At 66.1% G+C, this 56065-nt stretch carries 58 protein-coding genes and 3 pseudogenes; 31 read left to right on the top strand and 30 right to left on the bottom strand.

The window, feature by feature from the left end; all coding sequences use genetic code 11:
* Nucleotides 1-583: 583 nt before the first annotated feature.
* Genes ABIB26_RS18445 through ABIB26_RS18435 form a run of 3 tightly spaced genes read left to right on the top strand, consistent with a single transcriptional unit; the run spans nt 584 to nt 2622 of the window.
* Nucleotides 584-1276: an MSMEG_4193 family putative phosphomutase gene (locus ABIB26_RS18445; protein WP_354246392.1), complete on the top strand. Its 693-nt coding sequence runs from the start codon at nt 584-586 to the stop codon at nt 1274-1276.
* A 24-nt stretch (nt 1277-1300) separates the two neighbouring features.
* Nucleotides 1301-1855 carry a DUF3090 domain-containing protein gene (locus ABIB26_RS18440; protein ID WP_277522571.1) on the top strand — a complete coding sequence of 185 codons (555 nt, stop codon included), beginning with the start codon at nt 1301-1303 and terminating at the stop codon, nt 1853-1855.
* Entirely contained in the window at nt 1855-2622 is a 768-nt protein-coding gene (locus ABIB26_RS18435) for an SCO1664 family protein (RefSeq protein WP_354246388.1), read from the top strand. The genes ABIB26_RS18440 and ABIB26_RS18435 overlap by 1 nt, the downstream gene beginning before the upstream one ends.
* 261 nt (nt 2623-2883) lie before the next feature.
* Here the strand turns inward: ABIB26_RS18435 and ABIB26_RS18430 are convergent, their stop codons facing one another.
* Entirely contained in the window at nt 2884-3654 is a 771-nt protein-coding gene (locus tag ABIB26_RS18430) for a potassium channel family protein (RefSeq protein ID WP_354246385.1), read from the bottom strand.
* A 222-nt stretch (nt 3655-3876) separates the two neighbouring features.
* Here ABIB26_RS18430 and ABIB26_RS18425 point away from each other — a divergent pair.
* Nucleotides 3877-3990 (top strand): annotated as a pseudogene (locus ABIB26_RS18425) (Lsr2 dimerization domain-containing protein); the annotation flags it as partial.
* 137 nt (nt 3991-4127) lie between these two features.
* Nucleotides 4128-4193: an Lsr2 family DNA-binding protein gene (locus ABIB26_RS18420; protein ID WP_354246492.1), complete on the top strand. Its 66-nt coding sequence runs from the start codon at nt 4128-4130 to the stop codon at nt 4191-4193.
* A 391-nt stretch (nt 4194-4584) separates the two neighbouring features.
* On the opposite strand, the gene ABIB26_RS23790 is transcribed toward ABIB26_RS18420, so the two are convergent.
* From ABIB26_RS23790 to ABIB26_RS18400, 4 genes are all read right to left on the bottom strand, one after another.
* Nucleotides 4585-5163 carry a recombinase family protein gene (locus ABIB26_RS23790; protein ID WP_502913706.1) on the bottom strand — a complete coding sequence of 193 codons (579 nt, stop codon included), beginning with the start codon at nt 5161-5163 and terminating at the stop codon, nt 4585-4587.
* Entirely contained in the window at nt 5069-5704 is a 636-nt protein-coding gene (locus tag ABIB26_RS18410; RefSeq protein WP_354246382.1) for a ParB family protein, read from the bottom strand. Before ABIB26_RS18410 ends, ABIB26_RS23790 begins: the two co-directional genes overlap by 95 nt.
* Entirely contained in the window at nt 5701-5967 is a 267-nt protein-coding gene (locus ABIB26_RS18405; protein WP_354246379.1) for a hypothetical protein, read from the bottom strand. The genes ABIB26_RS18410 and ABIB26_RS18405 overlap by 4 nt, the downstream gene beginning before the upstream one ends.
* A gap of 234 nt (nt 5968-6201) precedes the next feature.
* Complete coding sequence (locus ABIB26_RS18400) at nt 6202-7215, bottom strand: isopenicillin N synthase family dioxygenase (protein WP_354246376.1); 1014 nt, start codon at nt 7213-7215, stop codon at nt 6202-6204.
* A gap of 182 nt (nt 7216-7397) precedes the next feature.
* Between ABIB26_RS18400 and ABIB26_RS18395 the strand changes: the two genes are divergently transcribed.
* Both ABIB26_RS18395 and ABIB26_RS18390 read left to right on the top strand, forming a co-directional pair.
* Nucleotides 7398-8024, top strand: a complete 627-nt coding sequence (locus tag ABIB26_RS18395; RefSeq protein WP_354246373.1) for a TetR/AcrR family transcriptional regulator — start codon at nt 7398-7400, stop codon at nt 8022-8024.
* Nucleotides 8021-9646, top strand: coding sequence for an MDR family MFS transporter (locus ABIB26_RS18390; protein ID WP_354246370.1), 1626 nt, complete (start codon nt 8021-8023; stop codon nt 9644-9646). The genes ABIB26_RS18395 and ABIB26_RS18390 overlap by 4 nt, the downstream gene beginning before the upstream one ends.
* Nucleotides 9647-9797: 151 nt before the next feature.
* On the opposite strand, the gene hrpB is transcribed toward ABIB26_RS18390, so the two are convergent.
* The 5 genes from hrpB to ABIB26_RS18365 all read right to left on the bottom strand — a co-directional run bounded on the left by hrpB (nt 9798) and on the right by ABIB26_RS18365 (nt 16347).
* The gene (gene hrpB / locus ABIB26_RS18385; RefSeq protein WP_354246367.1) at nt 9798-12461 is read right to left on the bottom strand and encodes an ATP-dependent helicase HrpB; all 2664 of its coding nucleotides are present in this window, start codon (nt 12459-12461) and stop codon (nt 9798-9800) included.
* A 313-nt stretch (nt 12462-12774) separates the two neighbouring features.
* On the bottom strand, nt 12775-13179 hold the full coding sequence (locus ABIB26_RS18380; protein ID WP_354246365.1) for a universal stress protein: 405 nt from the start codon (nt 13177-13179) through the stop codon (nt 12775-12777).
* Complete coding sequence (locus ABIB26_RS18375; RefSeq protein WP_354246362.1) at nt 13176-14708, bottom strand: tripartite tricarboxylate transporter permease; 1533 nt, start codon at nt 14706-14708, stop codon at nt 13176-13178. The genes ABIB26_RS18380 and ABIB26_RS18375 overlap by 4 nt, the downstream gene beginning before the upstream one ends.
* Before the next feature lie 9 nt (nt 14709-14717).
* Nucleotides 14718-15341 (bottom strand): tripartite tricarboxylate transporter TctB family protein, encoded by a 624-nt coding sequence (locus ABIB26_RS18370; RefSeq protein ID WP_354246359.1) that lies wholly within the window; start codon nt 15339-15341, stop codon nt 14718-14720.
* Between the two features lie 4 nt (nt 15342-15345).
* A complete protein-coding gene (locus ABIB26_RS18365; RefSeq protein WP_354246356.1) occupies nt 15346-16347 on the bottom strand; it encodes a Bug family tripartite tricarboxylate transporter substrate binding protein in 1002 nt (333 codons plus the stop codon).
* Between the two features lie 140 nt (nt 16348-16487).
* Between ABIB26_RS18365 and ABIB26_RS18360 the strand changes: the two genes are divergently transcribed.
* From ABIB26_RS18360 to ABIB26_RS18330, 7 genes are all read left to right on the top strand, one after another.
* Nucleotides 16488-17372 carry a LysR family transcriptional regulator gene (locus tag ABIB26_RS18360; protein WP_354246353.1) on the top strand — a complete coding sequence of 295 codons (885 nt, stop codon included), beginning with the start codon at nt 16488-16490 and terminating at the stop codon, nt 17370-17372.
* 161 nt (nt 17373-17533) lie between these two features.
* A complete protein-coding gene (kdgD, locus tag ABIB26_RS18355) occupies nt 17534-18448 on the top strand; it encodes a 5-dehydro-4-deoxyglucarate dehydratase (protein ID WP_354246351.1) in 915 nt (304 codons plus the stop codon).
* 10 nt (nt 18449-18458) lie between these two features.
* Nucleotides 18459-20072: an aldehyde dehydrogenase (NADP(+)) gene (locus ABIB26_RS18350; RefSeq protein WP_354246348.1), complete on the top strand. Its 1614-nt coding sequence runs from the start codon at nt 18459-18461 to the stop codon at nt 20070-20072.
* Nucleotides 20069-21397 carry an enolase C-terminal domain-like protein gene (locus tag ABIB26_RS18345; protein ID WP_354246346.1) on the top strand — a complete coding sequence of 443 codons (1329 nt, stop codon included), beginning with the start codon at nt 20069-20071 and terminating at the stop codon, nt 21395-21397. Before ABIB26_RS18350 ends, ABIB26_RS18345 begins: the two co-directional genes overlap by 4 nt.
* Before the next feature lie 158 nt (nt 21398-21555).
* Nucleotides 21556-22476, top strand: a complete 921-nt coding sequence (locus ABIB26_RS18340) for an AEC family transporter (RefSeq protein WP_354246343.1) — start codon at nt 21556-21558, stop codon at nt 22474-22476.
* A 79-nt stretch (nt 22477-22555) separates the two neighbouring features.
* On the top strand, nt 22556-23683 hold the full coding sequence (locus ABIB26_RS18335) for an L-talarate/galactarate dehydratase (RefSeq protein ID WP_354246340.1): 1128 nt from the start codon (nt 22556-22558) through the stop codon (nt 23681-23683).
* Nucleotides 23684-23692: 9 nt separating this feature from the next.
* Nucleotides 23693-24394: a FadR/GntR family transcriptional regulator gene (locus ABIB26_RS18330; protein WP_354246338.1), complete on the top strand. Its 702-nt coding sequence runs from the start codon at nt 23693-23695 to the stop codon at nt 24392-24394.
* 157 nt (nt 24395-24551) lie between these two features.
* Here the strand turns inward: ABIB26_RS18330 and ABIB26_RS18325 are convergent, their stop codons facing one another.
* Nucleotides 24552-24911, bottom strand: a complete 360-nt coding sequence (locus ABIB26_RS18325; protein WP_354246335.1) for a hypothetical protein — start codon at nt 24909-24911, stop codon at nt 24552-24554.
* On the opposite strand from ABIB26_RS18325, the gene ABIB26_RS18320 reads away from it, so the two are divergent.
* The gene (locus tag ABIB26_RS18320; RefSeq protein WP_354246489.1) at nt 24829-25356 is read left to right on the top strand and encodes an MFS transporter; all 528 of its coding nucleotides are present in this window, start codon (nt 24829-24831) and stop codon (nt 25354-25356) included. The genes ABIB26_RS18325 and ABIB26_RS18320 overlap by 83 nt on opposite strands.
* Before the next feature lie 8 nt (nt 25357-25364).
* Here the strand turns inward: ABIB26_RS18320 and ABIB26_RS18315 are convergent, their stop codons facing one another.
* Nucleotides 25365-25757, bottom strand: a complete 393-nt coding sequence (locus ABIB26_RS18315; RefSeq protein WP_354246333.1) for a nuclear transport factor 2 family protein — start codon at nt 25755-25757, stop codon at nt 25365-25367.
* A 364-nt stretch (nt 25758-26121) separates the two neighbouring features.
* Here ABIB26_RS18315 and ABIB26_RS18310 point away from each other — a divergent pair, with 364 nt between their 5' ends.
* From ABIB26_RS18310 to ABIB26_RS18290, 5 genes are all read left to right on the top strand, one after another.
* A complete protein-coding gene (locus ABIB26_RS18310; RefSeq protein WP_354246330.1) occupies nt 26122-26418 on the top strand; it encodes a hypothetical protein in 297 nt (98 codons plus the stop codon).
* A gap of 27 nt (nt 26419-26445) precedes the next feature.
* Entirely contained in the window at nt 26446-26667 is a 222-nt protein-coding gene (locus ABIB26_RS18305) for a hypothetical protein (protein WP_354246328.1), read from the top strand.
* Nucleotides 26668-26883: 216 nt separating this feature from the next.
* Nucleotides 26884-27927 (top strand): NAD(P)-dependent alcohol dehydrogenase, encoded by a 1044-nt coding sequence (locus ABIB26_RS18300; RefSeq protein WP_354246326.1) that lies wholly within the window; start codon nt 26884-26886, stop codon nt 27925-27927.
* 39 nt (nt 27928-27966) lie between these two features.
* Nucleotides 27967-28368 carry a (R)-mandelonitrile lyase gene (locus ABIB26_RS18295; protein ID WP_354246323.1) on the top strand — a complete coding sequence of 134 codons (402 nt, stop codon included), beginning with the start codon at nt 27967-27969 and terminating at the stop codon, nt 28366-28368.
* A 142-nt stretch (nt 28369-28510) separates the two neighbouring features.
* Nucleotides 28511-29062, top strand: coding sequence for a heme-degrading domain-containing protein (locus ABIB26_RS18290; protein WP_354246320.1), 552 nt, complete (start codon nt 28511-28513; stop codon nt 29060-29062).
* 78 nt (nt 29063-29140) lie between these two features.
* On the opposite strand, the gene ABIB26_RS18285 is transcribed toward ABIB26_RS18290, so the two are convergent.
* Entirely contained in the window at nt 29141-30022 is an 882-nt protein-coding gene (locus ABIB26_RS18285; RefSeq protein WP_354246317.1) for an SDR family oxidoreductase, read from the bottom strand.
* Between the two features lie 100 nt (nt 30023-30122).
* On the opposite strand from ABIB26_RS18285, the gene ABIB26_RS18280 reads away from it, so the two are divergent.
* Complete coding sequence (locus ABIB26_RS18280) at nt 30123-30524, top strand: winged helix-turn-helix transcriptional regulator (RefSeq protein WP_354246314.1); 402 nt, start codon at nt 30123-30125, stop codon at nt 30522-30524.
* Nucleotides 30525-30558: 34 nt separating this feature from the next.
* A complete protein-coding gene (locus ABIB26_RS18275; protein ID WP_354246311.1) occupies nt 30559-31455 on the top strand; it encodes an MBL fold metallo-hydrolase in 897 nt (298 codons plus the stop codon).
* A gap of 187 nt (nt 31456-31642) precedes the next feature.
* On the opposite strand, the gene catC is transcribed toward ABIB26_RS18275, so the two are convergent.
* From catC to ABIB26_RS18220, 11 genes are all read right to left on the bottom strand, one after another.
* Nucleotides 31643-31915 (bottom strand): muconolactone Delta-isomerase, encoded by a 273-nt coding sequence (catC, locus tag ABIB26_RS18270; protein WP_502913708.1) that lies wholly within the window; start codon nt 31913-31915, stop codon nt 31643-31645.
* An 87-nt stretch (nt 31916-32002) separates the two neighbouring features.
* Entirely contained in the window at nt 32003-32857 is an 855-nt protein-coding gene (gene catA / locus ABIB26_RS18265) for a catechol 1,2-dioxygenase (RefSeq protein WP_354246306.1), read from the bottom strand.
* Between the two features lie 72 nt (nt 32858-32929).
* Complete coding sequence (locus tag ABIB26_RS18260) at nt 32930-34033, bottom strand: mandelate racemase/muconate lactonizing enzyme family protein (protein WP_354246303.1); 1104 nt, start codon at nt 34031-34033, stop codon at nt 32930-32932.
* The gene (locus ABIB26_RS18255; protein ID WP_354246300.1) at nt 34030-34944 is read right to left on the bottom strand and encodes a LysR substrate-binding domain-containing protein; all 915 of its coding nucleotides are present in this window, start codon (nt 34942-34944) and stop codon (nt 34030-34032) included. Before ABIB26_RS18255 ends, ABIB26_RS18260 begins: the two co-directional genes overlap by 4 nt.
* 182 nt (nt 34945-35126) lie before the next feature.
* The gene (locus ABIB26_RS18250; protein ID WP_354246297.1) at nt 35127-35579 is read right to left on the bottom strand and encodes an ASCH domain-containing protein; all 453 of its coding nucleotides are present in this window, start codon (nt 35577-35579) and stop codon (nt 35127-35129) included.
* 77 nt (nt 35580-35656) lie between these two features.
* Nucleotides 35657-37552 (bottom strand): bifunctional copper resistance protein CopD/cytochrome c oxidase assembly protein, encoded by a 1896-nt coding sequence (locus ABIB26_RS18245; protein WP_354246294.1) that lies wholly within the window; start codon nt 37550-37552, stop codon nt 35657-35659.
* A gap of 38 nt (nt 37553-37590) precedes the next feature.
* Nucleotides 37591-38316 carry a YcnI family copper-binding membrane protein gene (locus ABIB26_RS18240; RefSeq protein ID WP_354246291.1) on the bottom strand — a complete coding sequence of 242 codons (726 nt, stop codon included), beginning with the start codon at nt 38314-38316 and terminating at the stop codon, nt 37591-37593.
* A 105-nt stretch (nt 38317-38421) separates the two neighbouring features.
* Nucleotides 38422-39051 (bottom strand): hypothetical protein, encoded by a 630-nt coding sequence (locus ABIB26_RS18235; RefSeq protein ID WP_354246288.1) that lies wholly within the window; start codon nt 39049-39051, stop codon nt 38422-38424.
* Nucleotides 39052-39174: 123 nt separating this feature from the next.
* A complete protein-coding gene (locus ABIB26_RS18230; protein ID WP_354246284.1) occupies nt 39175-39846 on the bottom strand; it encodes a TetR/AcrR family transcriptional regulator in 672 nt (223 codons plus the stop codon).
* Between the two features lie 10 nt (nt 39847-39856).
* Entirely contained in the window at nt 39857-42388 is a 2532-nt protein-coding gene (locus ABIB26_RS18225) for a PEP/pyruvate-binding domain-containing protein (RefSeq protein ID WP_354246281.1), read from the bottom strand.
* Nucleotides 42381-43949 carry an MDR family MFS transporter gene (locus ABIB26_RS18220; protein ID WP_354246278.1) on the bottom strand — a complete coding sequence of 523 codons (1569 nt, stop codon included), beginning with the start codon at nt 43947-43949 and terminating at the stop codon, nt 42381-42383. The genes ABIB26_RS18225 and ABIB26_RS18220 overlap by 8 nt, the downstream gene beginning before the upstream one ends.
* A 154-nt stretch (nt 43950-44103) precedes the next feature.
* Between ABIB26_RS18220 and ABIB26_RS18215 the strand changes: the two genes are divergently transcribed.
* Nucleotides 44104-44661, top strand: a complete 558-nt coding sequence (locus ABIB26_RS18215; RefSeq protein WP_354246275.1) for a GNAT family N-acetyltransferase — start codon at nt 44104-44106, stop codon at nt 44659-44661.
* A 10-nt stretch (nt 44662-44671) separates the two neighbouring features.
* Here the strand turns inward: ABIB26_RS18215 and ABIB26_RS18210 are convergent, their stop codons facing one another.
* Together ABIB26_RS18210 and ABIB26_RS18205 are read right to left on the bottom strand one after the other, a co-directional pair.
* Complete coding sequence (locus ABIB26_RS18210; RefSeq protein ID WP_354246272.1) at nt 44672-45460, bottom strand: SDR family oxidoreductase; 789 nt, start codon at nt 45458-45460, stop codon at nt 44672-44674.
* Nucleotides 45457-46338, bottom strand: coding sequence for a helix-turn-helix transcriptional regulator (locus ABIB26_RS18205; RefSeq protein WP_354246269.1), 882 nt, complete (start codon nt 46336-46338; stop codon nt 45457-45459). The genes ABIB26_RS18210 and ABIB26_RS18205 overlap by 4 nt, the downstream gene beginning before the upstream one ends.
* Before the next feature lie 102 nt (nt 46339-46440).
* Between ABIB26_RS18205 and ABIB26_RS18200 the strand changes: the two genes are divergently transcribed.
* The 8 genes and pseudogenes from ABIB26_RS18200 (at nt 46441) to ABIB26_RS23785 (ending at nt 52997) form a co-directional block, all read left to right on the top strand.
* Complete coding sequence (locus ABIB26_RS18200) at nt 46441-47955, top strand: MFS transporter (RefSeq protein WP_354246266.1); 1515 nt, start codon at nt 46441-46443, stop codon at nt 47953-47955.
* A gap of 37 nt (nt 47956-47992) precedes the next feature.
* Nucleotides 47993-49015, top strand: a complete 1023-nt coding sequence (locus ABIB26_RS18195; protein WP_354246263.1) for a zinc-binding dehydrogenase — start codon at nt 47993-47995, stop codon at nt 49013-49015.
* Between the two features lie 36 nt (nt 49016-49051).
* Nucleotides 49052-50067, top strand: a pseudogene (locus ABIB26_RS18190) (aldo/keto reductase).
* 5 nt (nt 50068-50072) lie between these two features.
* Entirely contained in the window at nt 50073-50435 is a 363-nt protein-coding gene (locus tag ABIB26_RS18185) for a nuclear transport factor 2 family protein (protein ID WP_354246260.1), read from the top strand.
* A gap of 60 nt (nt 50436-50495) precedes the next feature.
* Nucleotides 50496-51962 (top strand): cation:proton antiporter domain-containing protein, encoded by a 1467-nt coding sequence (locus ABIB26_RS18180; protein WP_354246257.1) that lies wholly within the window; start codon nt 50496-50498, stop codon nt 51960-51962.
* Nucleotides 51963-52014: 52 nt separating this feature from the next.
* A complete protein-coding gene (locus tag ABIB26_RS18175; protein ID WP_354246254.1) occupies nt 52015-52347 on the top strand; it encodes a carboxymuconolactone decarboxylase family protein in 333 nt (110 codons plus the stop codon).
* An 8-nt stretch (nt 52348-52355) separates the two neighbouring features.
* A pseudogene (locus tag ABIB26_RS18170) lies at nt 52356-52758 on the top strand ((R)-mandelonitrile lyase).
* 98 nt (nt 52759-52856) lie between these two features.
* Entirely contained in the window at nt 52857-52997 is a 141-nt protein-coding gene (locus tag ABIB26_RS23785) for a recombinase family protein (protein ID WP_502913707.1), read from the top strand.
* Nucleotides 52998-53399: 402 nt separating this feature from the next.
* Here ABIB26_RS23785 and ABIB26_RS18160 read toward each other — a convergent pair whose 3' ends face one another.
* The 4 genes from ABIB26_RS18160 to ABIB26_RS18145 form a co-directional block, all read right to left on the bottom strand.
* Nucleotides 53400-53969 (bottom strand): hypothetical protein, encoded by a 570-nt coding sequence (locus tag ABIB26_RS18160; RefSeq protein ID WP_354246251.1) that lies wholly within the window; start codon nt 53967-53969, stop codon nt 53400-53402.
* Nucleotides 53970-54167: 198 nt separating this feature from the next.
* Nucleotides 54168-54311 (bottom strand): BBE domain-containing protein, encoded by a 144-nt coding sequence (locus ABIB26_RS18155; protein ID WP_354246249.1) that lies wholly within the window; start codon nt 54309-54311, stop codon nt 54168-54170.
* A complete protein-coding gene (locus tag ABIB26_RS18150; protein ID WP_354246246.1) occupies nt 54295-54747 on the bottom strand; it encodes a hypothetical protein in 453 nt (150 codons plus the stop codon). Before ABIB26_RS18150 ends, ABIB26_RS18155 begins: the two co-directional genes overlap by 17 nt.
* A gap of 212 nt (nt 54748-54959) precedes the next feature.
* Nucleotides 54960-55568, bottom strand: a complete 609-nt coding sequence (locus ABIB26_RS18145; protein ID WP_354246244.1) for a DNA-binding protein — start codon at nt 55566-55568, stop codon at nt 54960-54962.
* Nucleotides 55569-56065 lie beyond the last annotated feature (497 nt).

Here is a 56065-nt window from a genome sequence, read left to right as displayed (position 1 = left end):
GATCCGAAACAGGTAGCTGCCACTCTAAGAGGCCAACCGGACGGTCAAAACGCTCCCCCACGCTTTATGACCCACTCCTGCGTCGCGGACATGAAGTCCATTGGGACTTCTCTTCGCCAGGCATGCGAGCAGTTCGAGCAGTTCCGAACCAAGATGGGCGCTGCGCTGGCGCAAGCCGCCATCTAGTAGGCGTTTGAGGCGGGCCGTTCGGGCCGCGTCGTCGCCCGCCGTCTTCTCCAAAGAGTGCCGCGCCCTGGTTCTGGGCGCACAGCGCGGGGTCGGCGTGGCCCATCACAACCAATGGCACACGACCCGCTCTGAGAGGGCGGGAACTACTGGATCCGACGCGGAGCGGGTACAGGACGTCCTCCATGGGGGGTCGACTTCGGCCGGGGGTTCTGGCTGTGCCGGTTCTTCCGGTTTTGCTGCGTCGGCCATGAGCTGGTCAATGCGTGCCGAGTCCGTCTGGGCGGCTTTGAGCGCGTCGGCGTGCTTGAAGGGTTCCGCCAGTGCTTTATCTGCCTGTACGACGCGCGACCGGTACGGTTCACACCGCCATCGAGCGGGTGGTTAGGCTGGGTGGATGGCGACAGCTATTCTCGTGCGGCACGGCCGCACCACAGCCAATGCCGCTGGACTGCTGGCCGGTCGGGCCGTCGGCGTCAGCCTGGACCAGATCGGGCGCGACCAGGCGGCTCTGACCGGAGACCGGCTCGCGGCCGTGCCCGTAGTCGGGGTGGTGTCGAGCCCTCTTGAGCGTTGTCAGCAGACCGCCCAGCTCATCCTCGATCGCCAGGCCGGCACGCCGTACGCGCCGGTCGATCTCGATCTCACCGAGTGCGATTACGGCCAGTGGCAGGGCCGCACGCTCAGTGATCTCGCGACCGAGGATTTGTGGCCGGTTGTGCAGTCGCAACCGTCCGCCGTCGTCTTTCCCGGCGGTGAATCCATGGCCGCGATGCAGGCTCGGTCGGTGGCAGCGATTCGACGCCACGATGCAGCCTTCGAAGCCAAGTACGGGCCAGGGGCCGTGTGGGTGGCGGTGAGTCACGGTGACATCATCAAGTCAATCCTCGCCGACGCACTCGGCATGCACCTTGACCTGTTCCAGCGTATTAACGTGGGCCCCGCCTCCGTATCGATCGTGTGCTACGGCGCTAGTCGGCCGAGCGTCTACGCGACCAGCACCGACGCGGGTGATCTGTCGTGGCTGTCGAACGGCATCCACTCTGGCGATGCGCCGGTGGGCGGCGGTTCAGGGCAAAAGGCGCCATGAACCTCATGTGCCTAAAATACTGACATGCCTACACGTGTTCACGAGTTTGCCTGGCCTGATCGGGTCGTCGTTGGCACCATTGGCCTTCCGGGGGCGCGCACGTTCTACCTGCAGGTGCGCGCAGGGACGCAGATCGTGAGTATTGCCCTGGAGAAGCAGCAGTCGGCTCTGCTCGCGGAGAAGATCGACGAAATTCTCGACCAGCTCATCACCGTCGAGGGCAACCCCTTCAGCGTTCCCACGAGTACTCCCATTGAACTTGTCGACAATGACCAGCTCGAGGCCGTTCAGGAGCAGTTTCGCACCGGCGCCATGAGCTTAGGTTGGGACCCAACCACGGCCCAGGTCGTAATAGAGGCCTACCCCATCACCGATGTCGATGCTGATGACAACGACGAATCGCTTGATGAGGACGGCGCTAACGAACCCGAAATGCTGCTGGTGCGAATGCCGGTCGGCACCGCCCGCGCATTCGCCAAGCGCACCCGTGAGATCGTGGGCGCCGGGCGTCCGACGTGCCCGCTCTGCGGTTACCCCATAGACGCCGACGGGCACATCTGCACCCTTCCCGAGGTCTGATGCCAGCGCCGGACCTAGTGACCGCCGAGCTGACGCTCACCGGCCGCATCACGACGGCTTCAAACGCTACATTTCTGGGCAGCATCGGCGACGTGGTGGTCGTCTATAAGCCGATAGCAGGCGAAAGTCCGCTGTGGGATTTTCCCCACGGCACCCTGGCTCACCGGGAGGTGGCCGCCTACCTGGTCTCGCAGGTCTTCGGCTGGGACGTCGTGCCGCACACCTGGCTGCGCGATGGTCCGATGGGCGAAGGAATGGTGCAGCTCTGGCAGGAGCAAGACCCCGCCCAAAGCGCCGTGAACCTGGTCGCGACGGACCACGTGCCGGAGACGGGCTGGAAACACGTTCTCGAGGGACGAGATGAGAACGGACGGATGGTCGCCCTCGTTCACGAAGACTCGCCAGCGCTCAGACGCATGGCGGTGTTCGACATGGTCGTCAACAACGCCGACCGCAAAGGCGACCACATTCTTGCCATGACGGACGGACACCGGCACGGCGTGGACCATGGGCTCACCTTTCACCGTGACCACAAGCTGCGCACGGTGCTGTGGGGATGGCTGGGAGACGCTCTGACCGCCGAGGAACGCGACGGCATCGATCGTGTCAGCGAAGGACTGCACGGTGGGCTGGGCCGAAACCTGGCGGACTTGCTCCGCGCCGAAGAAATCGCATCGCTCGCCGCCCGCTGCGCCCGGTTGCGCTTGGCAGGGCGGTTTCCGGCTCCGAGCGGTGAGATGTCGGCCTTGCCCTGGCCGCTGTTCTAAGGGAATTACGGCTACGGGCTTCGCAGGCTGTGTCACGTTGATGGCATGGATCTTAAGGTAGCGACGGAGCTCATCATTCCTGAGCGCGAGCTCGGCTGGCGATTTTCCTAGGAGCCAGGCCCCGGCGGGCAACCCTCTGTTCCGAAGGTTTGGGCGATGGGAGAGACATCAACTGTCACCGGGAATTCGCTGCCAAACGCCGATAACAGCGCCATACGTAACGGCTTCCGGCCGAGGAGGAGATTCCGCGGAACGCAGCATTTACTTCAAGGTCGCCGCTGGTTCAACCCCGGGCACTTTTGGGGTACCAGCCGGAAGATCGGCTGCGCCGGCCTGCAGGAGCGTCGTCAGGTGTTCAACCTGTGCTGAGAGCCGGCGGAGTTCCTCTCGGATCGGCTCCTCTGCGGAGTCGATCTCCGCTGCGGTTTCTTCCGCGACCGACTGCACCATCCAGGACGCAACGGAAGCCGTGACGACACCCAGGACAGCGACGCCGCCGACCATGAGGCCGGCGGCAACACAACGGCCGAGCACCGTCACCGGGTAATGGTCCCCGTACCCCACCGTCGTTATGGTGGTCATGGCCCACCAAACGGCATCCCCAAAGGTGGTCAGATTCGAACCGGGAGCATTTTTTTCGGCGTCGAGGACCGCTAGTGCACCGGCGTAGATCAACAGCGCCGCTGAGCTCAGTACGAAGATCAGCACCCTGCCGCGCAGGGCATTTCCTCCGACGCGGTGAACGACCCGCAGGAGACTGACCAGGCGCAGCAACCGCAACGGCCGCAGGGCCGGTAGTGCGACAATTGCTAATTCGTGGAGATTTCGGACGAACCAGCGCCCACGACTAGGAGCCAGGACAAGATTGATCACGTAATCCCCAGCGAACGCTAGCCACGTCGTCCAGATCAGGAATTCAACAACAGCGGCGTCGGTGTTGGAAATGACCTGGACGGAATAGGCGGCGAGGAACAGCACAGCCGCGATTACCAACGGCCACTCGGAGAGCCTTCGCCATGTTTCTTGCGTCATGGCTGGAGTCTAAGGCAGGGCACCGGCACCACGGGCGTTGCGATCTCGTGCTGCGATGTTGCGCGGATCGAGGCGCCTATTGCCTTCTTACACCGAGTGACTCCACACAGGCCTGGGATGGGCGGAGACAAAGTGGCAAATCCTGAACTCCTTGGCATTCCATTGGCCTTCGACAGCAGCGAACAGTCATCCGACGTGATTACAAAGCCTTAAACTTTTCCTATGGCACAAAGAGTAGTAACCCTTCTAGAAGATGACTTCGACGGCTCCAAGGCAAGTGAGACACATTCGTTTGCCCTTGACGGCGTCGAATACGCAATCGATCTAAATGATGCTCACGCACGCGAACTACGTGAAACATTCAGCCGCTACACCAAAGCAGCCCGAAAGACTGGCGGACGGGCCCGGACAACTCGTCCAGCTTCCTCCAATGCCCGCGAGGCAGCTCACGGCTTTGGGCGGCCGAACAAGGCTTGCCAGTCAATACCCGCGGCCGTATCCAGGCTGACATCATGGAAAAGTACGAAGCCGCGCACTGAGGACAGCCCCCCAGACTCCGAGTTCAGCCCCGCTGATAGCGCCCGGGCCAAGTACAGAATCCCATCTGCGCATCAGCTTAGAGACGCATCCGAGGCCAGAAGTTGTTCGACTTCTGGCCTCGGATTGTTTAATACCGGTGTGCGGCTAATGCGGCTGGGCAGGGCTGTCTGTCCTGAGGCACTAGTAGAGCGTTTCGCGGCCGAAGCCGAATCCCGGGCCAGGCCGGTCTTCTACTCCCCCACGGCCGCCCGCCGGCGCAGCTCTCCAGCCTTCTCGGGACGGGTGCTTCCAGCGTCCGCGGGAGACCCCACGCCCTTTGGCCAGGGTGATGCTGGCGTTTGCCGATCAGGGACCGTTCGAATTCGGCGGACGCCCCCACGACCGAGAGCATCAGGTTTGCCAGCGGGGAATCGTCCCCATAAAGACCAACTGTTCCTTGATGACCTCGATCCTGACACCGTTTGTCGTCAGCCTCTTCACTAGGAAACGCAGGTCATCGAGGGTCAGGGCGAGCCGGTCCATGCTGTGCACGACCAGGGTGTCCCCGTCCCCGAGAAAGCGCAGCAGCTCCTCGAGCTGAGGGCGTCCAGTGTCCTTGCCCGAGGCTTTGTCTGTGAAGACCGGTCCAGTTGGATGCCCTCGAGCTGCCGCTGAGCGAGGTCGTCTTCCACAGTGCGGCTTGACTCCGTTGAGGCGCCGGACCTGGCAACCGCTCCCCCCCGACAAGGGCCCAGAGTACCGTGCTGGCCACGGCAGCCGAGGAGGCCCACTCGATGCTGCCGGATTCTGAACCAGGGGTATGAGGAGCAGGACCGCAAGGCTGCATGACGGGCTGATGGCTCTCCCTAGCCACAGCCGGTAGTGCTCCGGTCCCCTAGGTCTCCAGGGGCCGACCCCGGGGTACGCTGCCGGGGTCAGCGGTGAAAAGGTTCCCTTCGTTGTACTGGCGCTCCAGGGCTTCGACCTCACGTTCCACGGCGGCGAGGATGAAGTCCGAGAGTGTCCTGGATTGAGTCAGGTGGCGGGTCGCCATGTACGCGGAGCGCATCCGGGCGCCGGACTCCTTGGACTGGAAGAAGCTGGTCTTCCGGTACAGCTTCTTCTCAGGCTCCGGAGGAACCGAAACCGGCTGCCGGAGAAGGGCCAGGGTCTGCTGCGGGACTTGCTGCACCGGCTGCACGTACGCGGCAGGCTGCGGCTGCTGAACCGGCGCCTGCTGCGGAGCGGCCGGCAGGACCGCCGCCGCCTGGACTGCAGGAGTCTGCTGAACCGGGACTGCCTCTGCCGGGGCCTGTACGGGTGCCGTCGGGGTCTGCTCGGGCTCTGCCGCGGCGGCCGGGACGGAGTGCAGTGCCGGGGGCTGGGGATCCGCGGCCGGCTCGTCGTCCGTGCGCGTCATATCCGCGATGACGCTGGTGTTGCGGGCCTTCGTCAGTCCGCCGCGTTTGCGGACAGCATCAAGGGCGCTGGGGGTGCCTCCGCGTTCCGGGGCGGGTACTGGGCGATTCATGATTCGGCGCCTTTCCAGACAAGAGTGGCCAGCTGGACCAGGTCGGCCCGATGCGGGGCGGCTTCGGAGCCCCATGCACGCAGCGGCTGCGCGGCGGCTTGCGCCTTGGCGAATACTTCGCGGTCCTGAAGCATCGGTTCTAAGACGAGGTCACCGAAGTTGGCGTTGATCTTCTCAATCCAGTGCATCTGGTCAGCGCGCTTCTTCTGCTTGTTGACGGCGACGCCCAGGAGTTCAATGTTCTCGTTCAGGTTCTCTTGCACTTCGCCAATGGTCGTGACGATTTCCGATAGCCCCTCTACCGAGGCGACCCGGGGCACGTCGACTATTACTGCTTCATGTCGCTGGCAGAATTCACGGCATGGGTACAGGAGGACGGCGGCGACGACGAGCCGCACACGTCCTGGCCGGGCCGGCAGTAGGCGGATCCGCCGCGGCACCATCCGTGCCGCGGCGCCATCCGTGCCGCGGCGACGACTCCAAGGGAACCCGCGCCGTCAGCCTTTCAGCAGGTCCGCGTGGTGTTCCGCGACGACGTTCGGGTGGGCCCGCAGCCGGTAGCGCAGGGCGTTGTCCCCGTAGGTTTCCAGGATGGGGCTGTTGGTCGGATCGACCGACAGGCCGCGTGCCTTGGCCTGGAATTCGGGGGCCACCGCCAGTTGAGGCATCGTGGCGTCCAGGGCCGGGTTGTAGAAAAACGGAAGCGAGATCCGGTCGGTGCCACGCAGCGGCGAGATCACGCGGTGCAGGGTCGCCTTCAGGTATCCGTTGGTGGCCAGTTCGAGCATCTCGCCGATGTTGACCACAAAGGTTCCCGGCACCTGCGGCGCATCGATCCAGTGGCCCTGGTGCTCAACTTGGAGTCCGCCCTTGCCGGGCTCCACCAGCAGCAGTGTCAGCACGCCGCCGTCGCGGTGCGACCCCACCCCCTGCTTGGGCTCGGGGTCGGACTCCCCCGGGTACCGCACAATCTTGAGCACGGGGAAGGCGCGTGCGGCGAATGCCTCGTCGAAGGTGTCCTCGGGCGCGCCGAGGGACACGGCAACGGCCCGCAGGAGCGTCAGGGAAATGGTGCTCAGCCGCTCGGTCCACTCCGAAACAACGGCCCGCATTTCCGGCAATGCGTCCGGCCACAGGTTGGGTCCTTCGAGACGCCAGTAGTCCGCAACGCCGGGACCGGGCTCCACCGCGCCACGTTCGACGCCGACGTCGATCTGCTCGCGCCAGTCGACGGCACCGTCCGTGATTTCGCCACCCATCCGGGTGTAGCCCCGGAACTGTGGGCTCAAGACGTTCTCGACGGCGAGCTTCTGCTCCTCGGGGAGGTCGAAGAACTTCCGGGAGACGTCCAGGATCTGATCGGTCAGCTGCTGGGGAACCCCATGCCCGGCCAGATAGAAGAAACCGACTTCGTGCATCGCCTCACGGAGCTCGTCCCGGAACAGCGCGGCTTCTTCAGGACCGGCATTCAAACGGGAAAAGTCGAGGACGGGCAATGATTCGAGTGGCAAGGTTCTTAGTCCCTTTCCGTGAACTTGGCAAGCTGATGCCTGTACTTGCCTCAATGTTACGGATGGCGCCTTCGCGTTTAACATTACCGTGTCGAAATGTGTCATCCGGCCGCCGGCCCGTGTCCTTGCACTACTGCAATTATGCGTTTGTGAATTTATTGCAGTCATGCAAAAATCTACGCATGACTGAACCCGTTCCGACGCCCCTGCGGGAGCGCAGAAAGGCCGAGACCTGGACCGCCCTGCACGAAGCGGCGGCGTCGCTCGCCCTGGAACGCGGTGTCGAGCAGACCACAGTCGAGGCCATCGCGGAGTGCGCCGGGGTCTCCCCCCGTACGTTCTTCAACTACTTCCGGGCCAAGGAGGACGCGATCCTCGGCCTGCACGAACCCCGAATCGATCCGGACCAGCTAACCCGCGTCTCCACCGCCGGCGACCTCCTGGCCCAGGTTTCCCGGTTGCTCGGGGCAGCGGCCTGGTCGGCAATCGGCGGAACGGATCCGGTCCGGCGCCGGCAACTGCTGGCCCGGTACCCAAACCTGGGCCGCCGGAAGATGGAACTGATGGTCAAGGCCGAGACGCTGGTCTGCGACGCCGTCGCAGACCTCCTGGCCGCTGATCCGCAATGGCGGTCCGGGGCCGAAGGCTTCGGACCGGAGGAGACCGCCCGCATGCTGGTGATGATCGCCGGCGTCCCGCTCCGCTTCAGCCTCACTTCGGCCGATTTCGACCCCGCCAGAGGCGTGCAGCCCGAAGACCTTGAGCCCGCCCTCGCTCTTCTCCACCACTTACAAAGGAAACTCTCATGACCACCCCTCCAGCCCCAGACGCGGGACCGGCCGAAGGAAAACAGCACATCGTGCTGCTGTTCGTGGGCCTGATGCTCTCGATGCTCCTCGCGGCACTGAACCAGACGGTGCTCAGCACCGCGCTGCCGACGATCGTGGGCGAACTCCACGGTGTCAACGACATGCTGTGGGTCATCACGGCTTTCATTCTCGCCTCCACCATCACCATGCCCATCTACGGCAAGCTGGGCGATCTGATGGGCCGCAAGTCCCTGCTGATCGCCGCCATCCTGCTGTTCATGGCAGGTTCCGTCATTGGCGCTCTGGCCAACGACATGGGCGTTCTCATCACTGCCCGCGTCATCCAGGGACTCGGCGGTGGTGGCCTCATGATCCTCTCCCAGGCCGTCATTGCTGACGTCATCCCGCCGCGCGAACGCGGCAAATACATGGGCATGATGGGCGGCGTCTTCGCCATCGCGTCCGTCGCCGGACCGCTGCTGGGCGGCTGGTTCACTGAAGGACCCGGCTGGCGCTGGGTCTTCTGGATCAACATCCCCCTCGGCCTGCTGGCGCTGGCCGGCGCCGCGTTCTTCCTCAAACTCCCCAAGCACAGCGGAAAACCGCGCCTGGACCTCGGTGGCATGCTCCTGGTCGCCATCGCAACCACCTGCCTCGTTCTGTTCGCCACCTGGGGCGGCAGCAAGTACGAATGGACCGACCCCATCATCCTGGGCCTGATCGCCGGCGCCGTGGTCAGCGCCGCCGCCTTCGTCCTCGTGGAGAGCCGCACCGCCGAACCGATCATTCCGCTGCACCTCTTCAAAGACCTGAATTTCAACCTCTCCACGATCGCCGGCCTGCTTATCGGGGTGGCCATGTTCGGTGCCATCGGGTACTTACCGACCTACCTGCAGATGGCGTTCAGCGTCAACGCCACCGAATCCGGCCTGCTGATGATCCCGATGATGGGCGCTCTCCTGGTTGCTTCAGTGGTCTCCGGCCAGCTGGTCAGCCGAACCGGCCGCTACAAGTGGATGCCGATTGCCGGCGGCGTGCTGGTCGCCATCGCGTTGTTCCTGCTCTCCAGCCTCAAGCCCGGTGCACCGCTCTGGGAAATCTGCGTCTACCTGGGCGTGATGGGGCTGGGACTGGGCCTGAGCATGCAGATCATGGTCCTGATCGTCCAGAACTCCTTCCCGCTGCGCGAGGTCGGCACCGCAACGGCGTCGAACAACTTCTTCCGCCAGATCGGTGCCACGCTGGGCTCGGCGGTGGTCGGAAGCCTTTTTGCGAGCAGGCTGGCCGGGCTGCTCGCAGACCGGCTGCCCGCCGCGGCAACCGGCGGCGGCGCGCCCGGCGGATCGAACTCCTTGACCCCCGCCGTCGTCGGCAAGCTGCCGGCACCGATCAAGGAGGCCATCATCTCGTCCTACAACGACGCGCTGACGCCGATCTTCATCTGGATGGTTCCGCTGGCGCTGATCGCCGCGGTGCTGATGTGCTTCATCAAGGAAAAGCCGCTGGCCACCGCCATTGAACACGACGTGCTATCCGAGTCGATTTCAGAGGGCAACATCCTCATTACTGCCGACGACGCCGACGCCGGGGCGCCCGTTCCGGCCGGCGGCTCCCGGACCTAGCACCAGGGGACGTCAAGAATACACCGCGTGCAGCCCGCCATCCCGGCGAAGCTGCACGCGGTTCCTGTTGAGGCGCCCAAGGACTTCGGGGCGCTCCCGGCTGGAGATCCGAAGCATTCCGGCCTCCCGACAACGTCGCGGCACACCGGAGTCACATCCTGCCCTTCGTCCGCGCCGTCGCCGGTGCCGTCCACGGGTCCTCCGGCCACGGGTGCCTGGGATAGCGGCCCCGCATCTCCGCACGGACCTGCGCATAGGGTCCCGACCAGAAGGACGCCAGATCGTCCGTCACGGCCAGCGGCCGCCGCGCCGGCGAGAGCAGATGGAAAAGCACCGGCACCCTCCCGCGCACCAGCCGCGGCGTCTGGTCCCAGCCGAAGCACTCCTGCAGTTTGACCGCCACCACCGGCCGGCCGCCGTCGTCATCCACGTCCGGGTAAGCGATTTTCACCCAGGAACCGCTGGGTACTTCCAGCCGCTCCGGCACCAGCTCACCCAGCCGCGACGCCTCAGGCCATGGCAGCAGCCGCCGCAAGGGATCCGCCAGGTCGATGCCGCTCGTCGCGGCGCCGCTGGCCAGGCGGTCCAGCTCGGGTTCCAGCCACTCATGCAGGCGGGCCAGCAGCGCCGGATCGGAAACATCCGGCCAGGGGCTGCCCAATTCCCGGTGCAGCAGGGCAAGGCGACGGCGCAACGCGTCCGCCGCCGGCGACCACCCGATCCTCCCGAGTCCTTCCTGCTCCAGCGCGCGGGCCACTGCCGCACGTCCTTCCGCGGCAGACGCCCGAACGGGTGTGGAGGACAGCACGATCGCGCCCAGCCGCCGTTCCCGCCGGGCCGTGACGCGGCCCTGGCGGAACCGTGCCTCCACCGTGTCGGTCAGCAGCTGCCGGGCGGCGGCCTCCGCGGTGTCCGCCGTCAGTGGCGCCGCGGAACGGATCACGGCACCGGTCCCCGCCGCATCCCGCCCCTGGGCGCGGGACACTTCGGCGACGGCCAGCCACTCGTGCCCGGACAGGGAGCTGCCGGCCGGCAGCCCTGCCCGGGTACCGGACGAGAGGAGGTAGCGCTCCGGCCCCGCACCGGTGACCCGGCGAGCCACACGGTCCGGGAACGCGAGGGCGACGACGAAACCAACCGCCTCCGCGGGCGCCGGCGGGGCGGCCGGTGAGGCGGCCACGAAGGACTTCTCCTGGCGCGCGATCGCCTCCATCCGCCGGACGTCCTCGTCCCAGCGCCGGGACGCCGGTTCCCTGCCCGTCCGCAGTCCGGCCAGGAGTCGTGTGAGATCGGCGCCGGGGGCACGCTGGTCTCCGGACACGAGGGCGACGGCTTCCGCCGCGGTGCGGTGGCCGACGGCCGCGGCGCCGTCCAGCAGGGCGCGGGCCAGGCGCGGGTCGGCGGGGACCCGGGCAAGGGTCCGGCCCAGATCCGTGGCGAGGCCGTCCGGTTGGACCGCGCCGAGTTCCCGCAGTACCTCCACGGCCTCCGCCATCGCCGCCCGGGGCGGAGCGTCCGGAAGAGCCAGCCCCCGGCCGCCGGGCGAGCCCCAGCACGCCAGGGTCAGGGCGGCAGCCGTCAGGTCCGCCACCACGATCTCCGGGGTCTGGTGGGCCGGGGCGGCGCCGAAGGTTTTCTGGTCGTAACAGCGCACCACCTTCCCGGGCCCCTGGCGGGCCGCCCGTCCGGCGCGCTGTTCGGCCGACGCCCGGGAGCAGGACACCGTGACCAGGCCGGACATGCCGCGGCTGGCGTCCCGGCGCGGTTCACGGGACAGCCCGGAGTCAATGACGAGCCGGACTCCCGGAACCGTCAGCGAGGATTCGGCCAGGCCCGTGGACACAATGATCCGGGCGGGCCCGCCCGGTTCCCGCCCCGACACCACGCGATCCTGCTCCGTCGGGCCGATCTGGCCGTGAAGTTCCAATACTTCCGCACCGGCCCGGCCGCGTATTCGGGCCGCGACGTAGGAGACTTCCCACGCTCCCGGGACGAACACCAGGGCGTCGAGGTCCTGTCCGGATGCACGCGCTGTGGCGTGCGACGCCGCGGCCGTGTCCGCCACGTGGTCCAGGAACGCCCGCGTCACGCCCCGTTGATCGAGCCGGTGCCCCGCCGCGGGCGCCCATTCGACCTCCAGCGGGAACAGCGCAGACGGACAGTCGACGACGGGTGCCGGCCCGCCGCCGTCGTGCTTCCCGCCGCCCCCGATCAGGGCGGCGAAGCGCGGCGCGTCCAGGGTGGCGGACATGGCGACGAGGGTAAGGTCACCGCGCAGTTGCCGGACTTCACCGAGCAGGCCGACGAGCAGATCGGTCTCCAGCCCGCGTTCGTGCACCTCGTCGAGGATGACGGCGCCGGTGGTCTCCAGCCCCGGATCCGCGAGCAACCGGCGCAGCAGGATCCCGGGAGTAACGAACTCGATCAGGGTCCCGGGGCCCGTTTGGCGTTCCCCGCGGACCGTGTAGCCGACCCGGTCCCCGAGCCGGCTGCCGTCCAGGGCGGCCAGGCGGCGGGCTGCCGAGCGGGCGGCGACGCGCCGCGGCTGGGTCACCACCACGCGCGGTGCGGCGGCGTTGTCCTGTCCCTCCTGTACGGCGGAGCCGATATTGGCGAGCAGCGGGGGTACCAGCGTCGTCTTGCCCGTGCCGGGCGGGGCCTGCACCACCGCTGTGCCCGCCGGGCCTGCCGCCCGCAGCGCGGCGGCGAGCTCCGCCAGTGACTCCGCAAAGGTCAGCCCGGCTCCGATCACCCCCAGATCGAAGGGCCCGCGGGCGACGGCGGGGTCAAGGGGGACGAGCGGGGAAGAAGGCACCACTCCATTGTGCCTACAAAGTCATGCCTGCACCGTCCCGGGCCGCCGCTTCGCCCCGGGCCGGCGGGCTCGAGCAGGCGGTGGCGGCGCTGCAGTTCATCGGTGACGAGCCCCAACAGCCTTCGTGCGGAGTCGGAGAGTTCGCGACCCGTCTCCGGGCCGGGAGTTCAACCCAGGCCCCGGTTAACGCAGAAAGGGCGGATCGGCACCTTTCGGTCCCGGTCCGCCCCGGCGTCGTTCCTGCGACGAAGGTGCTTCGAAGCTGCTGTCTAACGCACGTCAGAACGCACTGTCACACCGGCGCAGCACGCTTCTAGAAGGGTGCTCCGGCTGGTTTCACGGCAAGCACCGGGCGGTCCGCCTGCATGAGGATGCGCTGGGCATGGCTGCCCAGGATGAACTTGCCGACCTGCGAGCGGTGGCGCAGACCAATCACGATCAGCGACGCGTCGACTTCCCGGGCGAGATCGAGGAACTCCTCGGCCAGGTCGTGCTGGTAGGGCGGCTGCAGCACGGAGGTGCGGACGCCGGCCTCCGTGGCCCGACGGGATGCCTGCTCGAGGACGTCGCGGGGTGCCACTGCCTTGTCTACCAGTGCGCCTTCGCGCGCGGAGTTGACGATCACCAGGTCCTCGTTCCGGAGTTTCGCTTCGGCGATGCCCGCTGTGAGAGCGGCCTCCCCCGCGGGTGTGGGGACGAAACCGACGATGATGCTCATACCTTCTCCTTGATGTTTTCCGGTGCTGGCGCTCCGGTGGCGGGAATCTTGCGCTTGGCCAGCATGCTCCGGATGCCCGGGAGCACTGCCACCAGCACGAAGACGGTGAGGAGCGTCGCGGAGATCGGGCGGCTGAAGAAGCCCATGGGGTCCCCGCCGAATACCAGCAGCGAACGCCGCAGCGAGCTCTCCAGCAGCGATCCGAGCACGAAGGCGAGGACCAACGGGCCGGGCTCGAAGCCGAATTTCTTCATGAGGTAGCCGACGATGCCGAAGACGACCACCAGGGTGACGTCGAACATGCTGTTGTTGATGGTGTAGGCGCCGAGCAAGGTGATCAGGGCGGTAACCGGGGCCAGGATCGCGGCCCGGACGCGAAGGATCTTCACGAAGAGTCCCACGAGCGGCAGGCTCATGATCAGCAGCAGGATGTTGCCGATGTACATGGAGTTCACCACGCCCCAGAACAGCTCCGGGTTTTCCTCGACAAGCTGCGGTCCGGGGGTGACGCCCTGGATCAGGAGCGCACCGAACATCAGCGCCATGGTGGCGTTGGCCGGAATGCCGAGCGTGAGCAGCGGAATGAAGGAGGAGGTCGCGGCGGCGTTGTTGGCCGTTTCCGGACCCGCCACGCCTTCGGGGGCTCCCTTGCCGAACCGCTCGGGCTGTTTGGCGCGCTTTTTCTCCATGGCGTAGGACGCCATCGAGGCAATCGTGGCGCCGCCGCCGGGCAGAATGCCCAGGAAGAAGCCGAGGACGGAGCCGCGTCCGATTGCGCCCGAGGCCTGCTTGAGATCGGCCCGGGATGGCCAGACGTTGGTGACCTTCGAGGGGGCCTTGGCGGCTCGGTGCCGTTCCTCGAGGTTGTACAGGATTTCGCCCAGGCCGAAGATGCCCATGGCGATCGGCACGAAGTCGATGCCGTCGGCCAGGTCCAGGCTGCCGAAAGTGAAGCGGCTTTCGCCGGTGAAGATGTCCCGGCCCACGGTGGCGAGCAGCAGTCCGAGGGCGGCTGCGATGAGGGCCTTGGTTTTTGAACCGCTGCTGATCGTGGCGACCAGCAGGATGCCGAGCAGCGCGAGTGCGGAGTATTCGGCCGGCCCGAAGTCGAGGGCGAAGCTTGCCACCACCGGAGCCAGGAAGGTCAGGCCGATGATGGAGGCGGTTCCGCCGATGAAGGAGCCGATGGAGGCCAGGCCGAGGGCTGTGCCGGCTTTACCCTGTTTGGCCATCTGGTAGCCGTCGAACACGGTGACCACCGATGAGGCCTCGCCGGGGAGCTTGAGCAGGACGGAGGTGATGGTGCCGCCGTACTGCGCGCCGTAGAAGATACCGGCGAGCATGATGATGGCGGTCACGGGTTCGACGTTGTAGGTCAGCGGAAGCAAGATGGCGATGGTTGCCGCGGGCCCCAGCCCGGGCAACACGCCGATCAGCATGCCGATCACCACGCCGATCAGGCAGTACAGGAGATTGGTGGGCTCCAGGACAACGGCAAATCCGTTGATCACGGGATTAAGAAAATCCACGGGGGTCTCCTAGAAGAGGTGGGGAACGGAGGTGTTGAGCGCCAGGACGAAGATCCCGTAGAACACCGCGACGACGATCGCGCTGGTCAGGAGGGTGGACCGCCAGGTCTCACCGCCGAGGAACCTCATCCAGATGACGCACAGCGCGAGGGCCGGCAGCTCGAAGCCGATGGACGGCATCAACGCCACCATCGCCGCCAGCGTGACCAGTCCGGTGAGAGGTGCCCCGGACATCCGGGTGAACTTCTCCGCGTCCCGGTTGTGCCGGCCGGCGATCAGCTGGAACAGGCCCAGGGCCACCATCACGCAGCTGATCATGAACGGCCAGAGTCCGGGCTGCGGTGCTGCCGGAGTACCCAGCCCCATCACAAGGGACAGGACAAGTGCGCCGGCGCCGGCGCCGAGGACCACCAGTGAGGAGGCCGCATTGGCCAGAGCGCCGGCGGCGGGAGGTTTTTCTTCCTCCCATTGCGCGGCGAGCTGTTCCGGCGTGAGTTCGTCCAGGACAGCGTCAGGAAGAGAGTCAGGAAGAGAGCCAGGAAAAGCGTCAGGAAAAGTTTGGGGGGTTTCCCCGCCGGAGGGGGCAGCTGCGTGGCTGCCCCCTCGAGTGGGGACCGGGGGTGTTGCCGTCACTGGATCACTTAGTTCCGCTGAGGCTGATGTCGTACTTCGCCACCAGTTCCTTGTACTTCGCGGCGTAGCCCTTCCACTGCGTGACAACTTCCTCACCGGAGATTTCCTTCGGAGTCAGCAGGTTCTTCTCGTTGAATGACTTGTAGGCATCCGACTTGAACGTCTCCTGGAACGCCGCGAGCAGTTTGTCCCTGACGTCCTTCGGAGTGCCCTTGGGAGCAGCAACGGCCCGGTACTGCGCGACCGGAACGTCGTAGCCGGACTCCTTGGCACTCGGTGTGTCCGGGAGGAAGTTATTGCGCTCCTCGGAGAAGACCAGCAGCGGGGCAACCTTGCCGGCCTTGATCTGCGGCATCGCCTCGCCGAGCTGGATCGTGGCGAGTTCCACCTGGTTGCCAAGCACTGCGGTCAGTGCAGGCTTGCCGCTGTCGAAAGGTACGTCCGTTCCGTTCACGTTGGCCTGCTTGAAGAGCACTTTCTGGGCCAGCTGGCTGCCGGTGCCGACGCCGGTGGTGCCGAACGTGATGTTGCGGCCTGCCCCGGTCACGTCCTTGATGGACTTGAAACCGGATTTTTCGCTGGCCACCAGCACGTAGTCGTCCTGGGACAATCCGGCGATGACATCGAAATCGTCGATGTTCACGGCCTCGTCAGCGGTGACGGCCAACGGGGTGATGGTGATCAGGGAAGCGTTGAGCAGGATCAGGTTCTGGCCGTCGGCCGGATTGCCCGCCACCTCCTTGCTGGCCAGGGCGCCGTTGGCGCCGGGCTTGTTCACCACCGGCATCGGCTTGCCCAGCGGCTTGGCCGCGCCCGCCGAAATGGCCCGGGCGATCAGGTCGGTGCTGCCGCCGGGGGCCTGGCCCACGGTCAGGTTGACCGGGCCGCTGGGGAATTTTGAAGTGTCGGTGCTGCTGCCGGCAACGTTGCCGCAGGCCGTCATGGCCAGCAGCGTGATGGCTGACGCCGCGCCGAGGACGGTGCGTCGGGTGGGGAAGTGCATCATTGGAACTCCTCGTTGGTGCTGGGCAACTGCCCGGGCATTTTGTGAACCGGATCACCTCCGGCTAGCTTCATCGAGTCTAGGGAGAAGCTATGATGCATGTCTAACTCCCAATAGGCATCAAGTGATACCAGGAAGGCATCATGTTTACTTTGGACCAGCTCGCCGGATTTGTCGCTGTGGCGGAGGAGCTTCACTTCGGGCGCGCAGCGGAACGGCTCAATATGACCCAGCCTCCCTTGAGCCGGCAGATCCAGAAACTGGAAAAAACCGTCGGCGTGGAGCTTCTGGAGCGTGACAACCGGAAGGTGCAACTGACACCCGCAGGTCGCGCGTTTTTGGACGAAGCCCGCCGGTTGATGGCGCTGGCTGAGCGGGCACCCGTGACGGCCAGGCGGATCGCTTCCGGACGGTCCGGGCTGCTGCGGATCGGCTTCACGGCCGCCAGCGGCTTCAGCATCCTGGGCCCGCTACTGGAGGAGATAGCCGCGGCCCTTCCCGACGTCGACATCGATCTGCAGGAACTCGTGACCGGCGAGCAGATCGAGGGACTGAAGACCGGCGAACTCGATCTCGGTCTCGCCAGGCCACCCTTTGACCAGGAAGTCCTCGATTCGCATCTCCTGTACCGCGAAGCGATGGTCCTGGCCGTTCCTGCCGGACATCCACTGGCCGGACTGGGCAGGCCCGTCACGGAGGCCGACCTCAAGGACGAGCCGCTCATTATGCACTCACCCACCAAGGCCCGGTACTTTTACGACCTTGTAGTCCGCATGATCCCCATCCAGCACGCCAACGTGGTGCATAGCGTCAGCCAGATCCTCACCATGGTGTTCCTCGTTGCCGCCAAACGGGGTGTCGCGTTCGTGCCCCACTCCGCCACGGTGCTTGGCGTGCAGGCCGTCCAGTTCCTGCCGCTCGAAAGCAGCGTAAATGACCCCGTGGAACTCCACGCGATCTGGAACCGCAGCATCACGAACCCGGCTCTCTCCCGGGTTCTGCAGTCGCTGGAATTCGTGGAGCACTGACGGGCAGCCGCGCGTGGGACGCCGCTCGCCGGGAGCACGATGCCCGGACGGTATCAATTCATTCAAAAAAGAACTTAGACAGGCATCAAACGGCTCCCTAGTCTGGAGGGGAAGTACATCATCTGCCGCGCCGATGCGGCGCCGACATGGAGGACCACACCGTGGCTAAATACTCACCCCAGGAACTTGCCAGCATTCTCAAGGAAGGGTTGCTCTCGTTCCCGGTGACGTCGTTTGACGCACAGCTCCAGTTTGACGAGGAAAACTACCGCAAGCACCTTGCCTGGCAGGCCAGTTTCCCGGTGGCCGGGCTCTTCGCGGCAGGCGGGACGGGCGAGGGCTTCTCCCTCACACCCGCCGAATCCGCCCGGGTGGTCCGCGCCGCCGTCGAAGAAGTGGGCAGCATCGTCCCGGTGCTGGCCTCGGCCGGAGGGTCCACCGCCCAGGCGATCGAAAATGCTCAGGCCGCCGAAGCAGCCGGCGCCGACGGTATCCTGCTGCTTCCGCCCTACCTGACCGAAGCGGACCAGGGCGGCCTGATCGAACATGTCAGCGCCGTCTGCCGGTCCACCTCGCTGGGCGTCATCATCTACAACCGCGCCAACGCCGTCTACAAGGACACCACGGTCGCCACCTTGGCGGACCGCCACGAGAACCTCATCGGCTTCAAGGACGGCGTGGGCGATCTGGAACACGACGCCCGCGTCGTCGCCAAGCTCGGCGACCGCCTGTTTTACCTTGGCGGGCTGCCCACAGCGGAGACGTTCGCGCTTCCGCTGCTGCAGCTGGGCATGAGCACGTACTCGAGCGCCATGTACAACTTCGTTCCGCGGTTCGCGCTCGACTTCTACCAGGACGTCCGCAACCAGGACCGCGTGGCCGTCAACAAGAAGCTCAATGAGTTCGTGATCCCGTATCTTGACATCCGGGACCGGGTGAAGGGCTACTCGGTCTCGATCGTGAAGGGCGGTCTCGACGCCATCGGCCGCTCGGCCGGCGGTGTCCGCCCGCCCCTTCAGAACCTGGCACCGCAGGACCTGGCCGACCTCACAGCACTCATCGCCACCGTCTCCTAGGAGAACCATCATGACGCTCACTGGAAATTCCCTGATTGCCGGGCAGCCGGTTGTCGGCGAAGGCAAGACCGCTTTCGGCTTCAACCCCGCCACGAACGAACAGCTTGAACCCGTGTACACGCTGCTGACCGCAGAACAGCTGAAAGCCGCGACCGGCGCCGCCGCCGCGGCCTACGAATCCTTCAGCACCCTGGACCCCGAGACGCACGCCGGCTTCCTGGAGGCCGTTGCGGACAACATCGAGGCGATCGGCGAGGAACTGATCATCCGTGCCGGACAGGAGACGGGCCTGCCGGCTGCCCGGCTGCAGGGAGAACGGGCCCGGACCGCCGGCCAGCTCCGTCTCTTCGCCGCCGTTGTCCGCCAGGGCGACTTCCGCGGCGTCAGGATCGATCCGGCGCTGCCAGACCGCGCTCCCCTGCCCCGCGCCGACATCCGCCAGCGCCAGATCCCCCTGGGCCCGGTGGCCGTTTTCGGTGCCAGCAACTTCCCGTTGGCTTTCTCGACGGCGGGCGGGGACACCGCCTCGGCCCTCGCCGCCGGCTGCCCCGTGGTCTTCAAGGCCCATAACGCGCACCCCGGCACCGGCGAACTCGTCGGCCAGGCGATCGCGAAGGCGGTCAAGGACTTCGGGCTCCACCCCGGCGTCTTCTCCCTCATTTACGGCCCCGGCAGCAGCATCGGCCAGGCCCTCGCCGCGGACCCGGCCATCAAGGCCGTCGGCTTCACCGGCTCGCAGTCGGCCGGCATCGCCCTGATGCGTACCGCTGCCGCCCGGCCGGAGCCCATCCCCGTCTACGCGGAAATGTCCTCCCTCAACCCCACCTTCGTCTTCGCCGGCGCGCTGAACGGCTCCGCCGAACAAATTAATGCGCTGGCCCAGCAGTACGTCGCCGCTGTCACCGGCAGTTCGGGGCAGGTCTGCACGTCTCCGGGCCTGCTTTTTGCCCCGGTTGGCGAGGCCGGCGACAGACTCGCCGCCGCCGTCGACCGCGCTGTCTCGGCCTGTGCCGGCCAGACCATGCTGACCGAAGGCATCGCGACGTCCTGGAACTCCGGGGCCGCAGCCCTGGCAGCTGCCCAGAACGTCAACGTCGTCGGAAGGGGCACCCCCGGCGGCACCGAGAATGCTCCGGCGCCCACCATCTTCGGCACGGACATCCGTGATTTCGTCAGCAACGACGTGCTGCACAAGGAAATCTTCGGCGCAGCAAGCCTCGTGGTCCGTTACTCCACGGCCGACGAACTGATCGAGGCCACCCACAAGATCGAGGGACAGCTCACGGCGTCCCTGCAACTGGCGGAGGAGGACTACCCGACGGCGGCACGCCTCGTTCCGGTCCTCGAGCAGAAGGTGGGCCGGATCATCGTCAACGGCTGGCCCACGGGAGTCGAAGTGGGCCATGCCATGGTCCACGGCGGCCCGTTCCCGGCCACCTCCGACACCAGGACAACCTCCGTGGGGACGCTGGCGATCAACCGTTTCCTGCGTCCCGTTGCGTACCAGAACCTCCCCCAGGAGCTGCTGCCCGCACCACTGCGGGAGACCAACCCCTGGCAGCTGAACCGCAGGATCGACGGTACCGTCGAAGCAGCCGACGTACAGGACGAGGTCAACGCATGAGCACCCAGCCCACCATCGCCCGAGTGGAAGTAGTTCCCGTCGCGGGGCACGACAGCATGCTGATGAACCTCAGCGGCGCGCACGGCCCGTTCTTCACCCGCAATGTGGTCATCGTGACCGACTCGGACGGCCGCACCGGCCTCGGCGAGGTTCCCGGCGGCGAAATGATCCGTACCACCATCGAGGAGGCCGGAACCCTGATTGCCGGCAAGCCGGTGGCACGCTACCGGTCCCTGCTGCGCGACATCGCGGCGGAGTTCGCCGACCGTGACGCCGGCGGCCGCGGGCTGCAGACGTTCGACCTGCGCACCGCGGTCCACGCGGTCACCGCCGTCGAATCGGCACTGCTGGACCTCCACGGCCAGTTCCTCGGCGTGCCCGTCGCGGAACTGCTCGGCGACGGGCAGCAGCGGTCCTCCGTGCCGATGCTCGGCTACCTCTTCTTCATCGGCGACCACAAGCGCACGGATCTTCCGTACCTGGTGGAGGACGCTCCCGCGGACCGGTGGGAACAGCTGCGCCGCCAGGAGGCCATGACGCCCGAAGCCGTGGTGGCCCTTGCCGAAGCCGCGCAGGAGCGCTACGGCTTCAGCGACTTCAAGCTCAAGGGCGGCGTGCTGTCCGGCGACGACGAAGTGGACGCGGTCACCGCCCTGGCCCAGCGGTTCCCTGCGGCGCGGATCACCCTGGACCCCAACGGCGCCTGGCTTCTGGAGGATGCCATCCGGCTGGGCAAGCGGATGCAGGGCGTCGTGGCGTATGCGGAGGATCCCTGCGGCGCCGAAGGGCGGTTCTCCGGCCGCGAGGTCATGGCGGAGTTCCGCCGTGCCACCGGACTGAAGACGGCCACCAACATGATCGCCACGGACTGGCGGGAAATGTCCCATGCCATCCGCAGCAACGCCGTCGACATTCCGCTGGCGGATCCCCACTTCTGGACCATGCATGGCTCCGTCCGGGTGGCGCAGATGTGCCATGAATTCGGCCTCACCTGGGGCTCACACTCGAACAACCACTTCGACATCTCGCTGGCCATGTTCACGCACACCGGAGCCGCCGCCCCCGGCGAGATCACGGCGCTGGACACGCACTGGATCTGGCAGGACGGCCAGGGGCTCACCAGGCAGCCGTTGCAGATCAAAGACGGCGCGATCGAAGTTCCGGTCGCTCCCGGGCTGGGGATCGAACTGGACCGGGACGCCCTGGACAAGGCGCACCAGCTGTACCTGGAGCATGGGCTCGACGCCCGCGACGACAGCATCGGCATGCAGTACTACATCGAGGGCTGGTCCTTTGACCCCAAGGGTCCCTGCCTCGTGCGTTAGGAGCGGAGTGCGCCGAGAAGCGGACTGCTCTGAGAAGCGGACTGCTCCGCGAACGGCGCACTGAGCAATCCCCCGGGCTTCCGCACGGCCGGACCTCCCCGCAACGAGGAGATGGCCGTGCGGAACCCCAACCCACCAGTTAAATAGAAGGGCGCATTTTGGGCGGCGTGGTCTCCGGAATACTGATCGTCTCCGCCGTCATTGCCGTGGGGTACGTGGCTGCGCGGCTGCGGGTCCTGGGTCCGGAAGTCCAGGGCGCCCTGACACGCACCGCCTTCTATGTCACCAACCCGGCCCTCCTCTTCACTGTGGTGGCCGGCAGCGACATCCGGGCTGCGCTCGGAACGGATGCCCCGCTGGCCCTGCTGTCAGCAGCCATAGTGGGGCTGCTGTATTGTCTCGCGAGCTTCCTGTTCTTCCGCCGCCCCGTCGCCGAAACAGCCGTGGGCGCCATGGCCAGCAGCTATGTCAACGCCAACAACATCGGCATCCCCGTCTCCTTGTACGCCGTCGGCACGGCCCAGCACGTTGCACCCGTGCTGCTGGTGCAGATCCTCGTGCTGGCCCCCTTCTACCTCACAGTGCTGGGGCTTTCCTCCGGAGCCAGGATTTCGTGGAAGAAGCTCCTCGTCCAGCCCTTCGCCAACCCGATGATCATCGCGTCCGGACTGGGCGCCGCCGTCGCGCTGACCGGCTGGAGCGCCCCGGAACTGCTGCAGAAACCCATCGACATGCTCGCCGCCGGTGCCGTGCCCATGGTCCTGCTGGCCTTCGGACTTTCCCTCGCGGGCAGGGCACCGCTGCAAAAGGGGAACGGCCGCACGGAAACCCTCGCCGCCACCTTCCTGAAAATCGCCGGAATGCCTCTGATCGTCTGGGCGCTGGGCCGCTTCGTTTTCGGCCTGGAGGGTCAGCACCTGCTGGCCAGTGTCATCATGGCCGCGCTGCCCACGGCCCAGAACGTGTTCCTCTTCGCCGCCCCGTACGGCCGGGGCATGACAGTGGCCCGGGACGTGATCCTCTGCACCACCATTCTGAGCGTCGGAGCGCTGCTGGTAGTTGCCTGGCTGGTGTGGTAGCTCCTCTTGTAATACAAGTTACTTACTTGTAACCTAAGTGGGAGGGTGACGTTGCCCCGCATTCTTCCCAAGGAGACCCATGAGTTCCGTTGACCTGATCCGGCACATCAAACTTTCCACCGCGAGGCTTCCGCTCGCCGTCCCCATCAGCGACGCCAAGGTGTTCACCGGGCGGCAGAAGCCCATGACCGAGGTCGTCTTCCTCTTCGCCGAAATCACCACCGAACAAGGCCACAGCGGCATCGGCTTCAGCTACTCCAAGCGCGCCGGCGGACCGGCGCAGTACGCCCACGCCAAGGAAGTCGCGGAGGGCATCATCGGCGAGGACCCCAACGACATCGGCAAGATCTACACGAAGCTGCTGTGGGCCGGTGCCTCGGTGGGCCGCTCCGGCGTGGCCACCCAGGCCCTCGCCGCCATCGACATCGCCCTGTATGACCTCAAGGCCAAGCGCGCGGGCCTGCCCCTCGCCAAACTCCTGGGCTCCTACCGGGACTCGGTGCAGACCTACAACACGTCCGGCGGCTTCCTCAACGCCTCCCTCGAGGAGGTCAAGGCCCGCGCCACTGTCCTCCTGGATGAAGGGATCGGCGGCATCAAGATCAAGGTGGGCCTGCCGGACACCGCCGAGGACCTGCGCCGCGTTGCCGGCATCCGCGAGCATATCGGCTGGGACGTGCCCCTCATGGTCGATGCGAACCAGCAGTGGGACCGCGCCACCGCTCTCCGGGTGGGCCGCCAGCTGGAGGAATTCAATCTCATCTGGATCGAGGAGCCGCTGGACGCCTACGATTTCGAGGGCCACGCCCACCTGGCCCAGGTCCTGGACACACCCATAGCCACCGGCGAGATGCTGGCCTCCGTGGCCGAGCACAAGGGCCTGATCAATGCCAACGGCTGCGACATCATCCAGCCGGATGCCCCGCGCGTCGGCGGCATCACGCAGTTCCTCCGCCTCGCCGCCCTGGCGGACGAGCGCGGCCTGGGGCTGGCGCCGCACTTCGCCATGGAAATCCACCTCCACCTGGCCGCCGCCTACCCGCGCGAACCCTGGGTGGAGCATTTCGACTGGCTGGACCCGCTGTTCAACGAACGCCTCGAAACGAAGAACGGCCGCATGATCGTGCCGGACCGGCCGGGCCTCGGCATCACCCTCAGCGACCAGGCACGTGCCTGGACCACCGAGTCGGTGGAGTTCGGCCAGTAACCTTGACCCATGAGCCGGAACCTGACCGCGGACCTCGCCGCCGATCTTCGCATGCGCATCGTCGACGGCGTCATCCAGCCGGGAGCCAAGCTCCCCAGCGAAAACACCCTGATCAGCGAGTTCGGCGTCAGCCGGACCGTGGTCCGGGCAGCACTCACACATCTGCAGGCCGAAGGCCTCGTTGAAACCGAACGGGGGCGGGGCAGCTTCGCGCTAACCCCTCCCCCGGATGGCAACCGGACGATGCCCGGCAGCAGGCCGGTGGCCAGCATGGAAGACCGCGTCCAGCTGCTCGAGTTCCGCATCGGGGTGGAGTCCGAGGCCGCGGCCCTGGCCGCCCGGAACCGCTCGGAACGGCAGTTGCGTGCGGTCAAGAAAGCGCTGGACGATTTCACGTCCAGCGGGGAACACCCGGCCCATGCCATGAAGGCGGACTTCGAGTTTCACCGGGCCATCGCGGCGGCCTCGGGAAACCCTTTCTTTTCAGACTGCCTGGCGTCGCTGGGCCAGACGATGATCGCGATGCCCCGCACCCGCCTCATGACCGGCGGAGAGCACGACGCGCGGGAGCATTTCGAGCACGTCGCCCTGGAGCACGCATCCATCTACGCCGCCATCGCGGACGGTGACGAATCGACGTCGGCGGCCGCCATGCGCAGCCACCTGGCAAACTCGCGACGCCGGCTGCGCAGCCCGGCGACAGTGGGCTAGTCCGGCCTCCCTCCCCTATTCAAAAGGATTTTCCCATGCAGTCTGTAGACACCGCTGTCACGGACGTGGCTCTTGCTACGAAGAAATTCTTCAAGCGAGTGCTGCCCATCACGCTGGTCATGCTCGTGTGCAACCAGCTGAACCGGTCCAATATCGGCTACGCGCAGGAGCATCTGCAGGCTTGGAAGGACTGCTGTCCGTCGCCGTCGGCTTCGCGGTGTTCTTCCTCCTGGACGCCAGGATCCAGGACGCCACGTGGCTCACCTGCCGGGAGAAGTCCGCACTGGCAGCGGCGATCGAGGCCGAGGACGCCCAGCACACCAAGGCCGGCGAGGGAAAGCCCAACCGCTGGAAGATGCTCCTGAACCCGCAGATCCTGCTGCTCTGCGGCATTTACTTCTCCGTGCAGCTGTCCATCTACGCCAACGCCCAGCATCGTCAGGCAGATTCCGGGCACCACGGATCTGAGCGTCGGGTTCCTGTCCTCGATACCGTGGGTCTGCGCCGTCGTCGCCATGTACTTTGCCGCCAAGTGGCAGGACCAGGCGAAGTCGAAGCGCCCCCTGCTGGTGGTGGCACTGCTGGTCGCCGCCGCCGGCACGTTTGCGGCCGCCGTCACCTCGCCGGTGCTTGCCCTCGCCTTCCCGGCCGTCGCGGCCATGGGCTTCAAGAGCGCATCCCCGTTGTTCTGGACCATCCCCCAGTCGGGTCTGAACCCGCAGATCCTCGCCCCGGCTATCGCCATCATCAACTCGCTGGGAAACCTGGGCGGCTTCGTGGCGCCGTTCGGATTCGGCCTCATCAAGGAACAAACCGGAAGCGTCACCCCGGGGCTCTTCGCCCTCGCCGCGGCGTCCACCACTGCCGCCGGCCTGGTCTACTTCCTGAAGGAACGCAGAACCGACGGCGGAACCGCGCCGGCCGCCGTCGAGCCCGCGGCGGAACTCCTCGAGTCAAAATAGCCGCCGGGCTAGCCCCAGAACGCGTCGCCCTGCGCCGTGTCGGCAAAGAACTCGCGGCCTTCAGCGATCTTGCCGTCGCGGACCTGGAAGGCGATGGCGCCATCGGTGTCCAGGGTCCGGCCGTTGCTCTCCGCCTTGTTGTGCTGCAGTGCCACAGTATGGTTGTCGCCGGCGACGATGTCCTGCACGGTCACCTTCAGCTTGCCTTCCGAACGCGTACCGAGCTCACCGAAGTAGGCCAGAATCGCGTCCCGTCCCTCTTTCCTGCCTGAAAGCGCACCGTTTCCTGCCACGTGCCAGACCGCGTCCTCAGCGAATATCTCGCTGAGGGTCGCCATGTCACCTGCGCTGAAGGCCTCATATCCGCGCCGGACCAGTTCAGCATTCTCCACGGTTCCCATTTTGGCCACCTCTCCGTCATCGTTGTCGGGTCAGTCTCGAACGAACTAAGGGTATTCCTGGCCCATGGGCTTGTCGATGGGTCGCGGGTACCCGCCCTTTCAACCCCGCCAAACGCCCCGAAGGCGCCCTTATCACCGGTGGCCGCACTGATACCGCCCCCATCCTGGCAACCAGGGTCCCTGACTTTCTTTGGAGTGCCCGCGCGACGATCAACCCCTCGCCGGACGCGACCGTGTGACGGGCGTATCGGTCAGCCGAGGCAGCGCCGTCCTGGAACGGTTAGACTACACCGCCACTTGACACCCTTGGTGGCGGAGACTAGGACTTGCCTTGTCGCGTCCAACCACCAGCCTAGGAGCAGCTATGGAGACCACGGCCTACGGAATTATGCACTTTTTCCCTGGCGGCACCAAGGAGCAGTACGAGGCGTCAATTGCCGCCGTCCATCCAGGCGAGGGACTCCTGCCGGAGGGCCAGATCTTCCACGCCGGCGGCTCGTCCGCGGGCGGATGGACGATCATGGCCGTCCATGAATCGAAGGAGAGCTGGGAGAAATTCCGCGACACGATCCTCGTGCCCCGGATGCAGCAGGGCATCGAGGGCGGCTTCGCCTCTCCGCCCGAAGAGACTGTCATCGATCTCTACAAAGTCATGCCCTAACGCAGCACCTCGCAGTTCCTCCAGAACGTGAGTGGATTCAGCCCGCCGAACGCCGCCCATCAGTTCGGCTCCCTCGGCCTCGGCATCCTCGTTGCCGTCGCCGCCGCTGCTTCATCCACGGCCGCCGCTTCCCTGGCCCAGGGCATATCGGCCGCGTTCACCGTTGGCAGCGTCGTGCTCGCCCTGGCTGCCCTGCTCGTCATCGTGCTCATCATTTCTGCCCGGCAGCATCCCGTGAAAGCCGGGTAATCGGCCACAACGGCGGGGCGGACACCGGCTGCCGCTCGGGAGGGGGTACTGCCAGTACCCGTATCAGCAGGGACTCCCTCCCGCGCTCTTGTGCCTGTTTACTGGATGGGAAGCCACCCGGGCCGCCCACTACAGGTCCTCGTTCGCCCCTGACCCTTCCGGCATAGCCGCGCCCCCGAATCGCCTATGAACCAATCAACCAACACTGGAGAATCATTGTTTACGGTTAACGCTTATGCCGCCCCCTCCGCGACCGGACCCCTCGCCCCGACCACCATCGAGCGCCGGGATCTCGGAGCACACGATGTCCTGATCGAGATCAAGTTCGCCGGCATCTGCCATTCCGACATCCACACCGTCCGCGGCGACTGGGGACCGCAGACCTACCCGCTGGTCCCCGGCCATGAAATCGCCGGAATCGTCACCGAGGTCGGCCCGGAAGTCACCAGGCACAAGGTCGGCGACCGGGTCGGCGTCGGCTGCATGGTCAACTCCTGCCGCGAATGCGCGAACTGCCTGAAGGGCGAGGAGCAGCACTGCCTCAACGGAATGACCGGCACCTACGGGGCAGCCGACCGCGACGGAACCATCACCCAAGGCGGCTACTCCACCCACGCCGTCGTGACCGAAGACTTCGTGGTCACCATCCCCGAAGGAATCGAGCTCGACGTCGCCGCTCCCCTGCTGTGCGCCGGCATCACCACCTACTCCCCGCTGCGCCACTGGGGCGCCGGCCCCGGCAGGAAGGTCGCCGTCGTCGGCCTCGGCGGGCTCGGCCACATGGCCGTCAAGCTCGCCCACGCCATGGGCGCCGAGGTCACCGTCCTGTCCCAGTCCCTCAAGAAGCAGGAAGACGGGCTGCGGCTGGGCGCGGACCACTACTACGCCACGAGCGACGAAGGGACCTTCGAGACGCTCGCAGGCACCTTCGACCTCATTGTGAACACCGTCAGCGCCCCCATCGACATCAGCTCCTACCTGCAGCTGCTGACCCTCGACGGTGCCCTCGTGAACGTGGGCGCACCCGCGGAACCGCTCCCCGTGAACGTGTTCGCCCTCATCATGGGACGCCGGTCCTTCGCCGGATCAGCGATCGGCGGCATCCGGGAAACCCAGGAAATGCTCGACTTCTGCGCTGAGCACAACCTGGGCGCCGAAATCGAGGTCATCCCGGCCAGCAAGATCAACGACGCCTACGAGCGCGTCCTCGCCTCGGACGTGCGGTACCGCTTCGTGATCGACGTCTCCACCCTCGGCTAAGACCGCACCGGGGCCATCATCAACACAGAAGGAGACAGGATGGAAATCCAGGCAAAGCTGCCGAGCACCAAGGGCCCGGCGGAGATGTTCACCGGCGACGTGTGGTTCGACGTCATCGCCAAGGGCGCGGAGCCCTCCCGCCTGCGCGTCAACACCGTGCGCTTCGCGCCCTGCGCGCGCACGGCCTGGCACACGCACGCGGCCGGACAGACCTTGCACGTCACCGAGGGCGTGGGCCTGGTCCAGTCCCGGGGCGGCGACGTCGTTGTGATGAAGCCCGGCGACACCGTCTACACCCCGCCCGGGGAATGGCATTGGCACGGCGCGGCCCGGGAGCACTTCATGACCCACATGGCCATGTGGGAAGCCCTTGGCGAGGGCCAGGGCCCCGAAACCCAGTGGGGCGAACACGTCAGCGACGAGGAATACCACGCCGGCTAACACCGCCCACCTTAAGACGCAGGGGTCCCTCCCATCGGAGGGGCCCCGCTGCCGTTTTTCATGACCTCGTGGCAGGATTTTGCCAGGAGTTCCGGGCGCATGCCGCCGGACGGACAGTCCACCAACACGAAAGTCATGACTCATGATCCAGGAACAGCCCGGACCGACGTCCGGACCGGAAGCAGAGTTCGATCCGGACTCCGCCGCGCCACAACCGGAAGCATCCCTCCGGTCCCTGATCGGCCGCATCGAACATGAGATGGCGACCCTGCAGTTCGGCAGCTTCAGCCAGACCGAGGCGCTCGCCCTCGGACTGTTGCTCGTGGAGCTGGGTACGTCCCGGAACCTCCCAATCGCGATCGATATCCGCAGGAACGCCCACATTCTCTTTCATGCTTCCCTGGCCGGAGCAAACCCGGACAACGAGATCTGGGTTGAACGAAAAAGCCGGACCGCGGAACAGTACGCAGAGCCGTCGCTCCTGGTCGGGCTGCGCGGCCGGCTCGGCGGCGGGAGAATCGAGGACAACGGCTGGTTTGATCAGTCACGCTATGCCGCCCACGGCGGAGCCTTCCCGCTGTACGTGAAGGGAACAGGAGCCGTGGCCACAGTGACGGTTTCCGGGCTGCCGCAGAAAGCGGATCACGATCTTGTGGTCGAGGCCCTTACCTCCTTCGCCAGCAGCGCTTTCTGACTGGCCGATCCGCCCCAGGGCGCACACGGAACACCCCGGCCACCAGCGTGCTGGTGGCCGGGGTGTTCCGGCGCCGGATCAGGCGTCGTGTCCGACGGCAACGGCGCTGACGGCCGCCCGCACGGCTTCGCGCATCGGCGTGGACGGACGTCCGATGAGGGTTCTCAGGTCCCCGCTGGTGACCAGCAGCTCGCCCCGGGCAATCCCGAGGTCACTGTCGGCCAGGATCGCTGCGTAGGCCTCCGGCAGCCCGGCACCCACCAGCGCGTCCGTGTACTGCTGCACCGGCAGATCCTGGTACTGCACCGGGCGGTCGGTGGCTGCACTGACTTCCGCGGCCAGCTCGGTCAGGGTGAACGCTTCGTCGCCTCCGAGCTCGTAAACCTTTCCGGCCTGGTCATCCAGCAGCAGTACAGCAGCCGCAGCCTGGGCGTAGTCGGCCCGGGTAGCGGCACTGACCCGGCCGTCACCGGCGCCCCCGAGCACGGCTCCGTGCTGGAGGTAGGTGGCAAGTTGCCCGGTGTAGTTCTCCAGGTACCAGCTGTTGCGAAGCAACGTGAACGGAACACCAGAATTCTGCAGGGCCTCTTCCGTGCCCTGATGCTCGGCTGCCAGCTTCATCCCGGCCTGGCCGGCGTTCGCGATGCTGGTGTAGGCGATCAGGCCCACGCCGGCCTGCTTTGCGGCCTCGATCGCGTTCCGGTGCTGCTCAACGCGCTGGCCGACTGCGGTGCTGGAAACGAGCAGTACCTTGTCCGCGCCGGCGAACGCCTGGCGCAGGGATGCCGGGTCGTCGAAATCGACCGGCCGGACCTGGACGCCGCGGTCTGCGAGGTCGGCGAGCTTGGCGACGTTCCTGCCGGCGGCCACGACCTGTTCCGCAGGAACGTTGTGATCGAGGAGTGCTTCAACGACAAGGCGGCCGAGCTGTCCGGTGGCGCCGGTGATAACGATAGTCATGGTGGTCCTTTTACCGATGGGAGGCTGATACCCATAGCAACTGCGCCGCAGCCTGTTTACTTCCCCAAGGGGAGTACGCACTTTCAGGTAAGGTACTGATATGAAAGTAAGTACCGGGCTCACCCCATCAGCTGGACTGGGGGCGGATGAGATCTTTCCCGCAGGCTGTCCCAGCCGGACGGTCCTTGATCACATTTCCAGCAAATGGGGCGTACTGATCCTCGTCGCGCTGGCAAAGGGCCCGCAACGCTGGAGCGAGCTTCGCCGCCGAGCCGAGGGCATCAGCGAGAAGATGCTGGCCCAAACCCTTAAGACCCTGGAAAGCGACGGGTTCATCTGTCGCGACGCCCAGCCCGTCATCCCTCCCAGAGTTGACTACAGCCTCACCGGCCGTGGCCACGAACTTGTCGCCCTGCTGCTCCCGCTGGTCACGTGGATAGCCGAGCACGCCACCGAAATCGTCACTGTCCGACGTCCCGCAGGGTCCGATCCCAGAGTTTGACTCCGGCGGCATTTCCGAATGAGAGAATCGCGTTGTGACCGACCTTGACCTTGATGTGCGCTGGTTTGCCGGGGCCCGGTCCCGCCGGGGCAGTGGCGCCTCCCCGATTCAGGTCCACAGGGCGGCGCCGGACACCGTCATTCTCCGGCAGAGCATCACGGACAATTACGAAGGGCCGTTCCTCTACCTGTTGTTCGGCACCGACCGCGCCTTGCTTCTGGACACCGGTGCGACGGCGGACGCCACGGCGTTTCCCGTGCGGGAGACAGTCGACGTGCTCATCGAGGGGTGGCTTCTGGACCATCCCAATACGGCCTACGGTCTCATCGTCGCCCACTCGCACGCCCACGGTGACCACGTCGCCGGAGACGGGCAGTTCGCTGACCGGCCCGACACCCGGGTGGTCGGCCACTCGGCCGAGGACGTTGCCGGGTTCTTCGGCCTGGCCGACTGGCCCCACGCGGCGGCGGCATTGGACCTCGGCGGACGGGTACTGGAGGTGATCCCGACGCCGGGGCACCATCCCTCCGCAGTCACCGTCTACGATGCGATAACCGGAGCCCTCCTGACCGGAGACACGGCCTATCCAGGCCGGCTCTACGTCCAGGACTTTCCGGCCTTTCAGGCCTCCATCAGGACACTCTGCGAGTTCAGTGCGGCGCATCCGGTGAAAGCCGTCCTTGGTGCACACATCGAAATGTCGACCCAGCCGTTCAGCGACTTTCCGCGCGGCTCGACCTGGCACCCTGACGAAGCCCCCCTGCCACTGACGGTCGGGGACCTGCATGCGATCAGGGACGCGGCAGCCGGGATTGCCAACCGGCCGGGCGCACACCGGTTCGCCAACTTCATCATCTGGAACGGTCCGTGCCGGCGGGAAAAGGCGCTCCAGTTCGGCAGCCTCCTCCTGTCCCGGATCTTTCGCCGGTAGCCCATCCGCTGGTTGTGTCCAGCGTTTCGGGCCGCGATCGGGACGACGAACCGCATCCCGTCAGCAGATGCGAGCAGCCCTCCGCCCCGTATTGTCACCAGGCTGATGTCCGATTGGGCACTGATGGGCCGCGCATGGGCAGCGCGCTGCGTGGGTCGATGACCGGGAGAAGGTGGCAGCCGGGGCGTTAGACGAGGGCGATATCCGAGGGATGCATGGCCAGGGGCGTTACCTCGATCTTCATGTATGGGAAGAGCGGCAGCCGCCAGAGGATTTCGTGCAGGTGCTCGTTGTCCTTGGCGTCGAAGATGCTCAGGTTGGAGTATTGGCCGACGCAGCGCCAGATGTGCACCCAGACGCCGGAGCGTTGCAGCTCCTGTGAGTAGGCCTTCTCGCGCGCCAGGGTGTCGGTTTTGACCTGTGGATCCATCTCCACGGGTAGGTTTACATCCATTTTCACAGCGAAGAGCACTTGAATACCTTTTACTTTCTTGTTGGCAGGAGCCAGGCGGCTGGCCCTGCGTATGAACAGGGCCAGCCAGCCTGATTAGGCGGGGTCCAGGACGAAGTTGTACGTGACCTCTTTGCCCCCGCCGCCGGCGACGGGCGCCGGATCAAGGATGAGCTCGGGCTTCACCGCCGAAGCGATGTCGTCAGAGATGTGCTCGTCGCCCTTGAAATAGAGCTGTGTGGTGATGGGCAGGTGGCCGGGCGCGGACACGATCAGGTGCAGGTGCGCTGGGCGCCAGGCGTGCCACCCGGCCGCGGCGATGAGCTGCCCGCAGGCGCCGTCGGTGGGGATCTGGTACGGCGCGGGCTGCATCGTGCGGACGTTGAAGCTGCCCTGACCGTCGGCGACAACGGTCCCGCGGAGGTTCCATTCGGGCAGACCCGGGGCGTACTGGGAGTAGAAACCGGCATCGTCGGCGTGCCAGATCTCCACGTGCGCTCCCGCCAGCGGCTGACCGGCCAGGTTCGTGACCTGGCCTTGGAAGGACAGCGGTGTGCCGGCCTCGTCCCCGCGCATCGGCAGGGTCGCCACCGCGGGCAGCTCGGGGGCGTTCGGCACGTAGTACGGACCTTCGATGGTCCCCTTGCTGCCGTGGCGGTTCTCGTTGGCGACTTCCTCGACGGAGTGTTCTATCCAGACGTCAAGGAACAGCGGCCATTCCCCGTCCTGGCCGACCTGGATCAGCCACGCCTTCAGGGCGTTGTATTCGTCATACGTCACCTTGTGGCGCCGGATCGTGTCATTGACGGCGTTGATCACGCCGGAGGCGAGGAGGTTGACACGCTCCTTGCTGGCCTGAGCGCCGGCCTTCTTGTTTTCCCTGAATCGTTCAGTCGCCGACGCGCCCGAAGCCGCGGCGGTTGCCTGCTGCTCGCTGAGTTCCTGTGTCATTTCAATTCTCCTAATTTCTGGTTCTGTTCCCGGCGGTTCCGCCGGGACGGGATTGTTGGGGTGGCTCCAGGGCTAAGTGTCCTGGCGGTATTTGGTGAGTTTTTCCGGGTCAATTTCGATGCCCAGGCCGGGCTTTTGACTGATGGCCAGGATTCCGTCCGTGATCTGAAGCGGTTCGGCCAGCAGATCGTCCTGCATGTCCAGGAAGTTGGACAGTTCGCCGGCACGCTGGGTGGTCAGTTTGAACGCAGAGCCGAAGGCCACCGCGCACGCGGTGCCGATCTGGCTGTCAATCTGGTTGCCGATAACCACTTCTACGCCGAGTCCCTCGCACTGGTACAGGACGCGCTGGGAATAGGTGAATCCCGTCCGTGCCGTTTTGATGCTGATCGCGGTTGCCGATCCGCCCAGCAGTTCCCTGGTGACCTCCCCCGGCCGCACTGCGCTCTCATCGGCCACAAACGGGATACGGCTCTGGGTGACCAGCCAGCGGCGTCCCAGAACGTCATCGGCGGGGCACAATTCCTCTGCCAGGGTCAGGTCCAGATCATCCATCGCCCGCAGTGCCCGGGCAGACTCGGATGCCGTCCAGCCGCGGTTGCCGTCGACATACAGTTCGACGTCGTCCCCGAGCCCCGCACGCAGCGCCCGGCAGACCTCGACGTCGAGCATGAACGGCTTGCGCCCGACCTTGACCTTGAAGGTGGTGATGCCGTACTCGGAGCGGATCCGCTCGGCTTCGGCCACCATTTCCGCCGGCGGGGCAAAGCCGACCATATGCGCGACCCTCATGTGGTCCGTGTAGCCGCCCAGCAGTTCCGTGACCGGACGGTTCAGGGACTTGCCGAGGATGTCCCAGATGGCCATGTCTACCGCGGACTTTGCCGTCGGGTTGCCCACCGTGCGGTTCATCCGCTCGTGAATGACTTCACGCTGCAGGCAGGACAAGCCGATGATGGCGGGCGCAATGATATTGCCGACGACGTCGATGATGGAGGCCTGTGTTTCGCCGTAGGTGAAGGGCCTTGGCGGTGCCTCGGCCTCGCCCACCAGACCGTCCTCCGTGTGCACGCGGACCAGAACATGCTCCGCTACGCGGACCTCACCGCTGGCAAAGCGCAGCGGCTTCTTGTATGGGATGGCGAACGGAATCGCCTCAATCTTGGTGATTTTCACGCGGTTTCCCCGATGCTGTGGTTGGACAGAAAAACATTGCTTGACGCCAGGACTTCCAGGAGCCTGGCCAGCAGCGGCAGGGGGTCGTTTTCCCGCCAGGCCAGCGCGAGGTCAATCATGGGTGCATCATCCACCGCGACGAACGCGACGCCGTCGAGCCGGAACGAGCGGACGGAATCCGGCACCAGCGCCACCCCAAGACCGCCGGCAACCAGGGACAGGACAGTGGAAGTCTTGGTCGCCTCATGCTCCCTGCGGACAACGAACCCGGCCTCGAGGCAGGCGTGCACCACCGCGTCATTGACCACGGACCCCGAACCGGCGGGGTACATGATGAAACCTTCGTCCCTCAGCTCCGCCATGCTCACGGATTCCCGCCGGGACAACCGGTGCTGAGCAGAGACGATCAGCACCAGCGGCTCCCGGCCCACAAGCCGGGAGGAAATCCCCGGGGTCCGCGTTGGCGGCCGGAGGAAGGCTATGTCCAGCTCGGAATTGGCCAGCGCCTGCTCCTGCTCCGGTGTGAGCATCTCGGTGTGGATGTCCAGGGAAACACCCGGCATTTCGGCCTTGACGATGCGGACGAACTCCGGCAGCTGCCGGTACGACGCCGAGCCGGTGAACCCGACCCGGAGCCCGCCCAGCTGGCCGTCACCGAACCTCTTGACGCGGTCTACCGCCTCGTCCACGGACTTCAGGATCCGCTGGGCGTCGTCGTAAAACACGGCGCCGGCCGGGGTGAGGCTGACGTTCCGGGTGGTGCGGGCCAGAAGCTCAACAGCGATTTCCGCCTCAAGGGCCCGGATTTGCTGGGACAGCGGGGGCTGGGCCATGTGCAGGCGCTCGGCGGCCTGGCCGAAGTGGAGCAGCTCGGCGACAGCAACAAAATAACGCAGATGCCTTAGCTCCATTGCCTCGCTCCCAAATCTTGTGTGCTAGGGGACACACTCATGCCCGACTCCCAGCGTACGAGCAGTCATTGAGGTTAAACAAATACTCATAAATGCCGAATTGAGACTTCCTGAATCTCAATCAAACCCGTCGTTGACCCTAGGCATAGCTTGTCCCACCGGAATCCGCCTGGCACGATCTGCTATGCCACCGGCCTGCCACCGTGCAGGAGCTCCACAACACGAAACCGTTCAAGGACGACGGCCGTCCCATCGGTCACTGTGAAGGCGGGCTCCTCCAAGTAATCCCGCATCTCAGCGCTATGCCAGAACACCTCATGTCCTGCGCGCCATTCGGTAGTTGAGGCATGTCCCTCCCCCTCGTCCCGGACGTGGGACCACGGAACAGATCCGAGCGCTGCTGTCTCCACGGCAACAGTTTCTATGACAGCCACCGGTTCACCGGCCGAATCGATGACCACTTGACGCGCCCCAACACAAGGCAGCGATTCCTGCTCAAACTCGTACTCGACCACGAGTGAGGTTGTCGACCTCTTGGTCCCATCCACGATCGCGGCCACAAGTTTGTCTCGCAGCGAGCCAGGAAACCCGAACTCAGCCCACGGCATCGCGGTGATAGCTTCCATACCGTTCATGATGCCTCACCGTTACCCCGCAGCGTCTTGCCTTGGGCGCAATTCCACGGAAGTGGGCCACCAAGCGGGAATCGCCTTCACTCACGCCTCTTTGCGGCAACCGTTTCCTTACTCCCGGGCCGCCCGGCCTTGGCCGTCTGAGGCTCGGTGGCGGAGTTCCGGCGGGCCACCACCATGGAAGCGACGACGCCCAGGGTCATTGTCGCCGTGGCCCACATGATGGTGCCAGCCGATCCGCCGACAGGGCTGGTCGGAGTGCCCGGATTTGGGCTGAGAGCTGCGCTCCATGGGGTCTCGGTGGTGAATGCCTGAGTGGAAAGCCACCACCCGTTGACCTCGTACAGAACCCCGGCAGCCAACACCAGGACCAGACGCTGGGCCGGGTTGGTATCCACGTTGCGCGGGTCCGTCACTGCCTGCATGAAGAGGCAGCCGGCCAGCAGGGCCAGCAGCGTCATGGTGCTGTAGCCAAGCTGGCTGCTCGCGGACCATTCCGACAGCGGGCTGTAGTAGATGGCGAAGACGGATCCGGTGAGGATCAGGACTGCCAGGTAGGGGTCCCTGCCGAGCGGGGTCAGGAAGTACCGCCGGGTACCGGCCAGGAATTCCCGGACCCCTGTGCTCCCGTCCGTTCTTGGACGGATGGCCAGTTCGGCCAAGGTCAGCGGTGCTGCCGGGACGAGCAGCAGCGGGACCACTGCGGTGAGCATCATCTGAGTCAGGACATGGGAGTCGAACAGAAGGCCCTGGTAGATGTGGAGGCCGCCGTTGGTGACGGTGAACAGGACGGCGTTCCCGGCCAGCCAGAGGACGGTGCGGTGGGCGGGCCAGGACCGTCCGGAGGCACGTAGCCTGCGGACACCGGCGAGGTAGAAGAAGACGGCGAACCCGCAGACAAGGACCCACAACGCGTCGGGGGCCCACTGGGAGATGTATGCCCAGATTCCGGGCGCTGTTAGCAGCTCGGGATCGGGGGTCGGGGCTTCCACAGGGGCCGGCGGTGCCGTGCGGGCCATGGCGGCGGCCATCCCGGAGGCAGCGCCCATGACGGCCAGTTCGGCAACTGCCAGCCGAAGGAAGGGCCATGCGGCCCGGTGTGGGTCCCTGTCGAGGCGTTTCAGAGTCCACCGCCGGTGGAGCGCCCCGAACACGCCCAGGCCAATCAGCGCTGCAGCCTTGGCCAGGATGATCACACCGTAGGGACTGAGCAGATCGTCCACTGAGCGGATGCGCGCCACGGCGGCCAGAACCCCGGAAACCGTCAGGGCCAGGTAGCAAATCAGGGCCAGGGTGGAGTAGCGCTGCACTGTCGGACCCAGGCGGCGTGCCGGCAGCGACGCCCGGAGCATGATCAGCGCCAGCAGGCCGCCGATCCAGACGGCCGCGCTGCCAGTATGCACAATGATTGCGGTGATGGTGTCCGCGTGGCCGGCTCCGCCGGTCGCGTGGGATTTCAGCACCAGCGGCACCAGACCTGCGAAGGCAGGCAGGACAGTGATGGCTGCCGCACGCGGACCCTCCAGGCAAAAGCAAGCCAGCGCGACGACGGCAGCCAGCACCGCAGTGAGAAAGCCGGCACGCCCGGCCTCGACGTCGGTCAGGAAAGACACGAACTCCGGGCCGAATCCGGCGGAAACCGGCCGGTTGGCAATGGACAGGAAGCTGGCACCCGTGTACACCGCGGCGGCGGCAGCCCAGACCGTCGCCGACCAACCGGCAAACCGCAGTGCCGCCGCCTGCACGGGCGCATGCCGCGGCAGCGCGAAGACGGCGAGCACCAGTGTCCCGATGGTGCCGGCACAGGCGAGGTTGAACACCAACTTCCCCATCGGCAGCCCCCACGCGACGGCCGGGCCGGTGCGGTCAAGGACACCGGGATCGGCGCTTCCGCCATAGCTGTAGGCCCATGCCAGCGCCAGCACCCCGGCACCCACGATCGCCGCTGCGGCCAGGACCGTCACCATCCGTGACATTGTGCTCTCCTTCCGGTCCGCGCCAGGGCTACTCCGGGTCAGTTCTTCCGCGGCGTGCGTGTCCGGACCAGGGCAGTGCCCCCGGCCGCCAGGCCGAGTGCTCCAGCGGCGAGTCCGAGGATGCCGAAGGTGTTGTCCGGGGCGGGCGTGAGCGGCGTGGTTGAGGATGCTGCTGTTGTGTCGGCGACGGGTGCCGCCGTGGAGTTCGCGTCGGCCGCTGCGGTGGTGACGAAGGAAGGAACCGGGTACTTGGGTTCGGCCTGGCCCTGGGTTTCGGCCTCGTTCCAGTTCACCACCGTTCCGTCGGAGTAGGTCTGCGCTACCGGCAGCGACACGGTCGTATCCGCCGCCGGGAGCCGGCCGGCGGAGATCGAAAAGGTCTGGTATTCGTGCAGCCCGATCTGGTGGGCGGCGTCGGCTGTCCATGTGACCGAGGCCGCTGCCTTGGTGATGGTCGCCCCTTCCACGGTGACCGGGGCGGGGAGATTGGCTTCGGAGATCTCGGCCGTCCAGCCGTCCATGGGCTTGACCGAGACCGAGGTGAACGGGGTCCCGGTGGGCAGGGTGACGGTGAGTTTGGTGGTTTTGGCCGTTTCGGATTCGTTGGGGACCTTGAAGGTCAGCTCGGAGAAACCGCCGGCGGTTGTTGAGGCCGGGTCCACGTGGACGTGGGCGGCTGCGGCACCAACGCCCAGGGCCATGAGGCCGGCTGCGGTGGCGAGGACGGTGACGGTTTTCAGGGCGCGAGGGGTTGAAATGTTCATGACGCAAGCCTTTCTGGGTGCTGCCGCACTCACATGGCGGACAGCGCGCTGATGGGTGGAAGGCAATCAGCGTCCCGTGCGCCCATCCGCAGACCGAGCAGGCAGTCAGGGCATGGCGCACGGGGAGGCCGCGGCGGGCGGCCCCCGCAGGCTGTCAGCCCGCAGGTTCCGCCGGGGCAAGGGCACCAAGGCCGGGCCCGTGGCAATGGGCCGTTGGCGGACCGGAATGATTCCTGCGGGCCGGGGCAGCTTCACGAGCGGGCGGAGCCATGCCACGAGTTGCCACAGGGCCACCTCGCCCTTGCGCAGCAGCCACGCGGTGGAGACTAAGGCGAGGACGTGGCCGGCCAGCATAACCGGTGAATCGGCACCGAGGGTATGCACGGGCATGGACGACGGCACGGCTGCGAAGCAGTCCAGGCCCGTGGCCAGTCCGTCGTGATGAGGCATCTGAACCGTCAGTGCTGGGAGGCAAATGGCCCGGGGCGACAGGGACGTGAAAGCTGCGTGCAGCATCAGCTGGCAGGATCCCAGCATGCCCAGCAGGGTCAGGAATGACAGCTGCCGGCGCGCCAGCCAGGTGACCGGTGTCAGCAAGAGCCCGGCCAGGACGGCCATGACCGCCGGTTCGGGAAGCGTCCCGCCGCCGAGGACATGCCCCGCGGCAGCCAGGGACATCGCAGTGCCCGTGATCAGTGCCGCGCGGAAAAGGCGCAGATTGTCGCGAAGATCCATCTGTGCCTCCTCCCATAGGGCCCAGACCGGTGTAATAGCTCCGAGGCTAATCCGGTCAGCGTGGGAATTCCTTGGGCCGCAAGGTTTCTCGGTCCTGATCGGGCCGGGAGCAGCCGTGACCGGTCAGCCGGGCGCGTTCCGGAGTCTCCCGCTGCTGGCGATGCCGAAAAGGGGAAGCAGGACCTGGTCCACGATTTCCTCCAGGTATTGGTCGCTGATCGGTTCGTCCGTGAAGATGAACCGCTGCCTCAGCAGGGCCGGTCCGGTCTCGATCCGCCGGTCAGTGGCGACGGCGGGGTCGCATTCGCCGCGTGCTATGGCCCTGTTGACCAGCTCGCGGATGATCTCGGCGCTGTTGCCCCGGCTGTATTCCCTGACTTCGGCGCCCACGGCGGGGTTCTGCAGAGTCTCGCCGAGCAGGCCGCGGAGCGCGAGGCCTGCCGGGCCGTCCAGTTGACGGGCGGTCTGGTGCATCACGGCCAGGAGATCGCCGCGCAGGCTGCTCGTGTCGGGGAGCGGCGTTTCGCCGGGCAGTGCGTGATAGACGGCGTCCATGACCAACCGCACCCGTCCGGGCCAGCGCCGATACAGTGAGGCTTTGCTGGCCCTGGCGCGTTCCGCGACGCGATCCATGGTCAGCGCGCCGTAGCCTGCGTCGGCGATCTCGGCCAGGGCCGCGTCGAAGATTGCCGCATTCAGGGCGGCGCCGCGGCGGCGCGGGTGTTTCCGGTGATCCTCATGACGTTCGGGGCCGTCAATGGTCCCGGCGGCGCCGCGGGCTTCCGCCGGGGACACGCGGGCCATCTCAACTCCCGTTTCCGGCCGCGGTGACGGTCCCGGTGGTGCCGTTGACGGTGACCTGTTGCCCGTTAGTGAGGGTGGTGGTGCCGTTGCGGGTTCCCATCACTGCCGGTATCCCGTATTCGCGGGCGACGATGGCCGCGTGCGAGCCGATCCCGCCCGTATCGACGACCACCGCGGCGGCCCGCTGGAACAGCGGGGTCCAGGCGGGGTTGGTGTAGGGGCAGACCAGGATTTCCCCACTCTGGAGGGTGCCGAACGCGGCCGGGCTGCCGATGATGCGCACGGGACCGGTCGCGGTGCCCCGGCTGGCGGCCGAACCCGTGACCAGCGCGCTGCTATCGGCTGGATGTTCGGGGAAGAGGGCGTTGAGGTCCAAGAGCGGGGTGCCCGCCAGGTCCGCCCGTTTGGCGGCACGGGCGAGCACTTTTTGCCGGTAGCGGTCCCGGTCGGCGGCCGGCAGGGTGCGGGGGTCGTTGATGGTGCGGAGTTCTTCGTACCGCAGATGGAAGATGTCCCGGGCCTCGTCGAGCACTCCGGCGGTCCGCAGCCGTTCGCCGAGTTCGCGCAGGGCCCGCCGCAGCGGGGGAAGCAGCATCGTGGCGTAGAAGTGCGTATCTTCCCGGAAAGCCATCCCGGCCCTGGCCGTGTCTACGGTGTCCAGGATGCGGCGCCGGAGCCCGGGGTTCGTCAAGGCCGGGTGCGCGGAAAGTTCGCGCAGCGCGTCACCGGTCTGGTCCGTCTTCTTGCCCGGGTCCCCGATCAGGACTATCACCAGACCCAGAACCACCTCCGGGGTTTCGGACCAGGTGGGTGCACTGCTCAGCACTACGCTGGTGGTTTCCCGGTGACCGTACTCGGTGAGGAAGCCACGGAAGCTACGGTTGAATTCCGCGTACAGGGGGTCGCCGGAGACACGGTGGACCAGCTCCGCCGGTGCGAGTCGGTCAAAGGATGCGCGCAGGTTCTTATCCGCCCGCACCAGGTGGGCGAGGAGCTCCAGCTCGCGGTTGGCCTGGCTGGTGCGGGTGTCGGCGCCGGCGATCAGCGCCGGTGCCAGGTGCCGTTTCCCCAGGAGGAGCAGCATCGGCCGCAGCTTCAGCTGCGATATCAACACGCCGGGAAGGTAGGAGACCCGCAATTCCACGATCGGCCCCAGCGCCTCGTATGTGGTCCGCACGTGTCCGAGGAGCTGTTGCCAGTTCAGCTGCCGTGGATCCCGGCCGTTGAGCCGGTCCACTTCGGCGAGGAACGCGGCCAACCGCTCATCACGGGTCCAATTCGCGAGCCGGAAGCGGCGTGCCCTCGCAGCGATCGACGCCGGAGCGGCAAGGACCCTGATGGTCGGGCGGGGCACGGGAGGGATCAGCCGGAGAACCACACCGTCTTCTTCAGGAAGCACATCCGACACCGAGGGAAATGCGACGCCGATGCTGCCGGCCATGCGCTGGAGCATGGCGAAGATGCTGTGTTGCAGCCACCCGGAGACGTCCAGGGGGTAAGGGCGCTCCTGGAACATCTCGACGAAGAACGGCCCCACCCTCTTCTGGAACGCGTTGAGTTTCTGGGGCTCCTGCGGCAGTGCCGTCATCGGGCGGGCCTGCAGAAGATACGTCCGGCCTCCGGCCACGGCCCATTCCATGTCCTGCGGCGTCCCGAAGTGGACCGTGACCGCCCGGGCGATTCCGGCCAGGCGGGCCAGCTGCCTCTTACTAAGAAGCTGACCGGTGCCTGGCTGGCCGGCCGTTTCGACGGTCCCGCCGTTTGGTGTGGAACGGATGACCGTCTCGTGCCCTCCCGGCGTCCATTCCCTGACCCGGTTGTGGGAATCGAGGATGTAGTGTTCGGGCGTGACCAGTCCTGAGACCACGGCCTCGCCCAGGCCCGCACCGGCATCGATGAGGATCCGGTCCCGCCGTCCGGTGAGCGGATCGGCGCTAAACATCACGCCGGCCGCATCGGCGGAGACCATGCTCTGGACCACGACGGCAATCGCCACATCCTCAGGCCGGATCTTCTGGCGGTGGCGGTAGGCGATGGCCCGGTCAGTCCACAGCGAGGCCCAGCAGCCGGTGATGGCCCGGATCAGTGCATCCTCGCCCAGAATGTTCAGGAACGTGTCGTGCTGCCCGGCAAAGGCAGCGCCGGGCAGGTCTTCGGCAGTGCCACTGGAACGGACCGCCACCGGCCCGGCGCCGAGCCGCCGGTAGGCGTCGGTGATGGTGCCGCGCAGCTGCTCCGGCAGGCGGACCGAGCCAATCGCCTCCCGGATCCGCGCGCCGTCGGCCCCGGCCTGAAGCAGCCCGGCGAGCGTGCCGCCCGGGCCGGTGTCCTCCAGCATCGAGGCGTAGGCGGCGGTAGTGACGATAAAGCCGTCCGGCACCGGGAACCCGGCCCGGAGCAGTTCGCCCAGGTTCGCGCCCTTGCCGCCGGCCAGGGCGACGTCCGCCGAACCGAAGTCGGTGGTGGCGGCAACCAATGCCTTCGCGGAACTGGCGGAACTGGCCGGGCCGGTACGGGTGCGTTCTTCAGTCATTCGGGGCTCCTCGTGTTCTTCCGGTATTCGTTTGGCTCGTTGAAGCATCGGGGCCGGGCGCTGGCCGGTCCGCGGGCGCCGTCGTACGCAGCTCACGCTCGGGCAGAAACAGGGCCAACAGGAATGCTCCGGCGAGCAGGAGGGCCGCGTAGCCGAAGACAGGCGGCACGGCCGCGGCGAATGCGTCCCTGACTGCAGCCCTGTCCCCCGGTGGCAGGGCGGCGAGGCCCTGGGGTGTGAGGGCGTTGAGCCTGTCGCCCAGGCCTCCCGCCAGGCCCGGAACGCGGCGGAACCGTGCGGCAATGAGGGAGCCGAGCAGGGCCACGCCGAGGGAACTGCCGAACTGCCGCAGGAACGTGACCGCCGCCGTGGCTGATCCAAGATTCCGGACATCCACCGTGTTCTGCACGATAAGGATCATTACCTGCATGACCAGGCCGATCCCGAGTCCGAGCACGAGCATGGCAACCAGGACGGGGCCGGGCCCGCCGGAGCCGGTGACAGTGCTGAACATCCACATCCCCGCCGCCGCCAGCGCCGTCCCGATGACCGGGTACGGCTTGTAGCGGCCGCTGCGGCGGATCAGTTGCCCGGAAAGCACCGTGGTCAGCAGGATCCCGCCCATCAGGGCGATCAGCACGGACCCGGACGCAGTGGCGGGCATGCCCATGCCGATCTGCAGGAAGGCCGGAAGATAGCTCAGGGCCGCGAACATGGCAAAGCCGATGAGGAAACTGATCGCGACGGGCAGGGCGAATGCCGCGTCGCGGAACAGCCGCAGATCGAAAACCGGGTCGGGGGCCTTCAGCGCGGTGATGAGCCATCCTGTCAGTGAACCGGCCGCGGTGAGAGCCAGAAGCGGTGCCAGCCATGCCGGCCCGGTATAGACGGCCGCGCTGCACAGCATGATGACCGTGACAATGACCAGCGACAGGAAAGCGGCGCCGGCATAATCAGCCCGGCGGCCGCGCCCGATCTGGGGCAGGTGCAGGGTCAGCGACACTACGGCCAGTGCCGCCAGGCCCAGCGGGACGTAAGAATAGAAGATCCAGCGCCATGACAGCCGGTCGACCGCGGCGCCCCCGGCCAGGGGCCCCGCGACGACGGCCAGGACATAGGCCGCCCCGATATAGCCCAGATAGCGCCCGCGCTCGCGGGGGCTGACCAGTTCACCGATGATCGACTGTGCGCCGATCATCAGCCCGCCGCCGCCGAGCCCCTGCACGGCCCGGTAGACGACGAGTTCGGGAACCGTTTGTGCCGTCCCGCACAGCACGGCACCGAGGATGAACAGCACCAGCGAGCCCTGCAGCACCGGCTTCCGGCCCAGGACATCGCCGAGTTTGCCTGTCAGTGGCATGGCCGCCGTCGCAGCGGCGAGGTATCCGGTGATGATGACCGGCATCTGGTCCAGGCCGTTGAGGTCACCCGCCACCGCGGGCAGCGCCGCGGCCATGACCGTCTGATCCAGGGCACCGAGGAACATGACCAGCAGGACGCCCGGGAGCGCCGCCCGGATAGACGGCCGGACCTGCCCACCTTCGACCTGCGTGTTCTTCACGGCCGCCCCGTTCACAGAAACAAACTGTTCTCTAAAGCGTAAAGCGCCGCGTCAAGAAACAAAAGGTTCTCTATACGGGTAGTTAGGGTCAACCGAGCGCCAAGATGCGACATCGGCTTCTCCCTGCAGCACCTGGAATCTGTAAGCTTTGTGAGTGCTTCCCCACAAGACTGCTCGACTACGATTCCGTCAGATGACTTCAGCGGACCTCGACAGCATGAGCGAGCTGCTCGGCGATCCGGCGGTGATGACGTATTACCCCGCTCCCAAGTCCAGGGAGGAAGCTGCGCAGTGGATAGCGTGGAATGAAGCGAACTACCCCGAGCACGGCTACGGGCTATGGATCGTGGAGACCCACGACGGCATGTTTCTGGGTGACTGCGGCCTGACCTGGCAGGAGGTCGACGGCCGCTTCGAACTGGAGGTCGGCTACCACATGCGCCCCGATGTCCAGGGACGTGGATGCGCGACCGAAGCCGCCGCGGCCTGCCGGGATTTTGCGCGCGATGTACTGCACGTTCCACAGCTCATCGCAATCATCCATCCAGAGAACGTTGCTTCACGTCGGGTGGCCGAAAAGATCGGCATGCAACGTATCGCGGACGACCACGGCGGCGCTGTCGCCGTCCGTACAGTGCTCGGAGTCCAGCTAGGTGCCCGGCAGGTCACTCAGGCCGTGTTCATAGCGGCCCGTGGCTGTCGTGCGGAGTAGGAGCCCCGATTTAGTCCCCGGCTTTGAGGCTTCCTGCTGTGATTGTGGCGAGGTCGTCACGGAACATTTCGGGCTCACTCTCCGTCGGGAGGTCCACGATGTCTTCGGCTGCATCGAGAGATTCGACTGAGTCTGGCGTCAGGGAGGCGAAGACATTGGTGAGGTCCTCTTGTTCCGGTCCAGGGTCGGCGATGAGTTCGAAAGTCTTGTGGTCGGCGGCATCGATGTGAAGGCTGTCGATGAGGACGCGGGCGATCTGGTCCCGGGCGATGACGCCGTCGGCGGGTGAGCCGGATTGTCGTTTGTCGCCCTGGAGCATGACGATCTTCCGCTGGTCGGGTTGGTTGTAGTCAAACCAGCCGGGCCGCACGATCGTGTACGGGTTGCCACTGGCGCGGATGAGCCGCTCGCTGCGCAGCTTCCATTGGGCGTAGGCGACGCCGGGTCGGGTGGTGCCGATAGCGGTCATGAGCGCGATGCGTGTCCGGCGGCCGGCCAGCGTCTTGAGGATATTGGCGACGCCGGCGTAGTCGTTATCCCGCACGTCGCGTTCACTGGTGGTGGATCCGTGGGTGAACACGATCGCGTCGACTCCATCGACGGCCGTGCTGAGGGTTTCGGGACGGGTGAGGTCCCCGATAACCAGGTCCACCCCGTCCGGGAGCACGCGGACTGCGCGGGCGTGGTCGCGCACGAGCGCACGGACGGTGTACCCCCGTTGCAGCGCCTCGCCCACGGCGTGGCGGCCGATGCTCCCGGTGGCACCGACGATCAGGACAGTGGAGGGACGGTGGTTCATTTCTTCTCCTTGACCGCGGCCGCTATGGCTTCGCGCTGGGTGGCGGCCCAGCTCGCCAGGACTTTCAGCGCGTCCTCGGAGGGTGTCCCGGGGTCTGCTGTGTACACGTTGATGCGCAGTCCCGGGTCCCCGGGCAGTTCCAGGGCCTCGAAGCTCAAGTCAAGATCTCCGACGATCGGGTGGTGGAGCCGTTTCCGGCCGGTCCGGTGGTACTTCACATCGTGCCGGGCCCACCGGGTGCGGAACTCCTCGCTGCGGGTTGAGAGTTCACCGATCAGGTCCGTGAGGTCTTTGTCGTAGGGGGTTTTTCCGGCTGTGGACCGCAGGACGGCGACGACGTCGTCCGCTGCGCGTTCCCAATCGGCGAAGAACTCCTGCGCTTTAGGGTTCAGGAAGGTGAACCGTGCGCTGTTCGGCGGGGTGGTTTGTTCGGCCATTAAGTCCAGGTAAAGGGCGCAGCCCAGCTCGTTGGCGGCCAGGACATCGCCGCGGTCGTTACGGACCCAGGCCGGTGCGGCCGTGATCGCGTCGATGACGCGCTGCACGCTCGGCCGCACCGTCTGCGGGCTGCGCTTGCGCCGCACCCGGGGGGAAGCGGTAGCGGCACGGGCGAGGTCGAAAAGGTGGGCCGTTTCGGCATCGTCGAGCTTCAGGGCCCGGGCGAGTGCCTCGATGACGCTGTCGGAGGCGCCGGAGAGGTTTCCGCGCTCCAGGCGGACGTAGTAGTCGACGCTCATCCCGGCGAGCATCGCGACTTCCTCGCGGCGCAGCCCGGTCACTCGGCGGTTGCCGCCGTAGAGGGGCAGTCCTGCCTCCTCCGGCGTGATTCTGGCTCGGCGGGAGGTCAGGAACTTCTGCACGTCGTCACTGGGTGTCATGGCATCCACGCTACGCGGCGGCTGATGCTCGAGGGAGGCACTGGTAGTACCCGGAAGGGCCGTGACTCCCAACCGTAAGGAAATCACGGTTGCATGGAAGGCATGAAACCTGCACCCACTGCCCACCCGGCGGCGATCCTGGCGATCATTCTCGCCAGCTACTTCATGATCCTGCTGGACAACTCGGTCATCTTCACCGCCCTGCCGAGCCTGCAGGCAGATCTGCAGCTGAGCACCGGTGAGCTCTCCTGGGTTCAGGATGCGTACACGCTGGTCTTCGGCGGCCAGCTGCTCCTCGGAGCCCGGGCAGGAGACCTGCTCGGACGCCGGCGGGTCTTCGTCTTCGGACTGGTGGTGTTCTCGATCGCGTCACTGCTGATCGGACTGTCGCCGGCGGGCTGGTGGGCGATCGCCGGCCGGGCAGTGCAGGGTATCGGGGCTGCGATCGTCGCGCCCGCCTCGCTGTCCCTGCTCACGGCGAGCTTCCCGGAGGGCCGTGGGCGCACCCGGGCCGTCGCTTTGTACGGTGCGACCGCAGGGATCGGTGCGAGCCTTGGCCTGGTCATCGGCGGGGCGCTGGCGCACTGGATCTCCTGGCGGGCCGGGTTCTTTGTCAACGTACCCATCGGCGCCGCGATGATCGCACTGGCGCCGCGGTTCCTCCCGGAATCAGGCCGGGCCCGTGGCCGCTTCGACGTTTTCGGCGCGCTCAGTGCCACGCTGGGTGTCGGCGCTCTCGTGTTCGGCATCATCAACACCGTCGATGCGGGATGGACTTCCCCGGTGACGGTCACAGCCGTCAGCGCCGGCGTCGTGCTGCTGGTCGTGTTCGTGCTGATCGAGCGCCGGGTGGCCCAGCCGATTATGCCGTTGCGGCTGTTCGCGTGCCGCCGCCGAACCGGCGCCTACATTGCGCGCTTTCTGTACCTGGGCGCAATGATCGCATTCTTCTTTTTCACCACCCAGTTCCTGCAGGAAGTACTGGGCTTCGACCCCCTGCAGGCCGGCATGGGATTCCTGCCCATGACGGCGGTCAACTTCGCCGTCGCGATGAGCATCCCACGGCTGGTAGGGCGGATGCCGGGTTCCATTCCAATCGTGGCGGGCATCCTGGTCACTCTTGCCGGGATGTTCTGGATCAGCCGCGTCGGAGTCGACTCCGCATACCTGACTGGGGTGGCCCTGCCGATGGTCCTCATTGGCGCGGGCCAGGGCCTCGCGTTTGCGCCCCTGACCTCGTTCGGCATCATCGGCGCCCCCGCGGCCGACGCCGGAGCGGCATCGGGCCTGGTGAACACCTTCCACCAGGTCGGTACCTGCCTCGGGCTCGGTATTGCGGTCGCGGCCGCAGCTACCGTCCCTTCTGGGCCGGTTAAGGCGCACCTGGCCGCGCAGGTCAGCGCCGCGCTCACCACGGGCAGCATCCTTCTGCTCCTTGCCTTGGCTGTCGCTGCGGCACTCATCCTGCCCGCAGAATTGGCCGAGCGCCGCACTCGGACGTTGCCCGCGGCCCGTGGCCCTGGCCGAGACCACCCGCTGAACCACCAACCCCTTAAAGGGGGTCCTGTCGATACCCTGATCAGCCGTGACTCCCAAGAAGTGCGTGACCGGTGTTGACTGGAAACCGTCCGACAACTGAGTGAGGAATCTCAACATGCGAGCAACACTGATGTACGGCGCCGGCGACGTGCGCGTCGAAACCGTTCCCAACCCCACCCTTCAGGAGCCCACGGACGCCATCGTGCGCATCGTCGCCGGCTGCATCTGCGGCAGCGACCTGTGGCCATATGCCTCCAGGCCGGAGTCCGCTGAAGGCTCCCGCATGGGCCACGAGTTCGTCGGCATCGTCGAGGAACTCGGGTCCGAGGTGACCGGCCTGGCGGTGGGTGACTTTGTCATCGCTCCGTTCGTCGCCTCCGACGGCGCCTGCGACTTCTGCAAGGAGGGTCTGCAGACCTCCTGCCGCCACGGTGCGCACTGGGGCGGCCACGACGACGGCGGCCAGGGCGAATTCGCCCGGGTCCCGCAGGCATCCGGCACCCTCGTCGTCGTCCCCGCCGGCTTTGATGAGAAGCTGATCCCGTCACTGCTGAGCCTCTCCGATGTCATGTCGACCGGATACCACGCGGCCAAGAAGGCCAGCATCAAGCCCGGCCAGACAGTCACCGTGATCGGCGACGGCGCAGTCGGCCTCTCCGCCGTTCTCTCCGCCAAGCTCATGGGCGCCTCGCGCATCATCCTCATGGTCCGCCACGAGGCCCGTACCGACCTCGGCCGCGAATTCGGTGCCACCGACGTCGTCTCCGAACGCGGAGAAGAGGGCATCGCCAAGGTCAGGGAACTCACCAAGGGCGACGGAACCCACGTCGTGCTCGAAGCTGTGGGTCTCAAGCCGGCGATCGAGATGGCGATCGGCGCCGTCCGCGACGGCGGTGTCATCAGCCGCGTCGGCGCACCGCAGTTCACCGAAGTTCCGCTCGGATTCCCCGAGTTCATGCGCAACATCACCCTCACCGGCGGCGTCGCACCCGCTCGCGCGTACATCGAGGAACTGCTGCCTCTCGTGCTCAACGGAACCATCGAACCTGGCAAGGTCTTCGACCGCACCATCCGCAACGGACCAGACCCGGACGAGGCCCGCGAGGAGCGCTTCGCTATGGTCATCCCGGAAGCCTGAGACCCCCGAAGCCAAAGACAGAGAGAAGGAACCACCATGGAATACCGTCCCCGTGGCCGCACCGGTGTGCAGGTCAGCCCCTTGTGCCTCGGTGCGATGATGTTCGGCCCTTGGGGCAACAACGACACCGCGGACTCCATCCGCATAATCCACCGCGCACTCGACGCCGGCATCAACTTCATCGACACCGCCGACGTCTACTCCGGCGGCGCATCCGAGGAAATCGTCGGACAGGCACTGCAGGGCCGGCGTGATGACGTGTTCCTTGCCACGAAGTTCTTAATGCCCATGAGCGAGGACCCCCACCAGCGCGGCGGATCCCGCCGCTGGATCATCCGCGAGGTCGAAAACTCCCTCCGCCGCCTGAACACCGACTACATCGACCTCTACCAGGTCCACCGGCCCAGCCCCGATACCGACGTCGAGGAAACCCTCGGCGCGCTCACCGACCTCGTCCGCCAGGGAAAGGTCCGTTACATCGGCTCCTCGTCGTACTCAGGATCCCAGATCGTGGAAGCCCAGTGGGCGTCCCGGGAACGCAATTTGGAGCGGTTCGTCACCGAGCAGCCGCCCTACTCGATCCTGGTCCGCGGCATCGAGGAGGACATCCTCCCGGCGGCGCAACGCCACGGCATGGGCACCCTCACCTACAGCCCGCTCAGCGGCGGGTGGCTCTCAGGGCGCCGGCGCAAAGACTCGGCGTCCGCACCCACCTCTGCCGCGCGTCCGAACGCCCGGTTCGACATGAGCAGCCCCGCCAACCAGCGCAAGCTCGACATCGTCGAAGAACTCGCCCAGCTCGCCGAACAAACCGGCTGACCCTGATCGAGCTGGCCATCGCGTTCGTGCTCAACCACCCCGACGTCACGGCAGCCATCGTCGGACCGCGCACCATGGAACAGCTCGAGTCCTACCTGCCGGCCGCCGACGTCACCCTGTCTACCGACGTTCTGGCCCGCATCGATCAGCTCGTCGCACCCGGAGTGACCGTCAACCCCGAGGACAACAGCTACGGCACCCACGAGCTGACGCCAGTGGCACGACGGCGGTGACAGACGTGACCGCAGCGGCGGTTAGAGCGCTCCATGAAGCGCTGTGCGAGGCGATGGTGGCCGGGGACGTGGCCGCGCTGGAGAGCATCCTGACCGACGAATTTACCCTTACGCACATGACCGGATACGTCCAGTCAAAGTCGGAATGGCTTGATGCCATCGAAACCCGCCAGATGCAGTACCTTCGGATGGAAACAGTCGAGGCCACCATCGGCACGGAAGGGACCACGCCCGGTTTGACCACCCGCACACTCACCGACGCCACGATCTGGGGATCCAGGGCCACCTGGCGACTGACGTTGCGCTCCTGGTTCGAACCCCGCGGAGACGAATGGGTCATAGCACGCACAGTCGCATCCACATGGTGAGTCCCACCCCGCCCGCCCATTTGGCGGGAGCTAAGAACACACAGATCGAACGGAGATGCCATGGAGGGCCTGGAAACCGTCGTACTCCTGGGCGTGACCGTCCTCGCGGGCGCGATCCTGGCTCCCAGACTCCGTGTCGCCGCGCCCTTGCTGCTGCTCGTCTTCGGTCTTGTCCTTGGCTTCGTCCCGCAGCTGCGGCAGATCGAGCTGCCACCGGAGACGGTGCTGCTGATCTTCCTGCCGGTCATGCTGTTCTGGGAGAGCCTGACCACCTCACTCCGGTCGATCCGGCGGGATCTGCGCGGCATCGTCTTGCTCAGCACCCTGCTGGTGGTTGCCACCGCAATGGCCGTGGCCGGCGTGGCAAACCTCCTTTGTCTGCCGTGGAACGCTGCACTTATCCTCGGCGCGGCTCTCGCTCCGCCGGACGCGACGGCGGTCGCGGCCCTGGGCCGGATGCTGCCGCGCCGGAACTTCATGCTCCTCAAGGCGGAGAGCCTGACCAATGACGGTACAGCCCTGGTGCTGTACGCCATCGCCGTGGGCGCGACACTTGGCGGCAGCTACACGCCCATCGATATCGTCGGCCTCTTCGCCCTCTCCTATGTTGGAGGGGCGGTCGCCGGAATCCTGGTCGCCGGTGCAGCCTACCTGCTCCTGGTCCGGGTACGCGACCCGCTCATCATCAACATCGTCCTGCTGATCACGCCGTTCGCTGCATTCCTGCTCGCTGAAGCAGTTGGAGCCTCGGGCGTGCTGGCCGTTGTTGCTGCCGGGCTGATCATCTCCTTCACCTCCAGCCGGATCAGCACTGCAGCGTCACGCCGTCAGACAGTTGCCGTGTGGCTGGCGCTAATCATCATCCGGTTCGTGTTCCAAACCCTCAGCATTGCCGTCATCCGGGTCCTGGACCGCCGCCCCTCCCAACGCCAGCGCAGGATGGGCTACCGGGCCCGAATTGTCAGCTCCATTGCCGGCTTCCGCGGAGCCGTCTCCCTCGCCATCGCCCTCACCATCGCCCTGTCCGTGCCGTCAGCACTCAATGACGGCACCCCCCTCCCCGGACGCGACGACATCATCTTCATCAGCGCCGGCGTGATCGTGCTGACCATGCTGATCCAAGGCCCAATACTGCCCACGGTGGTCCGCTGGGCCAAGCTTCCCGATGAGCCAGAGGAGGAAGAACTCCGCCTGGCCGAACTGGCCATCGCTGCCGCCGCCGTCTCCGCCGTCGATCAACTCGCTCACGAACTCGGGACCAGCGCAGAGGTCCGCGGACGCCTCGCGGACGAGTATCGATCCCATATGTCGGTCACACAGGCGCTGAAAGCCGGTTCCGATCCGGCGACCACTACGCAATCGCGCCAGGAGGAAACGACGCTCCGCCAAGCCGTACTGGAGCGGAAGCGGGAAGTACTACTGCAGCTCCGCCTCGCTGGCACGGTCGATGACACCGTCGCCCGGCGACTTCAGACCAGGCTCGATGTCGAAGAACAACGCCTCACCGGCGTCGAAATCATCGACTGACCGTCTTAGGAACAACCGACCACTTCAGATTCCAACGGAAAGAAGGACCATCATGACTGACCAGCCCAAGCAACTCGGAGGCGGCCGAAAGATCTTCGGCGACTTCGCTCCGAAGCTTGCAGAGCTCACCGACGACGTGCTCTTCGAGGACGTCTGGAACCGGTCTGAACTCGCCGCACGGGACCGCAGCCTCATCACCGTGGCCGTGCTTACCGCTGGAGGGAACACCGACCAGTTGGGTTTCCACCTCGGTCGCGCCATCGACAACGGCGTGACCCAGGAGGAGCTCATCGAAGCCGTCACCCACGTCACGCTCTACGCAGGCTGGCCTAAGGGCATGGCTGCGATGGGCGTAGCCAAGCAACTCTTCACAGACAACAAGTAAGGAAAATCATGAATATTGAACCCTCCGTGCCCACCTCGAAAAACCCGGAGGCCCAATTCGCTGGCGACGTGTGGCTGGATCCAATCGCGCTTCCCCACGAGGGCGAGCAGACGATGGTCGTCGCGACCGTCCGGCTTCGCGCCCGGGGCCCGTACCGCCTGGCACTCGCACCAGCACGGCCAGTACCTACGCGTCACCCAAGGTGTGGGCCGTTTCGGTACCCGGGACGGAAAGATCATCGAAGTCCACCCCGGCCAGACGATCTACACCCCACCCGGCGAGGAGCATTGGCACGCGGCCGCCCCCGGCTGCTTCATGGAACACATTGCCATGCTCCAAAACGGTGAAGACCCGTCCAAGACGACCACTTGGAACGAGCACATCACAGATGACGAGTACAACGGCCGCTAACCAGCGGATGCCATTTGCAGGCCCAGTGCATCGACGGGTTTCCCTTTGGCGCCGGACTGCTGGACTGCTGTCCGTAAACGACCGTTCGTGAGACTGGCCTGACAAACCTAGGAGGACAGGGCCTCCGGGAAGAAGTACGACCGGCCCCAGCCGGCAAAGCCCTGCGCCACGGGGACACCCTGGTCGTCTGGAAGCTGGACCGGCTCGGCCGGCACCCGCGCCACATGGGTACAAGATGACCCCCGCAAAAGTCCGCCTGGCCATGGCCTTCATGGGCAAGCCCGGAATAAAAGTCAGCGAACTCTGCACCGAACTCGGCATCACCCGCCTGAGGCTCTACCGGCACGTGTCGCCTACTGGGGAACTGCGCCGGACGGGGTCAAACTCTTGGCCAGAGCCTAGACCTGATCTGCTTAGGCACGATAAGCAGCAGATCGAGTAGGACCACAGTGTTCACCCGAGAATCAGGCCCCACCAGTGCCCCGATGAGGACCAGCGCCGCGAGGAACACCCCGATGACCGCCCACGCAAGGACCGCCGGTGCGGCAAGGACTCATTCTCTCGCGCCATGACTGCATGAATTTCGTCGAGCGTTGCGCCAGGTACAGCGGCAAGCGGATTCCAGACGAGGACCCCTGTCGTCACATCCCGGCCCGCAACGCCCTGCGGTAGGCCTCCGGATCATTTCTGGTTTCGGCCGATACTGCGAGGTGGCGGCGGCTGATGCGCTGGGCAAAATAGCCCGCATACGGCAGCACGATGACGGTGTCCAGGCCGCCCTCCCACGCAGGGATCAAGTCCGGCAGGCTCTGGCGTTCCGCGTCAGTGGGAATGCCCGGGCTCAAATCCCTGTCCCAGGCGTTGAAGGCGTCGCGGTCCAGCCCGTTCCAGCCGTATTCCGTGGTCCAGATCGGAGGGATAAGCGGATGAAGGTCCTGGGCCGGCCGTAAAACTTGCCGCATGATCTCCGTCGTCGGGTGCTTCATCCGGTCAGGATCCTCAATTTTGTACCAGTCCCATGCCCGCTTCCAGGCAATCCGCCAGCGGTCTTCCCATTCGGCGACGCCGGCTGACTCCGGCAGCCTGGACGCCCCCGGGTCCGGGTCCGGTCTGAGCCCCGGTATCTCAACATCGGCAGCAATCGACCACGCGTGCCGGATGAACAGGAGCAAATTCAGGGACAGGGGATGCTCATCTACGGCGATGGCCATGTCATGCGGCCAGGGATTACCCCTGATGGGACTACTCGCACGCATTTCGCTTCTCCTCGCTCTTGCCTGCCCCTCGTTGCGATTCAGTCGAACACCGTCTCTGAAACGGTCAGGGCTGTACCTATCATGGCATCCGCTTGCTCACATGGGGACGGGGAATTTCAGGGCACGGAATCAAATCCAACGATGGCAATGCCCTCACACCGTGGGGGCGATGTTCTGGTTCAACCGGAACAGATTGGTGGGATCGTATTCGTTCATCAATTCCACGAGCCGCCGGTAGGTATCCGCCGGATACGATGCCCGGACGAGCGCCGTATTCGCTTCACCGGTGAAGTTCACGTAGGCCGCTGCGTCCGGGCCGAGCGCGGACGTCACCCCCCCGGGCCCATTCGACGACATCCGTGAAGCCTGCCGCCGCCGGCGTGCGGGCAATAACATCGACGAGGAATTCCTGATCGCGGACTGCGAAGGCCGTTGCGTCGGCCGGAACCCGGCCCACCGCGCCGCCAAGGTGGTGCAGGTGAATCTCCGCCATGGCGTTGGGCAATGCCGCAAACGAGTCCAGCAGCACGCGCACGGACCCGTCGTCGGCGGTGCGCAGAAATGCCGAGCGAAAATAATTGTGCACGCCCCGCGGGTACAGCGGGTCGAGCGCCTGCTGCCACCCCGCGTACGGGTTGGCCGCGAAAACATCGGCGATGACCGTGCCCAATGACCGGAAGGGCGCGGTGGCGGCCTCGCCGGCATCGAGATCGCCGGACCAGCAGCCGCCCACAGCGATGATTTATCCGGCTGGGGACAGTAGCCAGAACCGGGCCCGGGATACGGGCCCCCAAGAGATTCGTCGAGGCCCGTCCGCGTTGTCAGTGACGGCACGAAGTTCACGAGAGTCAGCGGTTCCATGAAGGGCCTGTTGCCACACGTCAAATGGTCCGGGAAGCCCGGGGAGAGTCCCCTCCCGCCCCCGCTCAACGCCGGCGGGCTCCGCTAGTGGGTTTTCTGGCCCCTGTCCTGGCCGTTCTTGTCCGGGGTTTCCGGCACGATGCGCTGCAGGAGCGCGTCGTGCGCTCTTTGCAGGGTCTCGGCCCGGGCCTCGGCAGCGGCGACCCTGGCCGCGGCGTCGGCTGCGGTGCTGGCGGCCTGCTGTTCGGCCGCGCGTGCCTGCTCCAACTGCCCCTGAAGCTCCGCGGCCTGATTTTCCAGGGCGGTGATCCTGGCGGTGAGTTCGGTGACGGCGGCGTCTTTCTCCGCGGTGACCTTGTCCAGGTCGGCGACGAGTTCGGAGATCTCCACCCCAAGGTCCTTCTTCTCCTGCGCCCAGAGCCCTTCCGCGGCGGCGTGCCGCTCATCCGCCACAGTGGAGGCTTCGGCCCAGCAGGCCCCGGCCAGGCGCGCGGCCTGTTCCAGCACCGCCGCCGGCGTCGCGGCGAGACGGCCGCCTGCGGCCTGCTTCTCTTCCACCCACTCCTTCAGGTACCGGGTGGCGTCGGCGTTGCTCACACCCGCCGCCGCCCGCACCGTCGAGACGGTGGGCCGGCGCTCGGCACTGATCTGCTCGGCAGCAGCAAACACGCGGTCTTTCACACTCAACGCCACGGCGACAACCTCAAAAAGTAGTAGGAGTAGTAGTAGTAACAAGACTACTACTACTACTCCTACTACTTTCTGGCAATACCGCCTCGTCCCGTCCGCCCACTTGCGGCAAGGGAGGCCGGGCCGATGTGGGCAACTGCTGCGCTTGTCCTCTTCCTTTCGGTGACAGGCAAAGGTTGAGCCGCTGGGTGTTCCACTTCCTTGGTTCTATGGGGGTTTAATCCCCTGTAGTGGACTGTGGCACAAGTTGGATCGCTTGTTTGGTGGGCGACGGGTTCTCTCCGTGTGTCGGTCATGTGTTCGTCGAGATGACGGCCATGATTGGCCTAGGAGATGACTATGCGAACTTTTCCAGTCCAGATGCCTTCTGGAATGCGCTACTGGACAGTGATCGGCGAGGACCTGCTGAGCTGCCGCGGAGTTCTCGGACAGTGGGCCCTCTTAAAATGGGGGTCTACTGAAAGTAGAGATCAGCATGACTGCAGCACGCCGGCGTTTCA

This window comes from Arthrobacter sp. UYEF20 (genome assembly GCF_040546335.1).
Classification (GTDB): Bacteria; Actinomycetota; Actinomycetes; order Actinomycetales; family Micrococcaceae; genus Arthrobacter.
Note: the sequence above shows the minus strand (reverse complement) of the source record. Positions and strands in the feature narration are given on the sequence as shown.

Coding starts and splice junctions, on each gene's coding strand:
- ABIB26_RS18445 (WP_354246392.1), top strand. CDS start 584: ATGGCGACAGCTATTCTCGTGCGGCACGGCCGCACCACAGCCAATGCC.
- ABIB26_RS18440 (WP_277522571.1), top strand. CDS start 1,301: ATGCCTACACGTGTTCACGAGTTTGCCTGGCCTGATCGGGTCGTCGTT.
- ABIB26_RS18435 (WP_354246388.1), top strand. CDS start 1,855: ATGCCAGCGCCGGACCTAGTGACCGCCGAGCTGACGCTCACCGGCCGC.
- ABIB26_RS18430 (WP_354246385.1), bottom strand. CDS start 3,654: ATGACGCAAGAAACATGGCGAAGGCTCTCCGAGTGGCCGTTGGTAATC.
- ABIB26_RS18410 (WP_354246382.1), bottom strand. CDS start 5,704: ATGAATCGCCCAGTACCCGCCCCGGAACGCGGAGGCACCCCCAGCGCC.
- ABIB26_RS18395 (WP_354246373.1), top strand. CDS start 7,398: ATGACTGAACCCGTTCCGACGCCCCTGCGGGAGCGCAGAAAGGCCGAG.
- ABIB26_RS18390 (WP_354246370.1), top strand. CDS start 8,021: ATGACCACCCCTCCAGCCCCAGACGCGGGACCGGCCGAAGGAAAACAG.
- ABIB26_RS18380 (WP_354246365.1), bottom strand. CDS start 13,179: ATGAGCATCATCGTCGGTTTCGTCCCCACACCCGCGGGGGAGGCCGCT.
- ABIB26_RS18365 (WP_354246356.1), bottom strand. CDS start 16,347: ATGATGCACTTCCCCACCCGACGCACCGTCCTCGGCGCGGCGTCAGCC.
- ABIB26_RS18360 (WP_354246353.1), top strand. CDS start 16,488: ATGTTTACTTTGGACCAGCTCGCCGGATTTGTCGCTGTGGCGGAGGAG.
- ABIB26_RS18350 (WP_354246348.1), top strand. CDS start 18,459: ATGACGCTCACTGGAAATTCCCTGATTGCCGGGCAGCCGGTTGTCGGC.
- ABIB26_RS18345 (WP_354246346.1), top strand. CDS start 20,069: ATGAGCACCCAGCCCACCATCGCCCGAGTGGAAGTAGTTCCCGTCGCG.
- ABIB26_RS18335 (WP_354246340.1), top strand. CDS start 22,556: ATGAGTTCCGTTGACCTGATCCGGCACATCAAACTTTCCACCGCGAGG.
- ABIB26_RS18330 (WP_354246338.1), top strand. CDS start 23,693: ATGAGCCGGAACCTGACCGCGGACCTCGCCGCCGATCTTCGCATGCGC.
- ABIB26_RS18325 (WP_354246335.1), bottom strand. CDS start 24,911: ATGGCGACGACGGCGCAGACCCACGGTATCGAGGACAGGAACCCGACG.
- ABIB26_RS18315 (WP_354246333.1), bottom strand. CDS start 25,757: ATGGGAACCGTGGAGAATGCTGAACTGGTCCGGCGCGGATATGAGGCC.
- ABIB26_RS18310 (WP_354246330.1), top strand. CDS start 26,122: ATGGAGACCACGGCCTACGGAATTATGCACTTTTTCCCTGGCGGCACC.
- ABIB26_RS18295 (WP_354246323.1), top strand. CDS start 27,967: ATGGAAATCCAGGCAAAGCTGCCGAGCACCAAGGGCCCGGCGGAGATG.
- ABIB26_RS18290 (WP_354246320.1), top strand. CDS start 28,511: ATGATCCAGGAACAGCCCGGACCGACGTCCGGACCGGAAGCAGAGTTC.
- ABIB26_RS18285 (WP_354246317.1), bottom strand. CDS start 30,022: ATGACTATCGTTATCACCGGCGCCACCGGACAGCTCGGCCGCCTTGTC.
- ABIB26_RS18280 (WP_354246314.1), top strand. CDS start 30,123: ATGAAAGTAAGTACCGGGCTCACCCCATCAGCTGGACTGGGGGCGGAT.
- catA (WP_354246306.1), bottom strand. CDS start 32,857: ATGACACAGGAACTCAGCGAGCAGCAGGCAACCGCCGCGGCTTCGGGC.
- ABIB26_RS18255 (WP_354246300.1), bottom strand. CDS start 34,944: ATGGAGCTAAGGCATCTGCGTTATTTTGTTGCTGTCGCCGAGCTGCTC.
- ABIB26_RS18250 (WP_354246297.1), bottom strand. CDS start 35,579: ATGAACGGTATGGAAGCTATCACCGCGATGCCGTGGGCTGAGTTCGGG.
- ABIB26_RS18245 (WP_354246294.1), bottom strand. CDS start 37,552: ATGTCACGGATGGTGACGGTCCTGGCCGCAGCGGCGATCGTGGGTGCC.
- ABIB26_RS18240 (WP_354246291.1), bottom strand. CDS start 38,316: ATGAACATTTCAACCCCTCGCGCCCTGAAAACCGTCACCGTCCTCGCC.
- ABIB26_RS18235 (WP_354246288.1), bottom strand. CDS start 39,051: ATGGATCTTCGCGACAATCTGCGCCTTTTCCGCGCGGCACTGATCACG.
- ABIB26_RS18225 (WP_354246281.1), bottom strand. CDS start 42,388: ATGACTGAAGAACGCACCCGTACCGGCCCGGCCAGTTCCGCCAGTTCC.
- ABIB26_RS18210 (WP_354246272.1), bottom strand. CDS start 45,460: ATGAACCACCGTCCCTCCACTGTCCTGATCGTCGGTGCCACCGGGAGC.
- ABIB26_RS18205 (WP_354246269.1), bottom strand. CDS start 46,338: ATGACACCCAGTGACGACGTGCAGAAGTTCCTGACCTCCCGCCGAGCC.
- ABIB26_RS18200 (WP_354246266.1), top strand. CDS start 46,441: ATGAAACCTGCACCCACTGCCCACCCGGCGGCGATCCTGGCGATCATT.
- ABIB26_RS18195 (WP_354246263.1), top strand. CDS start 47,993: ATGCGAGCAACACTGATGTACGGCGCCGGCGACGTGCGCGTCGAAACC.
- ABIB26_RS18180 (WP_354246257.1), top strand. CDS start 50,496: ATGGAGGGCCTGGAAACCGTCGTACTCCTGGGCGTGACCGTCCTCGCG.
- ABIB26_RS18175 (WP_354246254.1), top strand. CDS start 52,015: ATGACTGACCAGCCCAAGCAACTCGGAGGCGGCCGAAAGATCTTCGGC.
- ABIB26_RS18160 (WP_354246251.1), bottom strand. CDS start 53,969: ATGGCCATCGCCGTAGATGAGCATCCCCTGTCCCTGAATTTGCTCCTG.